This window comes from Roseivivax sp. THAF30 (genome assembly GCF_009363575.1).
Lineage (GTDB): Bacteria > Pseudomonadota > Alphaproteobacteria > Rhodobacterales > Rhodobacteraceae > Roseivivax > Roseivivax halotolerans.
Window position 1 is genome coordinate 1,689,850 of record NZ_CP045389.1, and the last position, 56,074, is coordinate 1,745,923.

Genomic DNA, 56,074 nt, shown 5'->3' on the forward strand with positions numbered 1-56,074 from the left:
AGGCGATTTGTCCGGCCTGGCCGAGGCCGGAAGCGCCGAAGCCAAACTGCACGGCGCCTTTACCGAGCGCGCGGGCAAGATCGGATTCGACGATTTCGACTATGACGCCTTCCCGGTCACCTTCTGGGATCTCTTCGGCGATCAAGGCCACCCGATCCGCACGACGGTGGCCGAGATGGGCCCGCTTCTCATCTCGCGGCTTCTGGAACTGACCGAAGCGCAGGAAGGCATCCTCAACATCGCCTTCCGCGTGGCTGACGAGCAGGGTCTGCCGCTTCTTGACCTCAAGGATCTCCAGGCGCTGCTCGTCTGGGTCGGAGAGAACCGAGAGGAGCTGTCCCTGCGTTATGGCAATATCGCGGTGCAATCGGTGGGCGCGATCCAGAGGCGGCTTCTGGTGCTCGACAACCAGGGCGGCACGCGACTTTTCGGTGAACCGGCGCTCCAGTTGTCGGACATTATACGCTTGCGCGAAGCCGGGCGGGGCCAGATCAACATCCTCGCTGCAGACAAGCTCATGGCCGCGCCACGCCTCTATGCGACCTTCCTGCTGTGGCTCCTGTCCGAGCTGTTTGAGGAACTGCCCGAAATAGGCGATCCGGACAAACCCAAGCTCGTCTTCTTCTTCGACGAGGCGCATCTGCTTTTCGAGGACGCGCCGAAAGCGCTGGTCGAGAAGGTCGAGCAGGTCGCGCGGCTCATCCGCTCCAAGGGTGTCGGCGTCTATTTCATCACCCAGAACCCCGATGACGTGCCCGAGGACATCCTCGGCCAGCTTGGAAATCGCGTCCAACACGCGCTTCGGGCCTTCACCGCGCGGGACCGCAAGGCGCTGCGTATGGCTGCCGAGACCTACCGCGAAAACCCGCGCTTCGAGATCGAGGATGCGATCCGCGAGGTCGGCGTTGGTGAGGCCGTGACCTCGATGCTTGAGAAAAAGGGCGTGCCGGGCGTCGCCGAGCGCACGCTCATCCGCCCGCCATCCTCGCGGCTGGGGCCGATCTCCGACGAGGCGCGGCGCGCGATCCTGAACGCGAGCGATCTTGGTCTGAAATACGACAAGGCGCTGGACCGCGCCTCGGCCTACGAGATGCTGCGGGATCGCGCGACGGCGGCCGCGAAGGCTGCCGAAGAGGAAGAGCGCCGCGCCGAGGAAGCGGAAGCGGCGGAGCGTGAATACAAGGCCGCCCGCCGCTATTCGGGCAGCCGGGTCGAGCGGTCGACCTCGCGCCCTGCGCGCCGGTCCCGGCACAGCGATTCCATTGGCGAGGCGCTCACCAAGGCTGTTGTCAAAGAACTCAAAGGCACGACCGGCCGCCGCATTGTCCGCGGTATCCTTGGCGGTCTCTTCAAAGGCCGGTGAGGATGCAGCTCGATCACATTGCGGTGCTTGGCGTGACGCTGGAAGAGGCTGCGCAGCATTGTGAGACGGCGCTTGAGACGTCATTGGGTCCGGGCGGTCAGCATGCGGCGTTTGCCACGCATAATCGCCTCCTGGGCCTCGAAGACGCCCTGTATCTCGAGGCTATCGCAATCGATCCCGAAGCGGGCGATCCGGGGCGGCCCCGCTGGTTCGGGCTCGACCGCTTCGCCGGTGCCTCGCGGCTCGACAAATGGGTGGTTCGGGTTGATGACATGGATGCGGCGCTTGCGGCGCTTCCCGAGGCCGGGCGGCCCGTGGCCCTCGAACGGGGCGATCTGGCCTGGATCATGGCGGTGCCCGACGACGGGATGCTGGCTTGGGACGGGCTCTTTCCCGCGCTCATCGAATGGAAAAGCGAGCCCCCGGCCGGGGCGCGGCTGACGTCTTCGGGCTGGGCGCTGAGCGAGCTCGTCGTGGCGCATCCCGAGGCGGAGCGCCTCGAGGCGCGCCTTGCGCCGCATCTTGATTCGCCATTGGTTCGGTTCGAGACTGACGCGCCGGGTCTTGTTGCGCGTTTTGAGAAAGCAGGGGAGGTCCGGTGGCTACGGTGAAGATCCGCCCGGCAGAGCGGGACGATGCCGGTGCGATCCGGGTGATCTGGAACCATTACATCCGCGAGACGACAGTCACCTTCACCAGCGACGAGAAGAGTGATGCAGAGGTTGCTGACCTGATCGCTCTGCGCGCCGAAGCTTTCCTGGTGGCAGAGACCGGCTCCGGCCTTGCGGGTTTCGCGAGTTTCGGCCAGTTCCGCGCCGGTCCGGGTTATCGTGGCACCGCCGAGCACACGGTGCTTCTGGCACCCGATGCACGCGGGCAGGGTCTGGGCCGTTCTCTCATGGAGGCCCTCGAGACGCAGGCACGTGCGACCGGCCATCGCTCGCTGATCGGCGGTCTGAGCGCCGAGAATGATGCCGCATTGGTGTTTCATCGTGCGATAGGTTTCGAAGAGGCAGGCCGCATCCGGCATGCGGGCCTCAAGTTCGGGCGATGCATTGACCTGATCTTCATGCAGAAAATGCTCGATACGCCGCCTGACAGCGGGAGCCCTTTGCTCTAGGTTGAATGCGCATGTCGATCTGGTCCCGCATATCCGAGGCTCTGGCCGCGCTCAGGAAAGGCGAAAGCCTTGCCTCCGTCTTCGAGCGCCTGCGCACGCCGCCCGAACGCTCTGTCGCGTTTACCATCGCGGTCATCGCGCTGTCGGCGAAGATGGCCAAGGCGGACGGGCAGGTGACGCGCTCCGAAGTCGCGGCGTTCCGCGAGGTCTTCCATATCGCGCCCGAGGATGAGCCGGGCGCAGCGCGGGTCTTCAACCTCGCGCGCACGGACGTGGCAGGTTATCGCGACTATGCCAGCCGCATCGCCGATATGTTCGGAGAGGACAAGACGGTGCTCTGCGACTTGATGGAGGGGCTGTTTCATATCGCCATTGCGGACGGCAATTATCATCCGAAGGAAGATGCGTTCCTGTCAGACGTGGCACGGATTTTCGATCTGCCCGATCACCGCTTCCGCGCGATCCGCTCGCGCTACGTGCCTGGAGAGGACCCAGACCCCTATTCCATTCTCGGCGTCGATCCCGATACACCGATGGACGAGATCCGCCGCGCGTGGCGCGGGCTTGTTCGCGACAGCCATCCCGACCGAATGGTCGCGCGCGGGCTGCCCGAGGAAGCCGTGAAGATGAGCGAGAAGCGCCTCGTCGCCATCAACCGCGCCTGGGAGGAAATCTCGGGCAAGCACGCGGCCTGACCCCGTGCTTCGTCTCGCCACCTACAATGTGGAGTGGTTCGACGGGCTCTTCGATGATCACGGGCAACTTCTGAACGACGAGGATTGGTCGGGCCGGCGCGATGTGACGCGCAAGGATCAGATCGCCGCGCTGACGCGGGTGTTCCAAGCGCTGGATGCGGACGGACTCATGGTCATCGAGGCACCCGACATGAACCGTCGGCGCAACAGCGTCGCGGCTTTGCAGAATTTCGCGGACCATGCCGGGCTTCGCGCGGGGCGGGCGATGATCGGCTTTGCGAACGACACGCAGCAGGAGATCGCGTTTCTCTACGATCCGGCCCGTATCACCGCGCAGCACAGCCCCGCCGAAGCGGACGATGCGCCGCGCTTTGACCGCACCTTTCACATCGACCTCGATATCGATGCGACCTCGGACGATGTGACCTTCTCCAAGCCTCCGCTGGAAATTGCGCTCACCGTGGATGGCGCGTTCGAGATGCGGCTGATCGGCGCGCATCTGAAATCGAAAGCGCCGCATGGTGCGCGGAGCCGAGATGACGTCATGCGGCTCTCCATCGCCAATCGGCGCAAGCAGCTCGCGCAGGCGATCTGGCTGAGGCGGCGGGTGGCGGCCCATCTCTCCGCGGGAACGCCGATCGCCGTGATGGGCGATCTCAATGACGGGCCGGGGCTCGATGAGTTCGAGGCACTGTTCGGGCGCTCCTCGGTCGAAATTGTCATGGGGACGGGCGCGGATGCGCTCTTCGACCCTCATGCGGACGAGGCTCTGTCTCAGAAGGTCGGCGCGCAGCCTTCGACCGCACGGTTCTACATCGCCGAGGAGCATCGCTACCTTCAGGCGCTTCTGGACTACATTCTCGTCTCGCCCGCCTTGCGCGGCAGGGCGAGGCGATGGCGGATCTGGCACCCGTTCGACGATCCGGATTGCTATGCCGATCTGACGATGCGCGAGGCGCTTCTGACTGCGTCGGATCATTTCCCCGTAACGCTCGATCTCGATCTCTGATCTTGGGAATACGCAGCGTCGCAGGTATATTCCGCCACATGAAACAGTTCATCGCCGCCATCACCGCCCTGTGCCTTACCTCCGCGCCGCTTGCCGCACAGGAGGCTGAAGAGGGCGAAGGCTTCTCGCTCATGGAGCGGGGTATGCAGCTATTCTTCGACGGGCTTATGCAGGAGGCGGAGCCCGCCTTTGACGAGCTGCGCCGGATCATGGAAGGGATCGAGCCTGCCCTGTCCGATTTCGTCGCTGAAATGGGGCCGGCGCTGCGCGAGGTTCTGGAAGAGGTCGAGGATTGGTCGAACTACCACCCGCCCGAGATCCTCGAGAACGGCGACATCATTATTCGCCGCAAGACGCCTGAGGAACTGGACGCCATGCCCGAGGCCGACCCAGGCGAGTCGATCGAGCTTTAGCCCGTTCGGACTTCCGAAGTCGCACCGAGCGATTTCACGAGGCTGTCGAATCGCGCAACCGCCACCTCGCCGAAAAGAGGCGCGGCTTTCTCGGTCAGGTGCAGCGTCAGATGGCGCTTGCGGGGTTGCCAGGTCAGCCGCGCGCCGGTCTCGTCCTCGGACATCCAGAGCATCGCACCGAAGCGCATCGCCTTGCCGAGAACTTCGGCTTCCCTGATCCCGGCCTCGTCGAGGATGGGCGCGAGGATCTCGAACCGCGTGCCTTCGCGCTTGTTGCGGTAACGGTGCAGCAGCGACAGGCCGAGGAACACCCGCTCCTCGTGCTTCAGCCCGCCGAGATTGGCGCGGGTCGCATTGTCGAAAACGGTCTCGGCGCGGTAATCGGGATGCGCGCGCCAGCTGACGTCATGCAGCAGGCAGGCCGCTTTGACGATGCGGATACGGGCCGGTTTGGCACCCTGGAACAATGGCTCGACGAAGGTGTAAAGCCGCTTGCCGTATCCCGGCAGCCGCGCGTCTTTCGCCTCGGCATAGCGGCAGCTTTCAATCAACGGATCGCGGTCGCGCAGCTTCTGCGGCATCTGCTCGTAAAGCATGCCCTCGCGAATCCCGTAGCTCGAAACCGCGATATCCTTCGGCGCGAAAGTCTGGACGAGACGCTTTAGAACTTCGGCGGCATAGGGCACCAGCGACATCCGCGCCGAGGAAATGCTACATTTTCCGCGAAGCTCCTCAAGGTCCGCCTTCTGGATGTACTTCACCGTCTCGCGGACAGCCTTGGAGTCCATTCGGTATTCGTGAAGCACGTGCAGCGGGTAGTTCCGCCGCTCCATGTCGATCCGCGCGATGGCGCGCCACGAGCCGCCGACAAGGAACAGACGGTCCTTCTGGGTGCCCATCACGTCCTTCATCTCGGTGAGGGTCTTCTTGATGACCGCGTCTCGGCCCTTCTTGCCGCCCTTGATGTCCGTCAGTTTGAGCGGTCCGAGGTCGGAGGTGACGCGTTTGCCGACACGGCCGCCGGAAATTTCCGCAAGCTCCATCGAGGAGCCTCCGATGTCGCAGACAAGGCCATAGGAGCCCGGCCAGCCCAGAAGCACGCCCTGCGCCGAGAGGCGGGCCTCTTCATCGCCGTCGATCACGTAGATCTCGAGCCCGGTCTCGCGTTTGACCTCCTCGCAGAAATCGGGGCCATCGGTGGCCGAGCGCACGGCGGCGGTCGCGACGGCCGTCAGCTCGGTGCCCATGCCCCGCGCCAGAAGCTGGAACCGCCTCAGGGCCGACAGCGCGCGTTTGCGGCCCTCGGGGTTGAGCCGCCCGCTTTCGGACAGACCGGCACCGAGCGCACACATGATCTTCTCGTTGTAGAAATACGCCGGGCTGCGCGCCGCACCGTCAAAGACAACGAGCCGGACCGAGTTCGAACCGATATCGACCACGCCGACGCGACTGAGAGCGCGCACATCCGGATCGGCGAAAAGCGGTCTCCCGAACGGGCCCCAATCGGGATGATCGGGGTCGTGCAGTGCATTCATGGCGCGCCCTGTCCAAGCCGTCTGAAGTGCCGGAAACCTGACCGAGCCGGGCTCCGAGGTCAAACGTTAACGGTGCGTCAACTGTGGAACATCCGACGCGCCTGCGGTCCCGCGGCCCGAAAGCGAGGGGTTCTCCATGAAGAATCGATGGCAGGAGAAGCGGAAAGTCTCGTCATCCTCGACCGCGGCACGCACGAAATGCCCGTCGGGCTGCATCACCCAGCTTTGCGCCACATCCGCAAGGTTCGCCGCCAGGATCTGGCTGACGATCTGCGCCTTCACCGTCGGATTATGCGTCTCGACCAGCGTTTCGACCCGGCGGTTGAGATTGCGGCCCATCCAGTCGGCCGAGGACATGAAGACGCGGCATTTCTCGTGCGGCAGGCCGTGCCCGTTGCCGAAGCAAGCGATGCGGCTGTGTTCGAGGAAACGGCCCACGATGGATTTCACGCGGATATTCTCGGACAGACCCGCAACCCCGGGCCGCAGCCCGCAGATGCCGCGAATGACGAGATCGATCTTCACGCCCGCCTGGCTCGCCTCGTAGAGCGCGTCGATCATGTCGGCTTCGATGAGCGAGTTCATCTTGGCCCAGATCTGCGCCGGACGGCCGCGGCGCGCGTGCTCGGCTTCGGCGGCGATCATCTCGAGGAGCTTGGGTTTCAGCGTGTGAGGCGAGATCGAGAGGTTCTCAAGTCCTTCGGGGTTGGCGTAGCCCGAGAGGTAATTGAACACCTTCGCGGCATCGCGCCCGAGCGCGGGATCGCAGGTGAAGAAACTCAGATCCGTGTAGATCTTCGCGGTGATCGGGTGGTAATTGCCGGTGCCCCAATGGGAATAGGTGACGAGCTTGTCGCCCTCCCGGCGCACCACGGTCGCGATCTTGGCGTGGGTCTTCCAGTCGAGAAAGCCGTAGACAACGTGAGCGCCCGCGCGCTCCAGCCGGCGCGACTGGCGGATATTGGCCGCCTCGTCGAAGCGGGCCTTCAGCTCCACCAATGCGGTGACGGACTTGCCATCTTCGGCGGCCTCGCAAAGCGCCTCGACGATGGGCGAGTTCTTGGAGGTCCGGTAGAGCGTGTTCTTGATCGCCACCACATCGGGGTCGCGCGCCGCCTGGTTGAGAAAGCGCACCACCATGTCGAAGGTCTCGTAGGGGTGGTGCAGCAGCATGTCCTTCTGGCGGATCGCCGCGAACATGTCGCCGTCATGGTCCTGCACCCGCTCGGGCACGCGCGGAGTGAATTGCGGCCAGAGCAGATCGGGCCGCTGGTCGAGGACCAGCTCCTTGGTGTCGCCGACACCGATCATGCCCTCGAGTTCGATCACCTCGTCTTCCTTGACGTGCAGCTCGCGCATGACGATGTCGCGCAGGCCCTTGGGCGGGGAGGCGCTGACCGTGAGGCGCACGACTTCGCCGCGGCGCCGGCGCTTCAGCGCGACCTCGAATTCCCGCACGAGATCCTCGGCCTCTTCCTCGACCTCGAGATCGCTGTCGCGCAGCACGCGGAAGCCGAAATGGTCTTTCAGCACATAGCCTGGGAACAGGCTGTCGATATGCAGAAGCAGAACGTCCTCGACGAAGGCGAAGCGATGGTCGCGCTCGCCGGCCGGAAGTCGCACGAAACGGTCGATCTGGGACGGGATCGGCAGAAGCGCCTTCAGAATATTGCCGTCCTTGCGCCGCTCGAGCTCGACCGCAAGGCAGTAGCCCATATTGGCAATGAATGGGAACGGATGTGCGGGATCGATCGCCAGCGGTGACAGGATCGGGAAGATCTGGTCGAGAAACGTCTTCGACAGAGCCTCCTTGTCGGCCTTGTTGAGATCCTTTCGTGACAGGATGCCGATTCCTTCCGCTTCCATCATGTCGCGCAGGCTCGAGAGCACTTCCTGCTGGCGCGCCATGAGTTTGCGGGCATCTTCGTTGATCTTCACGAGTTGCTCGGCCGGGGTCAGCCCGTCGGCCGCGGGCGTCGTGTTGCCCGCCTGTGCCAGCTCACGCAGACCCGCGACACGCACCGTGTAGAATTCATCAAGGTTCGAGGCAGAGATCGACAAGAAGCGCACCCGCTCCAAAAGCGGCACCGCTTCGTTCTCGGCTTCTTCAAGGACGCGCCAGTTGAAGCCGAGCCAGGAAAGCTCGCGGTTGAAATAGCGGTCGGGGCCCTCGGGATCGAAGCCCTCGATCACGGTCGGCTCAGGCCGTTCGGCCTTCAGGAAATCTGCATTGCTCATGAGCTCTCGCATATGTGGGCTGTGTATCAGTCCTGTGACGAGGGTAGGTCGCGGGACCGCTCATCCCCAGACATTTCTTCGAGGACCGCCCGCGCGAGTGGCCGCGTGATCGCGCGCTTCTCGCCCAAGGCCCTCGCATCGAGCGCATCCACGATCTCGCCTGCGGCCGCGAAGGCACGCGGCATATGCGTGATGAGATAGGGAATGACGTCCGGCCCCGGCGTGATCTGCCGGTCGGAAAAGAGTTTGGCGAGCACGCCAGCCAGGAGAAGCTCGTCCGGCGGGTTCAGCTTGGCGATCTCCGCGCCCTGCATCCGCGAGGCGAGGTCGGGCAGGATGAGCCCCCAGCGGGCCGGTGGGCTTGCCGCCGTCACGAGAAGCGGCTGCCGCTCTGCCGCGGCGAGGTTGTGCAGATGGAAAAGGGCTTCCTCCGCCTCCGCATCGCCCGCGACACGGTCGGCATTCTCGATGCAAAGGGGGCTTTGGGCGAGCGCGGGCAGATCTTCGCGCGGCAAAGCGCGGGCCTGCAGAAGGCGCGCGCCGCTCTCGGCCGACCAGACATGGGCGAGGTGAGTCTTCCCCGATCCCGGCGGTCCCGAAAGGACAAGCTTGTGCGACGGCCAATTGCGCCAATTGTCGATCTGCGCGACGGCGAGCGCGTTCGCCTCGGTGACGAAGAAATCGCCGCGCCCGAGCGCCGTGCGCGCGGGCAGGTGGAGGGGCAACTGGCGGGCCATCTTCAGTCCTCGGAGGGTCCGGCGGAGCCGAGGTAGAGCCGCGAGGACTTGTAGCGCGACACGAGGAACCGGGCGACGACACCGATGGCCGCGGCGACCGGCACGGCGACCAGAAGGCCGACAAAGCCGAAGAGCGTGCCGAAGACCGACATCGCCAGCAAAAGCCAGACCGGGTGCAAGCCGACGCTGTCACCGACGAGCTTGGGCGTCAGGAAATTGCCCTCGATGAACTGGCCGGACTGGAAGATCGCCCAGACCGCGATGATCCAGATCCAGTCGCCCCAGAACTGGAACAGCGCCAGCCCGATGGCGAGGACGCCGCCGACGATAGCGCCTACATAGGGAATGAAGGTCAGAACGCCCGCGATCACCCCGACGACCAGCCCGAATTGCAGCCCCACCAGCATCAGCGCGATGGCGTAATAGACGCCGAGGATGAGCGACACCGTGCCCATGCCGCGCACGAAAGAGGACAGGACATGATCGATATCCCGCGCGAGATGCCGGATCACCGGCGCATGTTCGCGCGGCAGAAGCTCATCCACGCGGGCGACCATCCGGTCCCAGTCGAGCAGAAGGTAGACCGCGACCACGGGCACGATGACGAACAAGAGCACCACGTTCAGGAGCGACGCAGCCGATGTCAGCGCCGTTTGCAGAAGCTGACCGCCCTTGTCGCGCACCGTCTGGCCGACCTGCATGAGCGTATCGCGCACCACGCTGTCTTCCGACAGAAGTTCGGGGAAACGGTTCGCCAGCGCCGTCTGCAGGTTTCGCGTCAGCTCCGGTGCGACCTCGATGAGCTGGCCGGTCTGGCGCACCAGCGTCGGGATCACCAGCAGCGCCATCAATACGAAGATCAGAACCGCGCAGATCGTGATGATCGCCGTCGCCAAGGCGCGCGAGCAACCCAAGGCTTCCAGCCGGTCAGCGATCGGATCGAGGAAATAGGCGATCGCGGCACCCAGAACGAAGGGCAGCAGCACGTCGCCGAGGAACCACAGGATCACTGCGAGGACCACGAAGGCGATCCCCCAGTACTTCAACTGTTCCCGAACCGGCAGAACCATCTGTGCCTCGCTAAACCCGTTATCTCTTCATCGCCCGCGCGCCCATCAGGTTCAAGAGGGCGGCACACCTCAGGGCGCTATGCCTCATCCCTTGTGCCTCGTCCGGGGCGCGCTTACACCTCGGGCAAGACCGAAACGCCGTCCGGAGAGCCTTACATGCGCCTGTCCCGCTACTTCCTGCCCGTCCTGAAAGAGACGCCTTCCGAGGCGCAGATCGTCTCGCACCGTTTGATGCTGCGCGCAGGCATGATCAAGCAGGCCTCGGCGGGGATCTATTCCTGGCTGCCGCTCGGCTACAAGGTCCTGAGGAATATCGAGGCGATCGTGCACGAAGAGCAGGCGCGGGCGGGCCATATCCCGATGCTGATGCCGACGCTGCAATCGGCCGACCTTTGGCGTGAAAGCGGTCGCTATGATGCCTACGGGCCTGAAATGCTGCGTATCCGCGACCGCCACGAGCGGGATATGCTCTTCGGGCCGACCAACGAGGAGATGATCACCGACATCTTCCGCAGCCACGTCTCGAGCTATCGCGATCTGCCGATGACACTCTATCACATCCAGTGGAAATTCCGCGACGAGCGCAGGCCGCGCTTTGGCGTGATGCGGGGCCGCGAATTCCTCATGAAGGATGGCTACAATTTCGACCTCACACGCGAGGATGCGCTGCACGCCTATAACCGCCACCTCGTGAGCTACCTGCGGACCTATGAGAGGATGGGCCTTCAGGCGATCCCCATGCGCGCGGATTCGGGGCCCATCGGCGGCGACGACACGCATGAATTCCTGGTCCTGGCCGAGACGGGCGAGTCGGAGGTCTTCTACGACAGCGAGATCACCGATCTGAAATTCGGCGACCGGAAGATCGACTATGACAGCCACGACGAATGCCGCGCGGTGCTCGAGGAATTCACCTCGCGCTATGCCCGCACCGACGAGACCCACGATCCCGATCTTTTCGCGAAAGTGCCCGAAGACCGTCAGCGGCAGGCGCGCGGCATCGAGGTCGGCCAGATCTTCTATTTCGGCACCAAGTATTCCGAGGCGATGGGCGCCAATGTGGTGGACCCCGACGGCAACCGCGTGCCGGTGCACATGGGCAGCCATGGCATCGGCGTCAGCCGTCTCGTCGGGGCGATCATCGAAGCCAGCCACGACGACAAGGGTATCATCTGGCCCGAAGGCGTAACGCCTTTCCATGCCGGGATCGTAAACCTCAAGCAGGGCGACGAAGAGGCGGACGCGGCCTGTCAGGCGCTCTATGACAGCCTGGTGACGATGGGGCTCGAGCCGCTCTATGATGACCGCGACGAACGGGCAGGGGCCAAGTTCGCCACGATGGACCTGATCGGTCTGCCCTGGCGGATCACGGTCGGTCCGCGCGGTCTCAAGAACGGCGTGGTGGAACTGACCTGCCGCCGCACCGGCGAGAGCGAGGAGATGCCGCCCGAACAGGCCGTCACACGGATCGGTCAGATCTACGCGCGCAAGGTCTGATGGCAGGCGGCGCGCCGTGATCCTGCGAGCCCTCGCCATCTCTGCCGGGCTTCTCGGCGCGGCCGGGGCGTCGCAATTTCCGGAGTTTTCTCAGCAATACCGCCAGCGCCTTGGCGGCGCGGTGGACGAGCTTGCACTGATCGTCGTGCAATTCGACATCGACGCCGCCGTGGTCGGCCTCGACAGGGAGACCGCGCTGGCGCAGCTTGCGACCGGCGGCGTGTTCGGCGCGCGGCGGGCGGAAACCCTTCGCGGCACCTTCGCGCGCTACAATCGGTTGAGGGAGGATCTCGCGGCGCTCGAAGGGGCCGGCCCGTTCGAACGCGCGCGCATGGCGCCAGCCGTGATGGATCGCGAGATCGCGCGGCGGACGCTGTCCGACTATGTGCCGGCGATGCCGCTCAGCCTCGAAGGGCTGAGCTTCGCTGCGATCGGTTTTGGCATGCTGACCGCGCTGGTCGGCCTATCGGGTCGCGCGATGCGTCGCTTGTTGCTCGGACGCTGGCGGCGGCGAGCCGCCTAGGCCGCGCTTTCGATCTCGGCGACGACCCCGTCGACCACCTGGCTCAGAAGGCCTTCGTCCTCGCACTCGGCCATAACCCGGATCAGCGGCTCGGTGCCCGACTTGCGGATCAACAGGCGGCCCTTCTGCCCGAGCGACGCCTCAGCCATCTCGATCGCGCTTTGCACCTGCGGCAGGTCGAGCGGCGTCGCGCCGGGAGCGAAGCGCACGTTCTTGAGAAGCTGCGGCACCTTGTCGAAAGTCTCGACCAGTCGATGCGCGGGCTGACCCGAGCGCACCATTTCCGCGAGAAATTGCAGGCCGGCCATGAGGCCGTCGCCGGTGGTGGCGTAATCAGTCATGACGATATGGCCCGATTGCTCACCGCCGAGGTTCCAGCCGCCCTGACGCATCGCTTCCACGACGTAGCGGTCGCCGACACCCGTACGCATGAGCTTCAGGCCCTTCGCAGTCAGGTAGCGTTCGAGCCCGAGGTTCGACATCACCGTGGCCACCAGCGTGCCGTCACGCAGGCGATCCTCCTCGGCCCAGCGGGCGGCCATCAGCGCCATGATCTGGTCGCCATCGGCCACGCGGCCCTTGTCGTCGATCAGGATCACGCGGTCCGCATCGCCGTCGAGGCAGATGCCCACGTCGGCGCCTTCCTCGAGAACGCGGCGCGCGGCGGCCTCCGGCTTGGTCGAGCCGCAGCCGTCGTTGATGTTGTAGCCATTGGGCGAGACCCCCATCGGGATCACGTCCGCGCCAAGCTCCCAAAGGACTTCCGGTGCGGCCCGGTGCGCGGCTCCGTTGGCGCAGTCGATCACCACCTTCATTCCGTCAAGGCGCATGCCCGGAGGGAAGCTCGATTTAACACGTTCCTGATACCGGAAGCGGCCGTCGTCGATACGCTGCGCGCGGCCGATGTTATGCGCCTGGGCAGGTTTCGCACCGGCCTCGACCAGCGCCTCGATCTCGAGCTCTGCCTCGTCCGACAGCTTGAAGCCGTCCGGACCGAAGAACTTGATACCGTTGTCCTCGGCGGGATTGTGGCTCGCGGAGATCATGATGCCGAGGTCGGCGCGCATCGAAGGGGTCAGTAGACCGACCGCCGGGGTCGGCACCGGCCCCAGAAGAAGCACGTTCATACCGGTCGAGGTCAGACCAGCGGTCAGCGCGTTCTCGAACATGTAGCCCGAGCGGCGGGTATCCTTTCCGATCACGACGCGGTGGACGCCGCTGTGCTCGTTACGAAAATAACGGCCCGCCGCTGCGCCGATCATCAGCGCCAGCTCGGCAGTCATCGGGTACGTGTTCGCCGTGCCTCGCACACCATCCGTTCCGAAGAGTTTGCGTGCCATCAATCCTGTCCCGTCATTGCCCGCCAGAGCGAGAAGGCCTGCGCGGTCTCTGCCACGTCATGCACCCGAAAAATCTGAACCCCTTGCGATGCGGCGGCCAGCGCCACCGCGATCGAGCCCGGAGCCCGGGCATCTGCCGCGGCTTCCCCTGAAATCTTTCCGATAAAGCCCTTTCGGGACACGCCTAGCAAGATCGGACACCCCAAAGAGTGAAAAACGGCAATATTCCGCAACAGTTCGAGATTGTGCGGAAGCGTCTTTCCAAAGCCGATACCGGGGTCGATGACGATTTTCTCGCGCGGCAATCCTGCCGCTTCGAGCAGTGCGACCCGCTCGGCCAGAAAGCCCAGAACGTCGAGCGTTGCGTCTTCGTAGCGCGGCGCGTCCTGCATCGTCTCCGGGCGTCCCTGGCTGTGCATGACGCAGATCGGCGCGCCCGCCGATGCAGCGAGCGTCGCCATGCCCGCATCGAACTCGAGCCCCGAGACATCGTTGAGCATCACCGCGCCTGCCTTGAGCGCGGCTGCGCCAACATCGGCCTTTCTCGTGTCGATGGAGATCGGTGCGCCGAGATCGCCCACGAGCGTTTCGATGACAGGCTGGACGCGCGCGATTTCCTCGGGCGCGGGCACTTCCGTTGCGCCGGGCCGCGTAGATTCGCCTCCGATATCAACGATATCCGCCCCCGCTGCGACCATCGCGCGGCCATGCGCCACGGCACGTTCGCGCGCATCGAAACGGCCGCCATCAGAGAAACTGTCGGGCGTTGCATTGAGAATGCCCATGATCCGCGGCATCTCGAGGCTGAGGCCCGCGATAGGGGCGCGCGGCCGGGTGAATCCGGCCAGCCACTCCTCTGGCAGTGCGCGCGCCTCGCGCAAAATCGGCTCCGCGCCGCGCCGCCGTTCTTCCACATGCGTGAACCAGAGCGACGTGCCGGCAAGCTGCATCGCGCCTGTCGGTCTCGCCGGGTCCGTTGACAGAAGAGGGCGGTAGCAGAGGTCCATGCGACGCGAAGTGCCAGAGCCAGACAGGTCTGACAAGTGACCTTGGCGGCGTTCAGAAAACCCGATCACCCAGGGGCTTGCAGATCACCGGGACTTCGCCTTCGGCCGCTGTCTCTGCTCCGACGAGGACCAGTTCTCGGGCGGAGAGCTGGTCTGCGAACCACACCGCGAGGCCGACCGAGTCGCGCGTCTTGCCGGTGGGGCCCTCGGTTGCGTCGAGAACGATTTTAGAGGGGGCCCAGATACTGACCTGGCCGTTCTTCATCGCCCAGTCGAGCTCCGTGCGGGTGGCGACAACTTTGGCGCGGGGATCGCGCGCGGCGAGGCACCATCCGTTCTGCTCGATCGCCAGAAGGTCGATGCGGCGTTGCACGAGCGGATGATCGACACGCGGCAGGTCCATCCCGTGCGGGCCGACGCAGAGAATGAGCGGGGCGCCGCCCTCGAGCGCCTGGTCGATCCAGTGGGTCAGGCGCGGATCAGTGATGGCGGCATTCGAGAAGAACACGACGCGCGGATGCGGCTGCTCGCTCGCGCGTTCGTCGAGACGCGAGCCAAGCTCCTTGCGGGAGCGAACGATTTCGACGCCAAGTGCGCCCGGCCCACGATCGAGTTTCTCGATCCGGATGAAGACGCGCAATGCCTGGGGTTCCAAGAGGATCCGCTCGGCAATGCGTTCGGCCAGCGTCTCCAGAAGATTGAGCCGCTCGGCGTCGAGCTCGTAGGCGATGGCCTCGGTCACGCGGTCATAGGACAGGATGCGGTCGACATCGTCGTCGATGGGCTGCGCGAGCGGACGGACCTCGACGACGACGTTGAAACAGATCCGCTGCGTCGTGCCGCGCTCTGCCTGGAAAGCGCCGATCTCGACCTCGCGCACATGATCGCGCAGGGAAATGCGATCGCGCGGGTCTTCTCCGGCGGTCGCGATTGCGCGCTCGGCGGGATGCGAGAAGGCAAGGCGGATTTCAGAGGCCATGGGCGGTTCCTGCTGGCAGCGTGGTTGCGGCCGTCAATAGAGAAGCGCCGCGCATGTCGCCACCGTAACCCGGCAATTCCGGGCCTCGATGCGACATGCGGCCAATTTCAGTTCCGCGATAGCTGCAATGGCTGCTTGTAGAAGCGATGCACGCCAATCTCTGCGGTCATCGGGAACTTGCGCGCCCAGGACGGGGAGACCGCTGTGGTGTGATAATGCGTGGCGCCCCCGGTCAGGCGACGCGGCGCGCCTTCCAGCATGAGCTTGGCGACCTTGCCGACGCGGTGATACGCGCCCGTCTCGTGGATCGTCTCGGCCGCGCCGTCGCATTTGAACGAGAATTGGCACGCGTATTTCACGCCCGAGGTAGCGCCTTGACCGACGACACCGCAGATCGAGTTCGGATAGCGCGGGGAATCGACGCGGTTCATGATGACTTCGGCAACCGCGAATTGACCTTTCACGGTCTCGCCGCGCGCCTCGAAATAGAGTGCCTCGGACAGGCAAGACCATTCGGATCCGCCGGTCCGGAAGTTCTGACTGTCCAGCCAATTGCGGCTGTATTGCACGTCCCTCAGCCCGCTTTGCGGAGCGGGCGTGACCAGACGTTGTAGATGCGCCGATGCGGCCGCGTTCAGACCGCGGCTCTCCTGGCGCATGACCTTTTCCATGTTGGTCTCTTCGAGCTCAGCATAAGCGGGCGCTCCGGCGATCATCATCGCCAGCGCCAATTTCATAATGCGACCCATCGCAGACACCTCTTGCAGCAGCGTAGTGGCGGTTTCCGCCGTTTTCGTTCCGCGGGTCTCTAGGAAAAATCGGTCAAGGCGTCCAGTTTTGGACTTGCGGTATGGGCCGTTTTTCGCCCATTCGCTTCAAAAGTGCGGGTAAGTTCCCGCCCAAATGCCTACGAATACTCGATTTTGTCGCGAATCGCGGCCTGTGCGGCGGCCAGTCGCGCCACCGGAACCCGGAAGGGAGAGCAGCTTGCGTAGTTCATCCCGAGGCTCCGACAGAAGCTGATCGATTCGGGATTGCCGCCATGTTCGCCGCAGATCGAGACGATGATCTCGGGCTTCGCGGCGCGGGCGCGCTCGATTCCGATCCGCAGAAGCTCGCCGACGCCTGCGGTGTCGAGGCGATGGAACGGATCTTCGTCGAAGACCTGCTGCTGCACGTAATCCGACATGAACCGGCCCGCATCGTCGCGGCTGAGCCCGTAGGTCATCTGTGTGAGGTCGTTCGTACCGAAACTCAGGAAATCGACATGCGGGGCGATGTCCCCGGCCAGAAGGCAGGCGCGGGGGGTCTCGACCATCACGCCGAGGCGGTAGGTGAAGTCGCGCCCGCGCTCGGTGCGGACGGCGGCGGCCACCGCATCGACGCGCTTTCGCACCAGCTCCACCTCGCGCCGCGCTGAGACGAGGGGAATCATGATCTCCGGCACCACGGGCTCGTCCTTGCGCGAAGCTTCGAGCGTCGCCTCGAAGATCGCGCGGGCCTGCATGTCGTAGATCTCGGGCACCGTGATGCCGAGGCGCACACCGCGCAGGCCAAGCATCGGATTGTATTCGCCCATCGACTCGACGCGCCGCGTCACGTCCGAGACAGGCAGGTTCAGCGCTTCGGCAAGATCGCGCAGGCCGGCCCTGTCGCTCGGCAGAAATTCGTGAAGCGGCGGGTCGAAGAGCCGGATGCAGACCGGCTTGCCCGACATGATTGCGAAGAGTTCCTTGAAATCCGCGCGTTGGATCGGGAGGAGCTGCGCCAGCGCCGCGCGCCGATCCTCGGGCGTCGCGGCGAAGATCATCTCCTGCATGACGGTAAGGCGACCCGGCTCAAAGAACATGTGCTCCGTGCGGCAGAGCCCGATTCCGCCCGCATCGAAGAGCCGTGCCTTCTCGGCATCCTCGGGCGTGTCGGCATTCACCCGGATCCGCAGGTCGCGATCCTCGTCCGCCCAGCCCAGAAGCGTGCGGAAGGCATCGTCAAGCATGGCGCCCAGCATCGCGGGCGCCCCGGCCAACACCTCGCCATTGGTGCCGTCCACGGTGACGATCTCGCCTTCGCGGAAGATTCGCCCATCGTCCGCGGTGATCTGACGCCGCTTGAGGTTGATCCGCAGGTTCCGCGCGCCGACGACGCAGGGTCGGCCCATGCCGCGCCCGATCACGGCCGCATGAGAGGACATGCCGCCCTTCTCCGTCAGGATCGCGACAGCCGCGTGCATGCCGCGCACGTCTTCGGGTGCGGTCTCGCGCCGGATCAGGATGCAGGGCTCCTCGCGCGCGGCCATCGCCTGGGCATCGGCGGCGGTAAAGGCGATCCGGCCCGTCGCGGCGCCTGGGCTCGCGGCGATGCCGGTGCCGATCACGTCGCGGTCTGCGCGCGGGTCGACCTGCGGATGCAGGAGCGAGGACAGCGCGCGGGGCTGAACCCGCATCACCGCCTCGCGCGGGGTGATGATCTCGTCCTCGGCGAGCCGCACGGCGATGCGGATGGCAGCGGCGTCCGATGCGGGCACCACGACGCCGTCGAGAATGAACAGCGTGCCGTTCTCGATCGTGAACTCGACCTGCATTTCCGCCCGCAGCCGCTGGCGCATGAGCGCGGCATGCTCCTTGAGCTGCGCGAATGCCTCGGGCGCGCGTTCCTCGAGCGAGGGACCACGCGGATCGGCCTCGAGATACAGCGCGCGGGCGCCGGCTCTCAGCGCATCGCGCCCCTGGCTCTGGCTGAGATAGCGGCCCGTGACCTGTTTCAACCCGGTATCGGGATCGACAAGCTGCAAGACGCCCGAGCCGGACTCGCCCGGCCCGAAGCCGAGCGCCATTTCCTGCACGACAAGGCCCAGCCCGGCATCGACAGGCGCGCCCTTGGCCTCGCGCAGAAGGCGCGCCGAGACGCTCTCCCATGCGCGCGCCATGGAGCGCAGAACCTCTGCGAGCTGCGTGGCGGGATCCTGCGGGAACGGCTCCTCGGCCTCGTCCTCATAGGCGCGCAAAGCGCGGGCCAGCGCATCGGGCGCGTCCGCGTCGATCTCTTCGAACGCATCGGGATCGAGCCGAGCGACATGCACCGCGTAACTTTGCACCCAGCGGCGATAGAGCGCCTCGGCCGCCTCGGGCCCAAGCTCCGCCGACAGCCGCGCGCAGGCCGCATCGTTCATGCCGATATTCAGAATGGTCGTCGGCCCGCCCCAGTCGGGATCCTGCGACGAGGGCCGCACGCACAGAAGTGCATCGGGATCGAAAACCGAAAGGAGCTGCCCGGTGTCAGGAATGCGCCCTAGCGAGATCGCCTTCACCGTGTCGAAGGACAGCGCCACCGTACGCGGCACCGGCAGGTTCAGCCGCACCAGCCGCTGCAGGCATTTCGCGCGCCCGCCGTGAGTCTCGGGCGCAATGGGCGCGGTCTGCGTGACGAGCGTGACGTGCCGGTCGAGCGTGAACGACACTTCGGTGAGGTATTTCTGCACTGCGGCAATCCTTTTGTCGCCCGCAGGATACGCCCCAATCGCGGCCTGACAAGGGCCGGGATGGGGCGAATTGGCCTAGCCGTCGAGCCGCGTCAGATCGGCGACCTGCAGGCAGACATTGCGGATGCGGGACAGAAGATTGAGCCGGTTGCGGCGCAGGATCTCGTTGTCGGTGTTGACCTGCACCGCCTCGAAGAAGGCGTCGACCTCGGGCCGGATGCCGGCCATCGCGGCCATCGCGGTCGGGAAATCCTCGTCCTTCATCGCGGGCACGATCTTGGCGTCCGCAGCGTCCAGCGCCGCGAAGAGCGCGCGTTCGGCGTCCGTCTCGGCGAATTTGGGGTCCGCGCCGAAGCTGTATTCGACGCCGTCCTTCTCCTCGGCCTGCGTGAGGATGTTGTTGGCGCGCTTGAAGCCCTGCACGAGATTTTCGCCATCCTCGGTCTCCAGCACGGCTTGGAGGGCGCGGGCGCGTTTGACGAGGAGAGTGAGATCGTCCGACTGCGGCATGGCGAGGCACGCGTCGATCACGTCGTGACGGACGCCCTCAGAGCGCAGGTGGACCTGGAGGCGGTCGTGGAAGAAGGAGGGCAAATCCTCGACGCTTCCAGAGCCATCGATACCATCTTCATTTAGCTCAATGCGCTGTTGTTGTTTGGGAAGAAACTCGGACAGCGACAGTCGTACCTGATTGTCTTCCAAAAGCCGAATAACCCCGAGCGCCGCACGCCGCAGCGCAAACGGATCTTTCGACCCGGTGGGCTTCTCGTCAATCGCCCAGAACCCGGTCAGCGTATCGAGCTTGTCCGCCAGCGCCACGGCGACCGAAACCGGCGCGGCGGGCACCGCGTCGGACGGACCGAGCGGCGAGTAATGCTCCTCGCAGGCCGCTGCGACTTCGGCGGGCAAACCTGCTGCATCGCTGTAATAGCGACCCATAAGCCCCTGAAGTTCGGGAAATTCCCCGACCATTTCCGAGGACAGGTCCGCCTTCACCGTCCGCGCGGCGGTCTCGGCCAGATCAGGGTCCGCCCCGACGACCGGCGCGATCTCGCGGGCGACTGAGGCGATGCGGTCGATCCGCGCTTTCTGGCTCCCGAGCTTGTTGTGGAAGGTGACGTTCTCGAGCTGGTCGAGCCAGGGCTGCATCTTCTCGTCAACAGCGACCCGCAAGTCGTTCTCCCAGAAGAATTTCGCATCCGAGAGCCGCGCCGTCAGAACCTTCTGGTTGCCCGCGAGGATGGTCTTGCCGTTATCGGCGGTCTCGCGGTTGGCGACAGTGACGAAGCGCTCGATCCGGCCCGTCTTGGGATTGCGGACGGAGAAGAACTTCTGGTGCTCCTTCATCGACGTCATGAGCACTTCGGGCGGCAGGTCGAGGAAATCCGCGCCGATCTCGCCCATCAGCACCACGGGCCATTCAACGAGCCCCGCGACTTCTGCCAGAAGCCCCTTGTCCTCGACGACCTCCATCCCGCTCGCGAAGGCGGCATTGGTCGCGTCGTTCCAGATCGTCTCCGCGCGCTCCTCGGGGTCGAGCACCACGTTCGCGCGCTTGAGCTTTGCCGCGTAATCCTCGAAAGACGTGACGGAAAACGGGGCAGGCGCCATGAAGCGGTGGCCTTCGGTCACATCACCCGCGCGGATGCCGTCGACGTCCATCGGCACCACGTCGGCCTCTCCCGCATCATTCGTCAGGATGCAGAGGATGCGGTGCAGCGGGCGCACCCAGCGCAAACTTCCCGCGCCCCAGCGCATGGATTTCGGCCAGGGGAAGGTGCGGATCGTGTCTTCCAGCACCTCTGCGATGATCTCTGCCGCGGGGCGGCCCGGCTTTTCGATGATGGCGTAGAAGACGCGGCCCTTCTTCTCGTCGCGCTCCTCGAGATCCTCGCGGGCGACGCCCGCGCCGCGCAGGAAGCCTTCGATGGCCTTCTCGGGCGCATCGACCTTGGGGCCCTTGCGCTCTTCGCGGGTGGTCGGGGAATGGTCTAGCACGCCCTCGAGCGCGAGCGTCAGGCGCCGGGGCGTTGCGAAGGCGGCGGCATGGGCGTAGGTGAGACCCGCCTCGACAAGGCCGTTCGTCACCTTCGTTTTCAGGTCTTCCGCGGCGCGGGCTTGCATCCGCGCGGGAATTTCCTCGGAGAAGAGTTCGATCAGAAGGTCGGGCATCGGGCCCCTCCGCTATCGGCCGTGGCGTCTCTTCGGCGCGGGATAGCGGGCGGGGCCCGGAACGTCCAGCGGGTAGGCGGTCAGCTGGCCTTCGCCGCCTCCTTTTTGGCCTTCGCCTTGGCGCGCATGGCCAGTGTTTCCACGTCCGATCCGGCGCGGGCGGGCACGATCCGGTAGATCGCCTCGACAAGGTTCTCGAGGGCAAAGCCGATGAGGCCAAGCGCCACGACGCCCAGCAGCACGCGGCCATACGGGGCGGAGCGGAGCTGGTCCAGCGCCTTGCCGATGCCGCCGGCATTCTCGGGCGAGGTCGTCATCGCGGCGCTGATGATGAGCGCACCGATGATCGCGATGAGCGCACCTTGCGCCAGAAAGCCAGCCTGCAACGCTGGATCGAGCTTCTGCGTTGTCGGCGTCACGCGGATATGGCGCTTGTACTTCTTCGACCAGCCCTTGTGCATGTAGTAGATGCCCGAGCCCACGACGATCGCGCCGAGCGCAGCCGCGATCCACTTGCCGTTCTGCATCTGCAGGATTCGCGCCGTCCAGTCCTGCGCCGAAGAGCCGCCACCGGAGTCGCCCATCGCGAGGCCCGCGACCGAGACGCCGAGACCGGCATGGATGATGCCCGTGACGATCAGGCCGCCGCGCTGGAACAGACCCGAGCCGTCATCGCCGCGCCGCTCGAGATCGTATCCCGCCGCGATGAAGCGCCAGAGCGCGTAGGCGAACAGACCGATGGCAATGAGCCAGAGCGCCCAAAGGCCGAAGGGCTGCGATTTGAGATCGGCGAGCGCGTTCGTCGTTCCCTCGGCCTGGCCCCCGCGAATGGCAGCGGTGAGGGCCAGACCGCCGACGATCGCGTAGACCGCGGCACGAGAGGAATAGCCCGCACGCATGACCGGGACGACCCAGGCGGGGGCGGTTTTCTGTGACATGAAGATGCGCTCCAGTGTAAGGTTTCACCGGATCAGCGCATCACGCCCGCTTGAGGTTCCCGTTACCGATCACGCGGCGGGCAATCGTCGCCGAGCGGGGTGCCGTCATAGGCCCGGTCGCCGCAATCGTTGACCTCCTGCCAGACATAGCCGCGCCCGTCGTCCGTCAGCGCGACGACCCGGTCGATTCCGAATTCGATGTTTCGGGCAACGGTGAAGACCTCGGCAGCGCCCGCATCGATCTGATCCGCGATGGCCTCGGCGTCGAAGCACGAGAACCAGAACGGCGCGTTGCGCGGAATGGCGGCGGGGTAGGGCTCGGCCTGCAGGTCCGACGGGCCCGCGAGCACGTCGAAACAGGCGCGGTAGCGGATCGGGGAGCTGTCCGCGTCGATCCCCTGGAAATTCGAGACGGGCAGAGTGGTGGTCCCGCCGTCGGTCGTCGCGATGGTGATTTCGGAGACCTCCGGCAGACGCTCGTAATAGGCGAAGACCTGAAGGTAATACATCGCCGCGCCGCCGATCGCCGCGGCAACGAGAATGATCAGGGACAGGATCTTGCCGCTCATGCCGCGGACCCCGTCGCTGCGGGTGTCGTAACGAAGGCGTCGGCGCACATCTTCGCCAGCGCGCGCACGCGGCCAATATAGGCCTGCCGCTCGGTCACCGAGATCACACCGCGCGCGTCGAGCAGATTGAAGAGATGGCTGGCCTTGATGCACTGGTCATAGGCGGGATGCGCCATGACGATGCGACGACCCATCTTGGGGTCGGTCTCCGGCGCCTCCAGAAGCCGCTGGCACTCGGCCTCGGCGTCTTCGAAATGGCGCAGCAGCATCTCGGTCGACGCGAGGTCGAAATTGTGCCGGCTGTATTCTTCCTCGGTCTGGCGGAAGATGTCGCCGTAGGAGAGCGGGATGGGCGTCTGCGGATCGTTGAAGGGCATCTCCATCACGTGGTCGATGCCGAGCACATACATGGCGAGCCGTTCGAGCCCGTAGGTCAGCTCCCCCGAGACGGGCGTGCAATCATGTCCGCCAACCTGCTGGAAGTAGGTGAACTGGGAGACTTCCATCCCGTCGCACCAGACCTCCCAGCCAAGGCCCCACGCTCCAAGCGTCGGGCTTTCCCAATCGTCCTCCACGAAGCGCACGTCGTGCAGCTCCATGTCGATCCCGATCGCCTCGAGCGAGCCCAGGTAGAGCGCCTGCAGATCGGGTGGCGAGGGTTTGATGATGACCTGGTACTGGTAATAATGCTGCAGCCGGTTGGGGTTTTCGCCGTAGCGTCCATCCGTCGGACGGCGCGAGGGCTGAACATAGGCGGCGGCCCAAGGGTTCGGACCAAGCGCGCGCAGCGTCGTTGCCGGGTGAAACGTGCCCGCGCCGACTTCCATGTCGTAAGGTTGCAGAACGGCGCAGCCCTTCGAGGCCCAGTAGGTCTGAAGCCGCAGGATGATCTCCTGAAAACTGCGCGGTTTCTGGGTCTTGTCCATGGCCGGATCCGTCCTTGTCGCTTCAGGCTTGATTAGGACGCCACAACCGGGGGGTCAATTGCGCCCCTGACCAATAATTGAGGTGCGCCGGGCTTGCATTTTGCTACCAATGGTCGCGACACGAAACTGACATATCACGGGGCGGAATGAGCGGAATGAAGAAGACGGGACTGATGGCGGGGTGCGCGCTCTGGGTGATCGCTGGGGCGGCCAACGCGCAGGATGCCTATTTCGTTCAGATCGAGGCCCATCCGGCGCTCACCGTGGCAGAGGATCGCGCGCGGACCTTTGCGGCGGGGCTGCCCGACGTCAACGGCTTTTCCATCGGCGGCGGCTGGTATGGCATCGCGCTCGGCCCTTATACCGAGGAAGAAGCCAATCAGCGCCGTCTTGAGCTCCGGCGGCAAGGGCAGATCCCCTCGGACAGTTTCGTCGAGGAAGCCGATCAATACGCGCAGCGCTTCTGGCCGATCGGTGCCGGTGCGATCCAGTCGCCCGAGCCGCAAGAGCCGCAGGATAACGGCGCCCAGGCGCAAAACGAGCCCGATCCCGAGCCGGAGCTGCGCCAGGCCGAAGAGACCCCGGCAGAGGCGCGCCGCGCCGAACAGCTTCTCACGCGCGGTGAACGCGAGGATCTGCAGGTCGCCCTGCAATGGGCCGGTTTTTACAATGGCCGCATCGATGCCGCCTTCGGACGCGGGACGCGCGGCGCGATGGCCGGCTGGCAAGAGGCCAACAATTACGAGGCGACGGGCGTTCTGACGACCGCGCAGCGCGCCGAGCTTTTCCGTCAGTATAACGCCGTGCTCGACGGGATGGGCCTGCGCCGCGTGACAGACCGCCGCGCCGGCATCGAGATGGAGCTTCCCACCGGCGTCGTCGCATTCGATCGCGCGGAATCGCCGTTCGTGCGCTATGAGCCGACCGGAGAGGTGCCCGAGGCGCGGGTTCTCCTTATCTCCGAGCCCGGCGACCGCCGCACGCTCTATGGTCTTTACGAGATCATGCAGACGCTCGAGATCGTGCCCACGGACGGGCCGCGCGAGCGGCAGGGCGACAGCTTCCGTCTCGTCGGCGAGAACAGCCGCATCGTCAGCCACACCGAGGCGTTTCTTTCGGACGGCGCGATAAAGGGTTTCACACTCATCTGGCCGGCCGGTGACGAAGAGCGCCGCACGCGCATCCTCGCGCGGATGCAGGAGACGTTTTCACGCCTCGACGGTGTCGTGCTCGACCCTGCGACGCTCAGCGACGAAGGGCAGGCGATCGACCTTGTCGCGGGGCTCCAGGTCCGGCAGCCCAAGGTCACCGCGTCGGGCTTCTTCGCGGATTCGAGCGGACGGGTGCTGACGTCCGATGCGTCCGTGGCCGAATGCGGCCGGATCACGCTCGACGAGCTGACCGAGGCCGAAATTGTGGCGCGCGCCGGTGGTCTGGCTCTCTTGGAGCCGCAATCCCCCCTCGCGCCCCGCAACGTGCCGGTCTTCCGCACAGACGCGCCGCGCCTGCAATCGGAGATCGCGGTCGCGGGCTTTTCCTATGGCGGCATACTCGGCGCGCCGACCGTGACCTTCGGCACGCTTGCAGATGTGCGCGGCCTCAACGGCGAGGAAGGCGTCAAACGTCTCTCGGTCTCGGCCCGGCCCGGCGATGCGGGTGGGCCCGTCTTCGACGGTGGCGGCGCGGTCGTGGGCATGCTGACGCCTGTTTCTTCGACCGGCCAGCAATTGCCTGAGAACGTGAGCTTTGCCACCGCCTCCGAACGACTGGTCGATTTTTTCCGCGAGGCTGGTGTTTCTGTCGAGACGGGTCGCGGCGAAATGTCGATGGCGCCCGAAGATCTCACGCAGGTCGCGCGCGGTATCACCGTTTTGGTGGAGTGCTGGGAATAATCAGCTCGCGCGGCCGAAAAGCCGCATGAGCGCGCCCCACTGACTGACGAAGACCCCCGACAGGATGAGTGCGAGCGCCACGAACAGCGAGGGGTGGTACGGCTCACCCAGGATCACGATCCCGAGGATCACCGACCAGACGGGCACCTGGTAGTTCGTCAGCGTCATGAAGACCGGCCCGGCGCTGCGAATGACGAGAACCCTCAAGAGGTTCGCACCTGCGGTCGGCACAAGACCCAGAAGCGCCAGCCAGAACAAGATCTCGCCGCCCGGCAGGGGCGGCGGGCCTTCCAGCGTCCACGCCACCGGTATGATCGCGGCGGAACCGGCGAGCAGCGGCACTGCCGCCAGCCCGATCGGGTCTATCGCCGGCAAGCGACGCATCATCACCGAGGCGGTCGAATAGCAGGCCGCGGCACCAAGGCAGGCCAGCCGTCCGAAAGGTTCGAGCGGATCCCCCGTGGAGGCGAAGGCCGCCGGGCCGATCAGCACCAGGACACCGCAGAACCCGACCACGAAGCCAATCACCCGGCGCGGCGTCATCCGCTCCCCGGGCACGAAGAGATGTGCGAGCGGTAGAACCATCAGCGCGATGGCGGCCATCGAGACGCCCGCGAAGCCGGACGTGACGCGAAGCTGACCCCAGCTCAGCAGAAGGAATGGCAGCGCCGTATTGAAGACGCCGATCACGAGGATCTGTGGCCATGCGGACTTTGGTCCGTGGAAGAGCCGCCCGCCCATAATCTGCCAGACCAGCGTCGTCAGCAGCGCGGCAAACCCGATCCGGTATCCCGCGAGCCAGGCCGGCGTGATTCCCGGTAGGGCAAGCTCGATGATGAGGAACGTCGCCCCCCAGACGAGGCCAAGCAAGGCCACCATCGCCCAGGAAGAGGGCGTGATATCCGGTGCGGCGGGGGAGGCTGACTGCATCTTTCCTCATCACTTTTCGTAGGTTGCGCCCCGTATCGGTCCGCATGACTTTTCGGCGAGGTAGCATCGCGCTAGTCTTCCGTCCATCGACCACGAGAGGAGAGAGACATGGACCTGTTCTTCATTCTGCCGGTTTTCATCCTGCTGCTATTGCTGGGATGGTGCGTGGTTCAGCTGAAAGACTGAGCCGCCTGACGGAACGCAGTCTGTTTCCGGGCGTTCGGGATAAGATGTATCCCAAAGTCAGGAGAGCAAAATGGACGTCGGTTTTATCGTTCCGATCCTCGCATTGTTCACGCTCCTTGCCGTGACCATCCTCGGCATCAAGGGCAAGTTCGAAGTCGAGCGCGCGAAAGCGGATCCCAAGGATCCCAATTCGACGCTTGCCGCGGACGGCCCGAACAAGCGCTGAACACCGCGATCACTTGAATTCAGGAAAGGCCCTCTGGCGCGCGCCAAGGGGCCTTTTCTCGTGACCGTTGAGCGGGAAGGTCGCTATCCGGTCGATTTGCGCAACAGATACGTATCCATGATCCAACCATGCGCCGCGCGGGCCTCGGCGCGCGCCGCCTTGATGCGCGGGCCCGCTTCGGCAAGAGGGCCCGCCTCGAGGATTTCGTTCTCCATGCCGAGATATGCGCCCCACCAGATCGTCAGATCCTCGGGCGGCAGGCGCTCGAAGCTGCATTCGCCGTCGAGCATCACGACCAGCGTCTCCGCGCCGTCGGGCCACCCGTGGTCTCGCAATCTGCGCCCGGTCGTGACTGTGACCGGACCGTTGACGGTATTGAACGGGATCGCATGCGCGGCGGTCAGCGCCTGCAGCGCGGTGATGCCGGGGATCACGCGGAGGCGCGGCGCAGGGGAAAGCCGCTCGGCAATCCGGAGCGTGCTGTCATAAAGACCGGGATCGCCCCAGACCAGAAGCGCGATCGGCCCATCGGTGCCATCCATCGCCGCCTGCCAGCGCAATGCGATCTCGTCGTGCCAGCGGGCGACACGGGTGTCGTAGGGCAGGCTTGCATCGCGCACGGGCATCTCGAACGGGATAACCTGCGCGCTCGCTTCGGCTTCTTCTATGATCGCATAGCGCAGACCTGCGAGATCGTCCTTTCCGGCGCCTTTCTCTGGAACGAGGATTGCGCCCGCCTCACGGATCGCCTGCCAGCCTTCGCGCGTGACATGGGCCGGATTGCCCGTGCCGATGCCGATGAGCCAGAGTTCGGTCACAGCCCGGCCTCGTCGGCGAGCGGGCCGTAGAGGATGAGCGCGGGCAGCGGACTTGCCGCCATGTCGAGCCGGGCGGCCAGCTCGGCGACGGTCGACCGGGTCAGCCGTTGCTGGGGCGTCGAGACCGCCTCGGCCAGAAGCGCGGGCGTCGTGCCGGGCAAGCCGCGCTCCATCAGTGTCGCCGCAAGCGCGGGGAAGGTGCGCTTGCCCATGTAGATCACCGTGCAGGCCTTGGGATCGGCAAGCGCGGTCAGGTCGAGATCGCGCGGCAATTCGCCCGATACGTCGTGCCCGGTGACGAACTGCACACGCCGCGCGGTGAGCCTGCGGGTGAGTGGAATGCCCGCCGCCGCCGCCGCTGCGAACGCCGAGGGCACGCCCGGCACGATCTCGTAGGGGATGCCCGCAGCCTGCAGCGCCACAAGCTCTTCCTCGAGCCGCCCGAACAGGCCTCCATCGCCGGATTTCAGCCGCACGATCCGCCCGCCCCCCGTCGCGTAATCGACGAGAAGTTGCGAGACGTGGTTCTGCTTCGGCGAGGGGCGACCTGCGCGTTTGCCGACACCGACCAGATCGGCCTCCGGCCGGGCATGGCTAAGGATCGGGCCCGAGGACAGATCGTCGAACAGGATCGCATCGGCGCGCTTCAGTCGGTCGACCGCTTTCAGCGTCAGAAGTTCGGGATCGCCGGGGCCGCTTCCGACGAAACTCACGAAACCGCTCATGCCGCGTCCTCCCCCGAGATGAGGTGGAAGAAGGTGCCGGTTACGTGGCCCTTCCGCGATCCGGTCTCGGGCACCGGGTTACCGTCCGCATCGGTGACCTTCGCGAGCGGCGCATCGGGCTCGTCGAGGATTGTCGAGTAGTGAAACTCATGCCCGCGCAGCGCCGCGCCGGGGCTCGCGCCGGGCATGGCCTCGAGAAGGGTCGCGCGGCGATAGCCGAGGTGGAACTTGCGCTTCTCGTAGGAGGTCACCAGGCCCAGGAGCCCGGCCATCTCGTGTCGCACCCCGTCCTTGTCGATGAGCGACTGACCGAGCGCCATGTAGCCGCCGCACTCGCCGTGAACGGGTTTTGTCTCCGCATGGCGGCGCAGGCCGCCGAGGAACCTGCTCGCGGCGGCGAGGCGGCCGGCATGCAGCTCGGGATAGCCGCCGGGAAGCCAGACGAGATCGGCAGAAGGGTCCGGGGCGTCGTCGGCAAGCGGCGAGAGGGGCAGGATTTCTGCCCCCGCCGCGCGCCACCCGGCCAGAAGATGCGGATATGTGAAGGAGAAAGCCGCATCGCGCGCGAGAGCGATCCGCTGGGCGGGCGGGGGCGGCAGCTGTCCTGCTTGGGGCGCGGGCCCGCCGCGCGCCGCGGCGCGGATCGCCGCAAGGTCCACGTGCTCACGCAGAAATGCTGCGTATCCCGCGATGGCAGCCTCGAGATCGGGATGCTCCACGGCCTGGATGAGACCGAGATGCCGTTCGGGCAAAGCAAGATCGCCGCGCCGGGGCAGAACCCCCAGGACAGGAAGACCCGCGCGCTCCATCCCGAGGCGGATCAGCCGTTCATGCCGGGGCGAGGCGACGCGGTTGAGGATCACACCTGCGAAGGGGAGATCGGGCGCGTAGGCGGCAAAGCCCATCGCCGTCGCCGCTGCCGATTGCGCCTGTCCGCCCGCATCGATGACGAGCACCACCGGCCAGCCCATGCGCTGCGCCGTCTCCGCGCTCGATCCCATGCCGGTCTGACCGCGCGTGGCGACCCCGTCATAGAGGCCCATCGATCCTTCGGCGATCGCGATATCCGCGCCGCACGCATGGGCCGCGATGCCCGACAGGAGCGCGTCGTCCATCGCCCATGTGTCAAGATTGAAGCTCTCGCGGCCTGCGGCGGCGAAGTGGAAAGCCGGGTCGATGTAATCGGGCCCGGATTTGAACGGCTGCACGGCCAGCCCGTCTTCGGCGAGCGCGCGCAAGAGACCGAGCATCACCGTTGTCTTGCCCGTGCCGGAGGCCGGCGCGGAGACCAGAAGGCCGGGGGGCCAGCCCCCCGGACCCCCCGCGGTATTTTCGCCAACCCAAAGAGGGGACGTGCGCTCAGTCATCGCCAGCCTGCCAGTCTGCCCAAGGGCTTTCCGCCGATTGCGGTCGGTAGCGGCGGTCGTATTCGGCAGCGTAAAGGCGGCTGTCGTCAAAACCCGCCTGCGCGAGCGCGGGCCCGACTAGGATGAGCGCGGTGCGGGTGATACTGCCGTCGATGCGCGTCTCGATATCGCCGAGCGTGCCGCGCAAGATCCGCTGATCCGGCCAGCTCGCGCGCCACACCACCGCGACCGGGCAGTCGGCAACGTAGTGCGGGCTGAGATCCGCTACCACCTGGCTTAAGTTCGTGATGGAGAGGTGGATCGCCAGCGTCGCGCCGGTCAGGGCGAAATTCGTCAGCGTTTCGTGCTCCGGCATCGCGCTGGCGCGGCCGGGTGTACGCGTGAGGACTACCGATTGTGCAAGACCCGGCAGCGTCAGTTCCGCGCCGAGCGCGGCACTCGCGGCGGCAAAGGACGGAACGCCCGGGGTCACGTCGTAGGGGATGTCTTTCTCGCGCAGGCGGCGGAGCTGCTCGCCCATCGCCGACCAGACCGACAGATCGCCCGAATGCAGCCGCGCGACATCGTGGCCGGCGGCATGGGCCGTCTCGACCTCGGCCATGATCGCGTCGAGATCGAGCGGCGCGGTATTCACGATCCGCGCGCCGGGCGGACAATGATCCAGAATGGCCTCCGGCACGAGCGAGCCAGCATAGAGGCAGACCGGCGAGGCCGCGATCAGGTCGCGCCCGCGCAGCGTCAGAAGATCGGGCGCGCCAGGGCCTGCACCGATGAAATGCACTGTCATTGCGATCCTCCCCTTGCGAGCGCGCAGGTGGCCATGCGGTCGGCCGAGATCGACCTGGGGCCGAGCAAGCTTGCGCCCGGACCTGCCGCGGCCAAAGCCGCCGCCTCGGCAACGCTGCCGGTGCCCCGCGCGGATTTTGACGCCTGCGAATGCGTGGCGGTCTGTTGGCGCTCGAGCGTGTCGCTGTCAATGGCGCTCGCGGGACGGCCGAGGGTCTCGGCCAGGCCACGGAACGCCGGACCGTTCGCCTTGTCCGCGGCGGTCGCGAGCATCGACACGCCCTGCGCGCCGCCCGCTTGCTCGAGCGCGTCCAGGAGGCTGGCGGTCGTCGCCGCGCCGCGAAATCCGAAACCGGCGACGATCACAGCGCGCCTCGCCATTGCACAACCGGGTAATGCGAGCGCCAGCCGCGCTTCGTGCCAAGCGGCGCGGCTTCGGATAGCTCGATCCGCAACAGCTCGCCGCCGCGCTTCGCCTGCCAATCTGCCAGAAGCGCCTCGGATTCGAGCGTCACGGCATTGGCGACGAGCCGCGTTCCTGGGGTGAGCCGATCTGCCAGCGTATCGAGAAGTGCGCGGCTGAGGCCTCCGCCGATGAACACCGCGTGGGGCGCATCCAGATCATCGAGAACGTCGGGTGCGCGGCCTTCGATGACATCGAGCCTGCCCATGCCGAGCGCCGCCGCGTTCTCGCGGATGCGAGCCGCGCGATCGGCGCGGGGCTCGATGGAGATGGCCCGCATCGACGGATCCGACAGAAGCCATTCGATCGCGATGGACCCAGAGCCGCCCCCGATATCCCAGAGGCGTTCACCTGGCCGGGGGGCGAGGGCGGAGAGGGTAAGCGCGCGGACCGGGCGCTTGGTGATCTGTCCGTCATTGGAGAAGAGCGCATCTTCGCGGCCAGCGGCGCGCGTGACCACCGGGCCGCCGCCAGCAACCTCGATTGCGGCGGCGGCCGGATGGGCGATGTCCGCCGCCCCGGCATCGGCGATCACCGATGAGACGCGCTCGCGCGGTCCGCCGAGCGCTTCGAGAAGCGTCACACAGCTCTCCCCGAACCCCGTGGCGGAAAGGTAGGCGCAAAGATCGCCGGCCGCAGCGCCATCCCTGAGAAGCACGAGAAGCCTCGCACCCGGAGCCAGATGCGGGCGTAGCGAAGAAAGCGGCGCTGCGTGCAGGCCAAGGCAGGTCGTTCGCTCGATCCCCCAGCCCATCCGGGCCGCGGCCAAAGAAAACGTCGACGGACCGGGCATGGCGCGCCACTCACCGGGGGTCAGCGCCTCCGCGATCACGCGGCCCGCGCCGAACCAGAAGGGATCGCCAGAGGCCAGCGCCACGACGCGCTGACCTTTAAGCCGATGGAGGATAGGCAAGCCGTCGGCAAACGGCACCGGCCACGCGATCCGCTCGGCCGCGAGATCCGGCAGCAGGTCAAGATGACGCGGCGCGCCCATGACGATCTCGGCCTCGTGCAGCGCGAGGCGGCTTGCAGGCGGCAGGCCCTCCGGTCCATCTTCGCCGAGCCCTACGATCGTCAGCCACGGAGTTTCAGCCATGCCCCCGAACCTTCTGATCCTGGCCGGAACGACCGAGGCCACCGCCTTTGCCCGCCATGCGGCGGAGCTGGGACTCGAGGGCACGGTCTCTTTCGCCGGGCGCGTGGCGCGACCCTTGCGACAGCCGCTGCCGCAGCGCGTGGGCGGGTTCGGCGGCGCGGAGGGTCTGGCGGCCTACCTCGAGGAGCACCAGGTCACGCATCTCATCGACGCGACCCATCCTTTCGCCGAACAGATGAGCCGCAACGCGGTCATCGCGGCTGAGAGAGCAGGCGTGCCGCTCGTGGCGTTGACGCGGCCGCCCTGGACGCCGGAGGCCGGGGACGATTGGGTGCGCGTGCCGGACATTGCCGGTGCGGTGGCCGCGCTTGATCGTCCGGCGGCGCGCGTGATGCTGGCGGTTGGGCGCATGCACCTCGCCGAGTTCGCGCCCAACCCGCAGCATTTCTACCTGCTGCGCCTCGTCGATCCCCCGGCGGTGCCGCCGCCATTCCCGGATCACCATGTCATCGTCGATCGAGGCCCGTTCGAGGCCGAGGCCGACCGCGCCCTCATGGAGGCGCAGGGCATCGAGCTTGTCGTGTCCAAGAATGCGGGCGGCACGGGCGCTTATGCCAAGATCACCGCGGCACGCTCGCTTGGTTTGCCGGTCGTGATGATCGATCGCCCGGCGCTGCCCGCGCGGCGCGAGGTGCACGACATCGAGGAAGCGCTGGCCTGGGTTCATGCGGGGACCGATCTCGGCGTGTAGATAAGCGGCGAACCATTCCGCGCGATCTGCCGCGTCGCCGAAGAGCCGACGATGACCACGGTCCGCATGTCCGCCATCTCGGGCGTCGCGTCTGCGAGCGGGACGACATGGAGCGCCTCCTCCGGGGTCGAAACGGCGCGCGCGAAGAGGATCAGCCGCTCGGGCTCGCAGCACTCGCGCAGGATCTCGAGGGTTCGGGCGAACCCTTCGGGGCGCGAGGCCGAGCGAGGATTGTAGAAAGCCATCGCGAAATCGGCCTCGGCGGCAAGACGCAGGCGCTTTTCGATGAGTGCGAAGGGTTTGAGATTGTCCGACAGGTTGATAGCGCAGAAATCATGGCCCAGCGGTGCTCCGGCGCGCGCGGCGGCGGCCAGCATCGCGGTGATGCCCGGAAGGACCGCGATATCGAGATCGCGCCATGTCTTCGGACCGGCCTCCAACGCCTCGAAGACCGCGGAAGCCATCGCAAACACGCCGGGATCGCCGGAGCTGACCACGACGACGCGGCGACCTGCCTCTGCCATCTCGAGCGCATGTTTTGCCCGGTCGATCTCCACCCGGTTGTCGCTTTCGTGCAGCCTCAGCCCATCCCGCGGCGCGATGCGTCGGACATAGGGAATGTAGCCGACGATATCGGTCGCCTCCGCGATCGCGGCCTGCACATCGGGCGTCACCAGCGCGTCGTCGCCGGGGCCGAGCCCCGCGATGCGAACCCAGCCCGTCACGGCCGCCGACCTTGCCCGTGGACGAGCACGATGGAGAAATAGGGCAGCGTGCGCTCTCCCAGCTCGAGAAGCGGCGTCATCCGCTGCCCTTCCATGCTGGCATATTCGACGATCACCGCGCGATCCGCCTTGCCCGCCGCGTCGAGCGCACGGGCGATCTTGGGCAGATTGCGGCCGACCTTCATGAAGACGAGCGCATCGGCATCGCGGGCCCGTGCGGTCAGCGTCTCTTCGTCGAGCGTTCCCATGAGAACGCTCAGTACATCGTCGCCCCAGGTGATCGGTGCGCCGCTCGCGGTCCAGGCTGCCGACATGCCAGTGATGGCAGGTACGATCCGAACGGGCACATCGTCCTTGAGCCGCGTATAAAGATGCATGAAGGAGCCGTAGAAAAACGGATCGCCTTCGCAAAGAACGACGACGTCCTCTCCGGCTCGCGCCAGGTCCCGAAGGCGACCGGCCACGTCTTCGTAGAACTCCGACAGGCAGGCATTGTAGCGCGGATCCTCGAGCGGGATCTCCGTCGTGACGGGATATTCCATCGCGATTTCATGCGCTTGTGGGTGCAGCATCCCGTCCACGATCTTGCGCGACTGACCGGCGCGGCCGGCCTTGCGAAAGAAGGCCACGTGCCGCGCACCGCGAACGAGCCGGTCGGCGCGCACCGACATGAGGTCAGGATCGCCTGGTCCGAGCCCGACGCCCCAGATCGTGCCGGGCGCGCTCATTCCGCGCGGCTCGCGATCGCGTTGATTGCGGCGACGGTGATCGCGCTGCCGCCGAGGCGGCCTTCGACGATCACCGATGGAACGGGCTGCGCATCCCACAGCGCGTCTTTCGACTCTTGGGCACCGACAAAGCCCACCGGGCAGCCGATGATCGCGGCGGGGCGCGGGCAACCGGGATCTTCCAGCATCTCGAGAAGGTGGAAAAGCGCGGTCGGCGCGTTGCCGATGGCGACGAGCGCGCCCTCCAGCTTGTCCCGCCAAAGCTCGAGCGCGGCGGCGGAGCGGGTCGTGCCGAGCTTTGCGGCAAGATCAGGCACGGCGGGATCCTGAAGCGTGCAGATGACCTCGTTATCGCGCGGCAGCCGCTTTCGGGTCACGCCTTCGCTGACCATGCGCGCATCGCAGAAGATTGGCGCCCCGCGTTCGAGCGCGTCCCGCGCGGCCTTGACCATGCCGTCCGAGATCCGGACATGGCGCTCGAGACCGACCATCCCGGCGGCGTGGATCATGCGGACGACGACCTGTTCGGCATCCGCATCAAAGGCCGCGAGGTCCGCTTCGGCGCGGATCGTGGCGAAGCTCTCGGCATAGATCGCCGCGCCATCCTTTTCGTAGGTGTAAGGCATGTCAGCTGTCCCAAAGCCCGAGAAGATCCTGCGGGGCAAGCCCGCGGCGGTCCGGCTCATCCCATGCCGCCCCGCCTTGCACAAGATCAAAGCGGCCCCTGCGGCCGGTGAGGGTGATATCGGCCACGCCAGATCCAGCGCAGCCCTTGGCGCAGCCCGACACATGCAGGCGCAGGCCCGGCGGCAGCGATGGCGCAAGCGCGCGTCCGATCGGTTCGGTCTCAACGCTCGCTTGCGCGCAGCCGGGCGCGCCGGGGCAGGCTTCGATGCGGCCAAGAGGATCGCGAGGATCGAGGATGAGGTCTGGAATTCCCACGAGATCCTCGACGTCGCAGCCAGGCAGGAACACGGCGCGCCAAGGCGTGACGACGATATCGGATGCGATGCGCGCCAGCGCGTCGAGCTGGTCCGCGCGGAGCTGACCAAACGCCGCACCCGCCAGCACGCCGTGGACTGTGGCGCCGGGAGCGGGTGGAGACACTGCCTCTGCGGGTCGCTTGTTTCCGGAGAGTTCGGCGGTCAGCGGAACACGGGCCACGTGCCGCGCCATCCGCCCGCGTCCATCCGCGCCGACCCCGCCCGAGGCGATAAACCAGCGCGCAAGCTCAAGCGCAGCCTGAACGGCCTCGTTTGTGCTCGAGACCGACCGCCCCGTTTCCAAGCCATCGGCGCGGACCAGCAAGCCGTCCGCGCTGCCTTCGATCCGCACGTCGCCGCTGATGCGAGCGAGCTGCCGTCGGGCAGCGGGATCCACGACGAAACCGAACTTGGACGGCAGGCTCTCCAGATCATCCGCTTCTGCGAGCGCCGTTTCCAGTGCCGTGGCAAGTTCGCGGGCGGTATCGCCGCCGAACGGATCGACTACGATATTGCGCCTTGCCTCGCTCCGTTCGTCGCGGTCGAGCAGCCCGAGACCATCCAAATTGCCCCATAGCTCTGTAAGAGTGTCTTCCTTCACGCCGCGGATCTGCAAATTCGCACGGCGCGTCAAAGTGATCCGGCCGGATCCGTAGCGGCGTGCGCAATCGGCAAGTCCGATCGCCTGGCTGCGGTTGAGCCGACCCGCATGGGGGCGGATGCGAAGCACAAGACCGTCTTCCGCTTCCATCGGACGATGCGCGCCGGGACACCAGCCTTTCACGAGCGGAGTGTTCATTCCGCCGCCCTCAGATCCGTTGCCGACGAATTCCGTCGCGTTTGCCAGAGACCGGCAGCCCTGAGCGCTTCGAACCGCTCGCGCATGGCGGCAAGCGCTTCGGGATTGGCCTCTTCCATGAACTCCGTCACCGCCGCATCGCCCAGCGTCGCAGAATAATAGGCATCGAAGAGGTGGCCGGGCACCGCATCGGCGAGATGCGCGAAAGCGGCCATGTTCTCGAGCGTCGACGCGATTTCCGCCGCGCCCCGGAAGCCGTGGCGCTGCATCCCCGCGATCCAGCCCGGATGCGTGGCGCGCGCCCGCACGACGCGAGCGATCTCTTCGGTCAGACCACGGCTGCGGGGCCGATCCGGATCGGTCGCGTCCAGATGCCAGAGCCGCGCCGCCCCGCCTGTGACGCCTTGCGCCGCGGCGAAGCCGGCCTCGTGGCTTGCATAATCCTCGGCCAAGAGCACGTCGGTCTCGGGCAGATCTTGCAGATGCACGAAGGCGTCCGCCGCCGCGACCCGTTCGCGGATGGCCTTTGCGTCCTCGACCGCCGTCTCGCCATCGAGCGCCCAGGAGGAGGCGGCGAGCCAGGCTTCACCTGCGCGGGCGCGCGCCTCGTCGGAATAATCGGTGAGCTCAGGGCCCATCGCGAGACCGAACTGACCCGGCTTCGGTCCGAAGACGCGCGCCTCTGCTTGGCCCACATACGGGTTCCAGTCTGCCGCTTCATCACGGGCGGCAAGCGCGCGGATCGCCTGGTTGTACAGCGCGGAAAGAGTTGGGAAGACATCGCGGAACAAGCCCGAGACGCGAAGCGTGACGTCGAGGCGCGGCCGGTCGAGTTCGGCGATGGGCAGAACCTCGATGCCCGAGACGCGCTCGGTGCCCGCATCCCAGACAGGACGCACGCCCAGAAGCGCCAGCGCCATGCCGAATTCCTCACCGGCGGTCCGCATCGTCGCGGAGCCCCAAAGGTCGACAACGAGGCTGCGCGGCCAGTCGCCCTCGTCCTGCAGGTGCCGGCGTACGAATTCGGCCGCGAGCTTCTGCCCCTGCGCGTAAGCCGCACGGCTCGGCACCGCGCGCGGGTCGGTCGTGTAGAGGTTGCGCCCGGTGGGCAGGACATCCTGCCGCCCGCGCCAGGGCGAGCCCGAGGGGCCCGGCGCGATCCGCTTGCCGTCCAGTGCGTCGATGAGGGCCTGCCGCTCGGCAGAGGCGGCGGCACCCATCTCGGGCGGTGCGGCGGGATCCGCGCGGCCCCAGACATGCAGCCCGTCGCCGTAGCGGCTTTCCTTCACATCGCAGACGAAACGGTCGATCCGGGTGATCGCCTCGGCCTCGCACATCGCCCCGTCGATCCCGAGATCTTCCTCCACGCCCTCGGCGCGCGCCTCCATGCGGATATCGTCCATCAATCGGTCGCGGCGGCGCGGGTCGAGCCCGTCGGCATTCGAGAATTCGTCCAGCAGCGCCTCGAGGCGCAGGAGCCGGTCGGGTGTGCGGCTTTCCGCAAGCGGCGGCGGCACATGGCCGAGGGTCACCGCCCCGATACGCCGTTTCGCCTGCGCGGCCTCGCCCGGATCGTTGACGATGAAGGGGTAGATCACCGGCATCGCGCCGGTCAGCGCCTCGGGCCAGCAGGTCTCGGACAGGGCGACGGCCTTGCCCGGCAGCCATTCGAGCGTGCCATGCGCGCCGATATGCACGATCGCGTCGGCCTGATCGGCGAGCCAGAGGTAGAACGCCACGTAGGCGTGACGCGGCACCCGCGCGAGGTCGTGGTATTCATCGCCCCGCAGCTCAGGCGTGCCACGTTCGGGCTGAAGCGCGACAAGCGCGTTGCCCCGCCGGAGTGCCGCAAAGTGGAAGACGCCCTCCGGCGCATCGCTCTCGGGTCGTCCCCAAGCCGCTTGCAGATCGTCGCGCAGGGATTCCGGCAGGCGGGAGAGTGCCTCGCGATAGGCTGAGACGGGCCAGTCGATCGTCTCGTGCCCAAGCGCCGCAGCCAGGTTGCCGCCCCCTGTCGCGTAACCGGCCTCTGCCAGGTCGCCGAGCACCGCCTCGGCCGAGGCCAGCGCGTCAAGACCCACCGCATGGGCCAAGTTCCAGTCCCGCCCCGGATAGGTCGACAGGACGAGCGCCACGCGGCGATCGGCTGGCGGCGTCGCGGACAGCCGATACCAGGCCGCCACGCGCGCGCAGACCGCATCGACACGTCCGTCATGCGCCTGGTGGCGCAGCCGCGTGAATTGCAGATCCGGGTCGCGCGGCTCGGGCTCCTTGAACGAGACAACGCCGCCGAACAGCCGGCCATCCACCTCCGGCAGAACGACATGCATCGCCAGATCGGCCGGCGAAAGACCGCGCTCGGCTTCTTCCCAGGCTGCGCGGTCCGAGGTGGCGAGCGCGACCTGGAAGACCGGAACACCGGCCGCATCGAGCGGAGAGGCCCCGCCATCGCCCTTGCCCGAAAAGGCCGTCGCGTTGACGATGGCGGCAGGCGCAAGATGTCTCACTTGCCGTGCCATCCATTCTGCCGCGCCGGGCGCCTTCAGCGATGGCGCGAAAAGCCCCATGACGCGGAAGCCGCGCGCGCGCAGCCCGGCGAACATTGCCTCGATCGGTGCCAGATCGGCGGAGACCAGGAAGGACCGGTAGAAGACCACCAGCGCGAGCGGTGCATCCGGGGCGCTTGCCGCTTCCGGCCAAGGGGCGAGAACCGGGCAGGCGACGCCGTCTTCGGGAGTCCATCCGCCGACGCTCGGCAAGGCCTTCGACCCCTTTACCGGCCCCGCATAAAGGCCCGCTGCAAGTGCGAGTTGTTGCAAGGCCGCCTGCGCCGCGACCGCCCCGCCGGTATCGCAGAAATGCGACAGCCGTCGCAGCGTGGAGACCGGTATGGTCGAGACCGCGTCGAGCCGCGCATCGGGCCGCCCGTCCGCGGGCAGAACCGCGAGCGCGATGCCTTTCTCGCGCGCCAGCGCCTCGATCTGTTGCAAACCGTATGGCCAGTAGGATTGCCCGCCGATGAGACGGATCAGGATGCCTTTCGCGCCCTCCAGCGTCTGTTCGATATAGGTATCGACCGAGAGCGGATGCCGGAGTGCCGCGATATTGGCCAGGCGCAGAGACGGAATCCGTCCCTCGCGTCCGCCGCCCCGCTGCCATCCCGCCGCGAAGGCCCCGAGATCCGAATCCGAGAAGGACAGCACCACCAGATCGGCCGGGCTTTGGGCCAGGTCCGTCGGCGTGTCGGTCTCTTCGAGCCCGTGGCTTTCGCGGAAGACGACATGCATGGCGCTTACGCGGTCTCCTCGGCGGCGGTCAGCACGCGGGTGATGGCGGCGGCGTCGATATCGTCATGCTCTGCGATGACCACGAGCCGTCCCGCGCGCGCCTCGTCCGGGCCCCAGGGCCGGTCGAACTGGTGGCGCACGCGCGCGCCCACGGCCTGCACGAGAAGCCGCATCGGCTTGCCGGCGACGCTGGCATAGCCCTTCACGCGCAGGATGTTCTGTTCGCGGGCGAGCCGCTCGATCCGCGCGGCAAGATCGGCGGGCGAGGCAAGCTCGGGGATGTCGATGACGACGCTCTCGAAATCCTCGTGATCGTGCTCGGGCACCCCGTCGTGATGCGACGGGCGGGCGTCGATATCGTCTTCCGCGGCGGCGCCGATCCCGAGGATGATGCGCGGATCGACGTGGCCTTCAGCGACCTCGACCACCGGCAGCGGGCGCGGCGCTTCGGCGGCGATCACCGCGCGAGCCTTCTCGACGCCATCCTTGCCGGCAAGGTCCGGCTTGGTCAGCAGCACGATATCGGCGCAGGAGATCTGGTCCTCGAAGACTTCCGAGAGCGGCGTTTCGTGGTCGATGCTCTCATCGGCACGGCGCTGCGCGTCCACGGCCTCGACATCCGGCGCAAAGCGGCCCGCCGCGACCGCCTCGGCATCGGCGAGCGCGACAACGCCGTCCACGGTGATCTTGGACCGGATATCGGGCCAGTCGAAGGCCTTCAGAAGCGGCTTCGGCAAGGCCAGGCCGGAGGTCTCGATCAGGATATGCTCGGGCCGCGGGTCGAGCGCCAGAAGCGCCTCGATGGTCGGGATGAAATCATCCGCCACGGTACAGCAGATGCAGCCGTTCGCCAGCTCGACCACGTTCTCGGCGGGGCAATCGGGAATGGCGCAGCCCTTCAGGATCTCGCCGTCGACGCCCACATCGCCGAACTCGTTGACCACGACCGCGAGGCGCTTGCCGCCGGGGTTCTTCATCAGCTCGGAGATCAGCGTCGTCTTGCCCGATCCCAGGAAGCCGGTGACGATGGTGACGGGAAGTTTCTCGAGATCGGCCATGTCAGTCCTCCATCGGTGGCACGCGGGCCACGCAGTTCTTTTTGAAATGATCGGGCCGTTCCCGCCAGGGAATAAGCCCGTCTTGCGTCGCGTGATACTTCGCGGCGCCCTCGCGCAGAAGGTCCGGATGCGACGCTTCGTGCAGATTTCCGTAAATGTAGGTCCAGCGCCCGCGCCCGCGCAGGGCAACAGTGCAGCCGCCATCGCAGTTCTGCAGGCAGTCTACCGCGCGAAGCGTGACGCCGTCAGGCATCGTTCCGTCAAGCGCGGCGAAAAGCGCGGCGCCGGGACGTGTGCCGTCCTCGGCGACGTCGAGCCCGCGGCGGCAGGTCATGCAGACGAGAAGCTCGGCTGGTTGGGGAGAGGCGGGGTCGGACAAGCGGGTCCCTCGGGGTCGGAGGACGAGGGCAGGGGTGGCAGGGGCGTCGGTATCGCGCCCGAAGCCACCGGAACACCCCGTCCGGTTGCGTGGTCTCTCGCCCAAGGCAGGTCTCCCGGCTGCCGGATCCGAGGCCTTGCCTCGCGGGCGCCCTGCCTTCCCGGTCCCTGAGGGCCAGTGGCGTTCGGGCGACCTCTCCGGGTCACGGTCGCGGGGGCGGCTGCGGCATGACCCCTCGGGGCGCCCGCATTCCCTTTTCACCTCGGGGTCGACCCCAAGGCACCTTGTGCGCCCATCCTTGTTGCGCTGCACGCCCGGCCTGTCAAGCGATGCGATTGACTGCACGAGGGCAGGGTGCCAGTCATGCGCCATTCGCGACAGGAGCCGGACATGGACGAGATCACTGCCCGCCACAATGAGAAGATGAAGCGGATCAAGGCCGCCCGCGACGAGATGATGAAGACCAAGACCGAGCAGAAGGGTCTGGTCATCGTCCATACCGGCAAAGGCAAGGGCAAAAGCTCCTCCGCCTTCGGCATGATCATGCGCTGTATCGCCCACGGTATGCCGAGTGCCGTCGTGCAGTTCATCAAGGGCAATTGGGAAACCGGGGAGCGCACCTTCCTGCGTGAGCGCTTCTCCGAGGAATGCCGCTTTTTCGTTTCGGGCGAAGGCTTCACATGGGAGACGCAGGATCGCGAGCGTGACGTCGCCGCCGCCCAGCATGGCTGGCGTATCGCGAAAGAGCAGATCCTCGATCCCGAAATCGAGTTCGTGCTTCTCGACGAGATCAACATCGCGCTGCGCTACGATTACCTCGATATCGACGAGGTGGTGGATTTCCTGCTGACCGAAAAGCCCCACATGACGCATGTCTGCCTCACCGGGCGTAACGCCAAGCCCGAACTCATCGAGGCGGCGGACCTCGTGACAGAATTCGAGCTTCTGAAACATCCCTTCCGCGAAGGCGTGAAAGCGCAGAAAGGCGTCGAGTTTTGAGTGTGCCCGCGCCTCCGTCCGCTCGAAGCGCTGAGGAGGATCGCGCCGGGGGGCCAGCCCCCCGGACCCCCCGCGGTATTTTTACCAACCCAAAGACACGAAGCCTTAACGCTTATTCGGGCACTCTTCGCTGGCGGTACAGGGAGCGGTCCCGATGACCGCCCAAGCCAAAGACGCCGCGCTCTGTCCGTCTGACGTGGGGCCGGGCGCGGCGTTGCGGTCCGGTGCGCGGCGCTTCTGTTTTTGGGTTGGCCCAAATACCGACTTTGCACCCGTGGGGCCGGGCGCGCGCATGGGCATGAGCGCCTGGAGGCGCATATGAGCCGGGCGCTGATGATCCAGGGCACGGGCTCCAACGTGGGCAAATCGGTTCTTGTCGCCGGGCTTTGCCGCGCCGCGGTGAAACGCGGGCTGTCGGTTGCGCCGTTCAAGCCGCAGAACATGTCCAATAATGCCGCCGTGACCGCGGATGGCGGGGAAATCGGCCGCGCGCAGGCATTGCAGGCCCGAGCGGCGGGTCTTGCGCTCCATACCGATATGAACCCCGTGCTCCTGAAACCCGAATCCGAGACGGGCGCGCAAGTTGTCGTGCAGGGCCGCCGGATAGCGACGGTGAAGGCGCGCGATTACGCGCGGTTGAAAGCGGAGCTGATCTCCCCCGTGCGCGAAAGCTTCGATCGGCTGCGCGCCAGGCACGACCTCGTTCTCGTCGAAGGCGCGGGCAGTCCGGCGGAAGTGAACCTGCGCGCGAACGACATCGCCAATATGGGCTTTGCCGTCGCGGCGGACGTGCCCGTGATCCTGGCAGGCGATATCGACCGCGGCGGCGTGATCGCGCAGATCGTCGGCACGCAGGCCGTGCTGCCAGCCGAGGACGCGGCCCAGGTCGCAGGATTTCTCGTAAACAAGTTTCGCGGCGATCCGAGCCTCTTCGACGATGGCTACCGCCTGATCGAGCAACATACGGGCTGGCGCGGCTTTGGCGTTCTGCCATGGTTCGGGGAGGCCTGGCGGCTGCCGGCGGAGGATGCGCTCGATCTCAGGGGACAGGCCCGCGAGGGCACGCTGCACATCGTGTGCCTGCGGCTTGGCCGGATCGCGAATTTCGACGATCTCGATCCGCTCGCGCAGGAGCCGGGCGTGCGACTGACGATGCTCGGGCCCGGAGAGGCTCTGCCCGGTGATACGGACCTGGTGATCCTGCCGGGCAGCAAGTCGACGCGGGGCGATCTTGCCTATCTGCGCGAGCAGGGCTGGGATCTCGATCTCGTCGCGCATCTGCGGCGCGGCGGGCACGTCCTCGGCATCTGCGGCGGCTACCAGATGCTCGGAACGGTCATTCACGATCCCGATGGGCTGGAAGGTCCGCCGGGTCACGAGGCGGGGCTCGGGCTTCTCGATGTCGAGACGCGCATGTCTGCGGACAAGCGTCTGAGCGAGGTCGACGCGGTTCACGTCGCGACGGGCGTCGCGTTTCACGGCTACGAGATCCATATCGGCCAGACCGACGGGCCGGACCGGGCGCGGCCTTTCGCGCGTGTGGAGGCTGCGCCCGAAGGCGCGGTCAGTGCCGATGGCAGGATCGCGGGCAGCTACGTGCACGGCATGTTCTCGGACGATGCGTTCCGCGCGGCCTATCTGGCGGGCTTCGGCGTGGCGTCCGAGGCGGGCTATGATGCGCGAGTGGAGGACACGCTCGACGCGCTTGCGGCGCATCTCGAGGCGCATCTCGATCTCGACGCGCTCTTCGCGGCGGCGCGCTAACTCAGTGATGCCCTGAGCCGTTCCCACCCGGCGGCATCGCCCGGCAGGCCGAGACGCAGCCAGCGCGAGGAATAGGGGAAGATGCGGCTCCAGATCCGGTGAGAGGCAAGCCGCGCCTGCGCCCTCGTCGCATCGGGCGTTTCATACGTCCGAAAGAGCGTTGTGCCGCCTACGAGCGTCCAGCCGGCGGCAATCGCCAATTCATCGAGACGCGCGCTGTCGCCGGCGAGCCTTTTGCGTGTGCCCTGTTGCCAGTCGAGATCGCGCAGCGCGACGCGCCCGGCCGCGATTGCCGGCCCGCTCACAGCCCAGGGTCCGGCCAACTCGGCAAGATCTGCCCTGAGATGTGCGCCGGTCAGCGCGAAGCCGAGGCGCAATCCCGCAAGGCCATAGAACTTCCCGAAGGAGCGCAGCACAACGATACGGTCGGAGGTCGGACCGAGGCGCGGCGCGAGGCTTTGAGACGGGTCGGCATCGGCGAAGCTCTCATCGACGATCAGCAGGCCGACCTCTTCGGACAAGGCCTCCAGCCGGTCCGCGGAGATCCGCCGCCCGTCCGGGTTGTTGGGCGAGACCACGATCGCAAGGTCGGCGCCCTCGAGCTGCTCGGATGCCGAAACCTCGCTCACGGCCCATCCGCCCGCACGCAACGCGGCGGCGTGTTCATTATAGGTCGGTCCGAGGATTGCCGCGCGGCCGCGCGCCTTGAGATGCGGCACAAGCTGGATCGCGGCCTGTGCCCCCGCAAGCGGCAGGGGGCGGACGCGCGTGTCATAGGCGATCCGTGCCGCCGCTTCGAGATCGGCGAGTGCCTCCGCGCCGGGCAGGGTTGTCAGGCTCGCGGTCTCGAGCGCCGGCATCGGATAGGGCACCGGATTGATGCCCGTGGAAAGGTCGAGCCAGTCGCCTTTTCCCCAGCGCGCCCGCGCCCTGCCAAGATCTCCGCCGTGATCGCGCACCCTATCCCCTTCAGATCAGCGCCATCAGGCCAAGCGCCGCGCCGAGACAGAGCATCGCGCGGACGTAAAGTGCAAGCCCCCGGTTCAGCGCGCCCGGCTCGGGATCTGGCGCGCCCTCGTTCAGCCAGGGCTCGTCCGAGACCCGGCTGCCGTAGCGGCGCGGACCTGAGAGCCGCACACCGAGGGCGCCCGCCATTGCCGCTTCGGGCCAGCCGGCATTGGGCGAGCGATGGCGGCGCGCGTCGTGGCGCATGACGTGGATCGCGGAGCCCGGGCGGCTCGACGTGAGAGCGAAAAGGAGGCCAGTCAGCCGTGCGGGCACGAGGTTGACGAGATCGTCGAGACGCGCAGCGGCCCGACCGAACTCCTCGTGACGGGGCGTGCGGTGCCCGATCATCGAATCCATCGTGTTGATCGCCTTGTAGGCCACGATACCGGGCAGACCGGCGAGAGCGCCCCAGAAGAGCGGTGCGACGATCCCGTCGGATGTGTTCTCGGCAAGGCTTTCGAGCGCGGCGCGGGCGATCCCGCCGCGGTCGAGCTGCGCGGGATCGCGGCCGACGATCATGGCGACCGCTCCGCGCGCGGCCTCGATATCGCCTCTGACAAGCGGCTCCGCGACGGCGCGAACATGCGCGTGCATGGACCGCAGGGCAACGAACGGCCAGGCGAGAAGACCACCGATGAAAATGCCAAGAGCGCCGTCTGGGATGAGCGCCTGCAGGACGAATGCGGGGATCAGTGTCGCGGTGAGGACAACGGCGACCGTCAATGCGCCCTTGCGGCGCCGTTCGGTGCCGGGTGCATCGTCACGGTTCCATGTCCGGTCGAGACTCGTGATGAGCGCACCGATCCAGGTGACGGGATGACCGATCCGGCGATAGAGCGCGTCGGGCCAGCCGAGCGCCGCGTCGATCAGGCAGGCCACCAGCATCATCGCGGCGAAACTCATGGTGCGTCTCCGGTGCGGAAGCGAAAGACGCGGGTGAGCCCGGCACCGCGCAGGATCGCGTCTGCATTCTCAGGCGCTTGTCCCGGTGCGAAGATGAGGCCGCGCGCAGAGCCTGTATGGGCCCGGACATGACCCAGCGCGCCGGTCTGTCGCACCAGTTCGGGCATCGGATCGTCCGTCGGGCCCCGCAATTCGGTCGTGCGCTCCGCGGAGCGGGACGCGAGCGCGCCGCAGCTGGCAAGGTCCGGTTTTTCCCGCCAGGCAAGGACGAGATCGGCGATGTCGGGAAAGGCGTTATCCGATGGTTCGGTGCGAAGAGGCGCGCCGAGGAACCCCCCGACGATCTCGGCCGCGGGTGGCGGCGCGATCGTTGCGATCACCCGGCCTTGGCGCGACGCCCAGAGAAGACGGTCTGGGTGCGGATACATCAAGGGGTCGCTCGCGCCTTCCGTGCTCAGGCATGCCTTGGCGAGGATCGGCGCCGGACCCTCGAAGCCAGCGGCCCGAGCCAGAGCGACAAGCGTTGCCGTCGAGGCCCCGGCACCGCCGCCCGCCGGCATCTCCGCCGAGATATGGAACGTGCCCTGGGAGAGGTCGAGACCCGCCAGGAACATTGCAGCATCGGCGAGACCGACCGTGCCCGCATCGCCCGCAAGGTCCAGCGGGCCGTCTCCGAGCCGCTTCGCTGTCACGCATAGCTCCGCGCACGGGATCGTCACCAGCGTCACGGGTCCGCCGGGACCGAGCCTGCCTTGCAGCCATTCGCCGAAATGTCCTGCGACACGGACCATGACTTACAGACCCGGTGCGTTCACGCAGATGATGGAGAGCCCGCCCGGATGGCATCTGAGCCGCGTCAAGGACAGCGGGGCGATCTCGAAGGCGAGGCCCGCTTCCTTGTGCCCGAGCGCGCGGGAGAGAGCCGCGCGAACGAGTCCCGCATGGGCGATCACGGCGATGGACCCACCTTCTCGGGCGCGGGCTTCGAGACGTTCGAGCGCGGGCGCGGCCCGCTCGCAGAGATCCGAAAAGCTCTCGCCCTCGGGCGGGCGGCGCTGCGCCAGTTCGGACAGGGTCAGCGGGCCGAGATCCGGCAATGCGTCGAATGGCAGGCCGTCCTCGGCGCCGAAATCCTGCTCCCACAGGCAGGCATCTTCGGGGATCTCGCGCCCGGGAAACACCGCGGCGGCCGTCTCGCGGCACCGTCGTGCGGGGCTCGACACCGCCTCGCAGCCGCTCAGCGCAGCGCGCAGCTTGGACAGAGCATCCTTTTCCGGCAAGATCGCGGGCACATCCGTGCGCCCGACAAGCCGCCCGCCGTGATCTGCGGGCGCATGCCGGATCAGGATGAGCTCGGACGGACCGATGGGCGGCATGAGGGCTTTTCTCCGTTCGGAAAACCTGCTTTCTCACGAAGACATGGGAAAGTCGATCCTGATAACCGGCGGTGCGCGCTCGGGGAAAAGCCTGCTGGCCGAGCGTCTGACGCTCGAGCTGGGGCGTCCTGCGATCTACATCGCGACCGCCGAGGCCCACGATGCGGAGATGGAGGCGCGCATTGCCGCGCACGTGTCCCGGCGCGGGCCGGAATGGCGCACTGTGACCGCACCGCTCGACCTCGTCGGCGCGCTCGAGGAAAGCGACGGGCAGGGCCCGCGACTCGTCGATTGCCTGACGCTTTGGCTGTCGAACCTGATGCATGCGGAGATCGACTGGCCCGATGCGGGAGATGCGCTCGCGACGACGCTGTCTGCCCAGACATCGCCGGTCGTGATCGTCACCAATGAAGTGGGCGGCGGCATCGTGCCCGAAAACGCGTTGGCGCGGCGGTTCCGCGATGCGGCAGGCGCGATCAACCAGCGTATCGCAGCAGCCGCGGACGAAGTGCATCTCTGCGTTGCGGGTTATCCGATGAGAGTGAAATGACAACCAAGCTGATCTTTGACGACCTGAACGCGATCCCCGGCTGGGCGGAGACGCTGCCCTCCTTTGACGAGGATGCGGCGGAAGCGGCCAGGGCGCGGCAGGCCGAGCTGACGAAACCGCCGGGATCGCTTGGCCGTCTCGAGGAGATCGCTCTGTTCGTCTCGGGCTGGCGTGGCGATCCGAAACCGCGTCTCGAGCGCGCGCAGGCGCTGGTCTTCGCCGGCAATCACGGCATCTGCGCTCAAGGTGTGAACCCGTTTCCGCAAGAGGTGACCGCGCAAATGGTCGCCAATTTCGATGCGGGCGGGGCCGCCATCAATCAGCTGTGCAGTGTCGCCGGCGCCAATCTGTCGGTTATCGCGCTGGAGCTCGACACGCCGACCGGGGATTTCACCGAAGGTCCGGCGATGCGCTTTGACGAGGCTCTTGCAGCAATGGCGCGAGGCGCGGAAGCGGTCGATCCACACGCAGACATCCTCATCCTGGGCGAGATGGGCATCGGCAATTCCACGATCGCGGCGGCGCTCGCCGCGTCCGCCTTCGGTGGGCCAGCGGCGGATTGGGTCGGGCGCGGCACCGGCTCGGACGAAGGCGGCATGTCGCTGAAGGCGCGGGTGATCGAGGCCGGACTCGCCCGCCACGAGGCCGCGGGACCGATGGAGCGGCTTGCCGCGCTTGGCGGTCGCGAACAGGCGGCAATCTGCGGCGCGGTCCTTGCAGCGCGCGCCGCGCGTATCCCGGTCATCCTCGATGGCTATATTTGTACCGCGTCGGTCGCACCGCTTGCAGCGGCGGAGCCCCGGCTTCTGGAGCATTGCGTGATCGCTCATGCCAGCGCCGAGCCCGGCCATGCGCGGCTCTGCGCTGTGCTCGGCAAGCGGCCGATCCTCGATCTCGGCATGGCGCTTGGCGAAGGGTCCGGCGCGGCGCTTGCGCTCGGCATCGTGAAAGGGGCCGTCGCCTGTCACAGCGGCATGGCAACCTTCGCCGAGGCCGGCGTCGCGGGCGGATGAAGCTCGCGCGGCGACGGGATGAGGCGCGGCTCGCGGTCATGCTGCTGACGCGGCTGCCTGTCGGGACGATCCGTGGCGCGGTGCCCGATCTGCCTGCGAGCCGATGGGCATGGCCTCTGGTAGGATTCCTGACCGGCAGCATTGGCTGGGCGGTGATGGCGCTGGCGCTTGCGGCAGACATCGGCGCGTCCCTGTCAGCGCTCCTCGCGGTGGCGGCAATGGTCATCTCCACGGGTGCGATGCACCATGACGGGCTTGCCGACAGCGCGGACGGCCTTTGGGGCGGGCATGATCCGGCCCGCCGCCTCGAGATCATGCGTGACAGCCGGATCGGAAGCTACGGCGTGCTCGCTCTCGTCTTTGCGGTCGGTCTCGAATGGCAGGCGATCATTGCGTCGAGCGCCGTCACGTGGATAGGGTTCGCGCTGATCGCGGTTGCCAGCCGGCTCGCGATGATGATCGTGTCCGACCTCGTTCCGAACGCTCGCAGCTATGGGCTGGGACACTCTGCACACGGAGGCGGGCGGCGTGCCTGGCTGCCGGGGGGCGTGGCTACGCTTGTGCTTTGCATGGCGTGCGACGGCTGGTTGGCCCTTCTCGTCATCGCGGCGATTAGCGCCGGGGTCGCGACCGTGGCGCGGCGGAAGATCGGCGGTCAGACCGGCGACATTCTCGGCGCGGTGCAAGTTCTGAGCGCGATTGGCGGCTGGATCGCGCTCTGATCCGGTAGGGGGCGTGAAGCCGGTTACAGGGCCATTCGCTCCCGGCGTACGACATTTCCCGACAAAAATACTTTGACACCACAGCCGGGCGTGATACCCGATCAAAAGTGTCAGAAAATGAGGATATCATGACCAGCAAGATTCTTCGTTCCACGCTCGTTTCGGTGGCCGCGCTCAGCGTTGCCGCACCGGCACTCGCGCAGGACAATGGCGAGGTGAACCTCTATTCCTCGCGCCATTACGATACGGACGAGCGGCTTTATTCCGAGTTCGAAGAGCAGACCGGCATCACCATCAACCGCATCGAGGGCGATGCCGACGAACTCATCGCGCGGATGGAAGCCGAGGGCGAGAATTCCCCCGCTGACGTCTTCCTGACGGTCGACACCTCGCGCCTCGAGCGCGCGAAGGATGCAGGCCTTCTGCAAGCGGTCGACAGCGACGTTCTCGAAGAGCGCATTCCGGACCAGTACCAGGACAGCGACAACCAGTGGTTCGGCTTCTCGCTGCGGGGGCGGATCATCTTCTACGACAACGAAAACGTGGAAAATCCGCCGCAGACCTACATGGATCTCGCCTCGGACGAGTACGAAGGAATGGTCTGCATCCGTTCCTCCACGAACACCTACAACCAGACGCTGCTCGCCTCGATCATCGAGAACCAGGGCGAGGAAGCCGCGCGCGAATGGGCGCAGGGCATCGTCGACAACATGGCGCGCGATCCTCAAGGCGGTGACACCGACCAGCTGCGCGGCATCGTCTCCGGCGAGTGTGCCATTGCGGTCGCGAACACGTACTATTTCGCCCGCGCCATCGCCAGCGACGTGGATGGCGTCTCGGGAAGCATCGACCAGATCGGCTGGGTCTTCCCGAACCAGGACAGCAATGGCGCGCACGTGAACCTCTCGGGAGGCGGCGTCGCGGCGAATGCTCCCAACCGCGACAACGCGGTGGCCTTCCTGGAATACCTCGCCTCCGACAGCGCGCAGGAATACTTCGCTGCCGGCAATAACGAATACCCGGCGGTCGACGGGGTCGAGACCACGGAAGCAGTGGACGAGCTGGGCGAATTCACGGCTGACGACGTAGATCTCTCGGCGGTTGCGAAACAGCTCCCGACGGCACAGCAGATCTTCAACGAGGTCGGCTGGGAGTAATCCCTGACTTCGGATGAGACGAACAAGCCCCTCGCGAGACATCGCGAGGGGCTTTTCAGTCTGGATCGGTCGTGATCCGCTGACGGAAAAAGACGACGCGCTCGGTCTCCTCGAAGCCCGATGCGATGTGGAAGGCGTGGCTCTCGCGATTGTCGATATGCGCGTCTGACGCCAGTTCCGTGCAGCCATGCGCCAACGCCCAGTCGCGCACGCCTGCGATCAGCGCGCGTCCGATGCCTGCACCGCGAAACGCGGCGTCGACGAAGATCCCCTCGAGAAAGGCGACCGGTGAGGTGTCGCATCCGTTGACGTGATCGCCGCGCAGCGTTGCCTCCGCGAACCCTCGAAGTTGCGCGGTTTCGCTCTCATGGAGAAGCACCAGGCACGTCTCGGGTTGCCGGGTCAGCATCGCTTCCGCTTCCACCCGGTGGATATGGGGCGGCGTGTCGTTCCAGAGCCTCTGGCGCAGGGCGATCCACCCGCCGAGGTCTGAGGTAGTGGCCCGCCGGATCACCTAGCCATTCCGCCCCAGACGACGGATCAGCAGCACCACAGGCAGAAGCCCGATCGCCGCGATCACGAGGCTCGGCACCGCCGCTCCGTCGAGCCGTTCATCTGCCGCGAGCCGGTGCGCCTGCACGGCCAGTGTGTCGTAGTTGAAGGGCCGCAGGATCAGCGTCGCGGGCAGCTCCTTCATCACGTCGACGAACACGATCAGAAGCGCGGTCAGAAGGCTCGGCGACATGATCGGCAGGTGCACCCGCATCAAGGTCAGATACGGGCCTTTGCCCAAAGCGCGCGAGGCGGCGTCGTAATTGGGGTTCATCGCGGCTTGTCCGCCTTCATAGGCTCCGATTGCGGCAGCGAGGAACCGGATCATGTAGGCCGCGATCATCAGCCAGATCGAGCCGGTCACCAGAAGCCCGGTGGAAATGTCGAACCGGGCTTCCATGAAGGCATCGAGCGCGTTGTCGAAGGCCGCGAACGGCACGAGCAGGCCGACCGCGATCACGCCGCCCGGCACAGCATAGCCGATCCGCCCGATCTGCAGGACCGAGCGCGACACGCGCCCTGGTCGCAGGCGCGCAAAATATCCAAGTGCGATGGCTGCCAGCACGGTCAGTCCCGCCGCGATGGCCGCGAGCGTGATCGAGTTGGAAACGAAGCCGAGATACCGCTCCGACAGCAGGGACTGGCCCGAGCCATGCGCCATCAGCGCCAGCGTCACGGCGGGGACCACGGCGCCGAGCAGCGTCGGAACAAGGCAGGAAAGGCTCGCGCCAAGAGCGCGCCAGCCGGTCAGCTCGATCCGGGGCAGAGCGCCGGGGCCGGACTTGCTGTAGAACCGCGCCGCGCCGCGGGTCTTGCGTTCGAGAAGCGCCAAAAGAAGCGCGGCGGTCAGAAGCCCGAGCGCAAGCTGCGCCGCGCCGGCGCGGTCGGCCATCGAGAACCAGCTCTGGTAGATACCGGTCGCGAAGGTCTGAACGCCGAAATAGGAGGCCGTGCCGTAATCGGCGAGCGTCTCCATGCAAGCCAGAAGCACGCCCGCCGCGATGGACGGCCGCGCAAGCGGCAGCGCCGCGCGGAGGAAGGCCCGCACAGGGCCTAGCCCCAGCGTTCGGGCTATGTTGAAAGGTCGCGCGCCCTGGCTGAGAAATGCGGCCCGCGCCAGAAGATAGACATACGGATAAAGGACCAGCGTCAGCATCGCGGCTGCGCCGCCCGTAGACCGGATCTCGGGGAACCAATAGTCGCGCGGTCCCCAGCCCATCACCGCCCGCAGCGCCGTCTGCACCGCGCCGGGATGGTCGAGCAGGTCAGTGTAGGCATAGGCGAGAACGTAGGCCGGGAAGGCGAGGGGCAGGACGAGCGCCACTTCCAAGAAACGCCGTCCCGGAAAGGCGCAGGCCGTCACCAGCCAGGCGGTGCCCGCGCCAATGAGGCAGGTGCCCGTCGCGACCGTGACCAAGAGGATCATCGTCGTCGTGATGTAGCGCGGCAGGACCGTCGCCCAGAGATGCGACAGCGTGTCGAGATTGCCGCCAAGCGCCGCGAGCACCACCGCAAGCATCGGCAGCAGAACGAGCGCGGCAATGGCGTATCCGACCGCCGTGAAGGGAAGGGCGGAGCTGTCGCGTCTCGGGCGCGGAAAGGTCCAGTGGCGGGTCATGTCTCATCCGGGGGTAGCAAGGCGCGCGGAACCTCGCGCGAACCGGCCCGCAACGCAAGAGCTCAGAGCATGAGCCAGCTCTGGAACAGGAGACCCGCCGCCAGCGCGCCCGAAAGCGACAGCGCGATATAAAGGGCGAACACGCGCGGTTTCACGAGCGCCCAGACCGCGATGGCCGCGGGCAGGGAGGTGACGCCGCCCGCGACGAGGAAAGCGAGCCCCGCACCCGAGGTCATGCCCTGCTCGATCAGCCCTCCGACGAGCGGCAGCGCTGCGTAGCCGTTGAGATAGGCCGGAACCCCGACGAGGCTTGCCAGCGCGATGGGCGCGATGCCGGTGCCGCCAAGAACGGAGGTGATCGTTTCGGCCGGGATATAAGCCAGCATCAGGCTTTCGAGGAGGAACGCCAGTGTCAGCCACTTGCCGAGGAAGAGCGTCGTCTTCACAGCCTCGCGGCCGAACTTCTCGCGCCGCTCGGTCTCTTGCCAGAAGCGCCAGACAACCGGTTTCGGCGCGCGGATCTTGGACCCGCCGCAGCCTCCGTTGCCGATATCGGGGCGGAGCGGATCGGCGAGACCGCCACTTGTCGTCAACGCAAGAACGACGAGGCCGCCGAAAAGTCCAAGTCCGATCGCCGCGAAGGTCTTGGCCAGCGCGAACTCGAAACCGAGCACCCCGGTCGTCAGCACGAACATCGACGGATCCATCACCGGCGAAGCCAGCCAGAATGCCATCACCGCCGACAGGGGCACACCCATCGCCAGAAGTGCCGCGATGAGCGGGATCACTCCGCAGGAACAGAATGGCGAGAGCCCGCCCGCGAGCGCGCCGAGCAGGATCATCAGGACCGGCGCCCCGGTGAAGGCTTTTGCGATGAGATTGTCCGCGCCCGTCGCGACCGCCCAGGCGGCGATCCCGATGGAGAGCAAGAGGTACGGCGCGGTCTTCGCCAGCGAGGCCAGCGTGAATTCCGCCGAGGCGATCGCCTGCGGCGGCGAGACAATCGCGACCACCAGCAGCAGCAGGCCGGAGACAAGCCAGACGCTGTGCTTCTTCCAGAGAAGCGCGGCAGGGTTTTGCTTGGGCGTGGTGCTCAGATCGGTCATGTCAGTCCTCGAAATCAGCCGCTGGCACTGGAGGGAAGCGGGGTGTTGGCGGGCAAGCCGGCGCAACATTCCTCGGTCAGGAAGGTCACAAGGCCGGTCACGGCGTCGAAATTCACACGGTTGACGATCTCGCGACCCTGCCGGTCCTGGCTCACGAGGCCGGCCTCGACGAGGCTCCGCAGGTGATGCGCCTGTGTGGACGGCGCAAGGCCGAGATGCGCGCCGATCTGCCCGACGCTGAGGCCGTCCGGGCCTGCGCGCACGAGCAGGCGAAAGATCGACAGGCGAGCGTCATGGCCGAGCGCGGCAAGTGCGAGAGCTTCTGGGGATGCGGTTGTCATGGATTCGTTATACCTAGTTTTCTAGTTTTGTCGATCCGTATTCGCCGCGCCTCGAATAAAATGCGTCGCGCCCCTTGAGCTTCCAGTGACTGGAAGCCTTATGTGATGACAACAAGCCAGAGAACGGACCCGGACATGACTCGCACCGAACCGATCAGACTTGCCGTTGAAGGCATGAATTGCGCGTCTTGCGTGGGCCGCGTGGAGCGCGCGCTTGAGGGGCAGACAGGCATAAGCGACGTGTCTGTCAATCTTGCCGCGCAGAATGTCCAGTTCACGCCGGAGAATCCCGCGCGCATCGCCGATGCGGCAGACGCTCTCAAGGCAGCGGGCTATCCGGCGCGCACCGCCTCGGTCAGCTTCCAGGTCGAGAAGATGTCCTGCGCCTCTTGTGTCGGCCGCGTTGATCGCGCGCTTGCCGCCGTGCCGGGTGTGACGTCTGTTTCGGTGAACCTCGCCACGGAAACGGCGCAGATCGACTACCTCGAAGGAGCGACGGACCCCGAGGCGCTGGCGCGCGCGGCCCGTGACGCGGGCTACCCCGCAACGGTGATGAAAACGGCCGAGGGCGGCTCTGATCCCTCTGCCCGCCTGACCGAGGAAGCAGAGGCACAAAAGCGCCGCGCCGCCCTCGCCGCGGCACTCGCGCTGCCGGTCTTCGTTCTCGAGATGGGATCGCACATGATCCCGGGCATGCATGGGCTGATCGCGAATACGATCGGTATGCAGGCATCCTGGATCGTCCAGTTTTTGCTGACGACCGTTATTCTCGCAGGTCCCGGACGGCAGTTCTTCGCGCGTGGCGTGCCGGCCTTGGCGAAGGGTGCGCCCGATATGAACAGCCTCGTCGCGCTCGGTGCAGGGGCGGCATGGGCCTATTCCACCGTCGCGACCTTCCTGCCGGGGCTTTTGCCCGATGCGGTCCGCGCGGTCTATTTCGAGGCGGCGGCGGTGATCGTGGTGCTGATCCTCGCGGGCCGCTGGCTCGAGGCGCGCGCGAAGGGACGGACGGGCGCGGCGATCCGCGCGCTGGTGGGGCTGAGACCGCAGACCGCGCGTATCCGGTCGGAGGGCACCGAGCGCGAGGTCGAGATCGATGCGCTTTCGGAGGGCGATCTGGTCGTCGTCCGCCCGGGCGAGCGCATCGCCGTCGATGGGGACGTCGTCGAGGGCAGCTCCTTCGTCGATGAGAGCATGCTGACGGGCGAGCCGGCTCCCGTGGCCAAGGCGGCCGGGGCAGGCGTCACGGGCGGGACGGTGAATGGCGCGGGACATCTGGTGTTCCGCGCGGCCCGCGTCGGCGCCGATACCACGCTGTCGCAGATCATCCGCATGGTCGAGGAGGCGCAAGGTGCCAAGCTTCCGATCCAGGGACTCGTCGACCGCGTGACGATGTGGTTCGTGCCCGCGGTCATGGCAGCGGCTGCTCTGACGGTTCTCGTCTGGCTGGTCCTCGGGCCCGAGCCCACGCTGACCCATGCGCTCGTCGCGGGCGTGTCGGTGCTCATCATCGCCTGCCCCTGCGCGATGGGCCTCGCGACGCCGACCTCGATCATGGTCGGCACCGGGCGCGCGGCCGAGATGGGTGTTCTCTTTCGCAAGGGCGATGCGCTGCAGGCGCTGTCCGAAGTGTCGGTGATCGCCTTCGACAAGACCGGCACGGTGACCGAAGGCAAGCCGCGCCTGACGGAGTTCGAAGTGACGGATGGGTTCGAGCGGGGCGAGGTGATGCACCTCGCGGCCTCTCTCGAGGCCTATTCGGAGCATCCCGTCGCCGCCGCTCTCGTCGATGGCGCGCGGGCCGAGGGAGTCGAGGACGACGCTGTCGAGGAGTTCGAGTCGATCACTGGCCACGGCGTAGCGGGTCTGGTCGGGGAACGCCGAGTGCTCATCGGCTCTGCGCGGCTCATGGCGCGCGAGGGTATCGGCACGGAGGTGCTTGCCGCGCGCGCCGAAGCGCTTTCGGAACGCGGGCGCACTGCGCTGTTCGTCGCGGTGGATGGCCGACTCGCCGCGCTGGTGGGCGTGGCCGATCCGATCAAGCCGACCAGCGCAGCGGCAATCGCGGCGTTGAAGGCAGAAGGCTACGAGATCGCGCTCGTAACGGGCGACGGCCGCGTCACGGCGGAGGCCATCGCGCGGGAAATCGGCATCGAC

53 protein-coding genes and 1 riboswitch (2 of these 54 running past the window's edge) are annotated in these 56,074 nt (G+C 66.6%); of the genes, 18 read left to right on the forward strand and 35 right to left on the reverse strand.

Features of this window, described 5'->3' with window-relative positions; translation table 11 throughout:
- The 6 genes in view from FIU91_RS08205 to FIU91_RS08230 are tightly spaced (at most 38 nt apart) and all read left to right on the forward strand, a layout consistent with a single transcriptional unit that may run on beyond the window.
- A protein-coding gene (locus tag FIU91_RS08205) for a helicase HerA-like domain-containing protein (protein WP_152462123.1) crosses the window boundary here: on the forward strand, nt 1–1,363 show its 3' portion. The gene continues 188 nt to the left of window position 1, outside the view; the window shows 1,363 of its 1,551 coding nt (coding positions 189–1,551); its start codon lies beyond the left edge, outside the window; its stop codon occupies nt 1,361–1,363.
- Between the two features lie 2 nt (nt 1,364–1,365).
- Entirely contained in the window at nt 1,366–1,974 is a 609-nt protein-coding gene (locus FIU91_RS08210) for a VOC family protein (protein WP_254702070.1), read from the forward strand.
- Entirely contained in the window at nt 1,962–2,483 is a 522-nt protein-coding gene (locus tag FIU91_RS08215; protein ID WP_371418274.1) for an N-acetyltransferase family protein, read from the forward strand. The genes FIU91_RS08210 and FIU91_RS08215 overlap by 13 nt, the downstream gene beginning before the upstream one ends.
- Before the next feature lie 11 nt (nt 2,484–2,494).
- Nucleotides 2,495–3,178: a molecular chaperone DjiA gene (locus FIU91_RS08220; RefSeq protein ID WP_152462125.1), complete on the forward strand. Its 684-nt coding sequence runs from the start codon at nt 2,495–2,497 to the stop codon at nt 3,176–3,178.
- A gap of 4 nt (nt 3,179–3,182) precedes the next feature.
- Nucleotides 3,183–4,187 carry an endonuclease/exonuclease/phosphatase family protein gene (locus tag FIU91_RS08225; RefSeq protein WP_152462126.1) on the forward strand — a complete coding sequence of 335 codons (1,005 nt, stop codon included), beginning with the start codon at nt 3,183–3,185 and terminating at the stop codon, nt 4,185–4,187.
- A gap of 38 nt (nt 4,188–4,225) precedes the next feature.
- Nucleotides 4,226–4,600 carry a hypothetical protein gene (locus FIU91_RS08230; RefSeq protein ID WP_093012738.1) on the forward strand — a complete coding sequence of 125 codons (375 nt, stop codon included), beginning with the start codon at nt 4,226–4,228 and terminating at the stop codon, nt 4,598–4,600.
- Here the strand turns inward: FIU91_RS08230 and FIU91_RS08235 are convergent.
- The 4 genes from FIU91_RS08235 to FIU91_RS08250 form a co-directional block, all read right to left on the reverse strand.
- Nucleotides 4,597–6,135 carry a Ppx/GppA family phosphatase gene (locus tag FIU91_RS08235; protein WP_152462127.1) on the reverse strand — a complete coding sequence of 513 codons (1,539 nt, stop codon included), beginning with the start codon at nt 6,133–6,135 and terminating at the stop codon, nt 4,597–4,599. The genes FIU91_RS08230 and FIU91_RS08235 overlap by 4 nt on opposite strands.
- Nucleotides 6,136–6,201: 66 nt before the next feature.
- On the reverse strand, nt 6,202–8,373 hold the full coding sequence (locus tag FIU91_RS08240) for an RNA degradosome polyphosphate kinase (RefSeq protein ID WP_152462128.1): 2,172 nt from the start codon (nt 8,371–8,373) through the stop codon (nt 6,202–6,204).
- Between the two features lie 26 nt (nt 8,374–8,399).
- Nucleotides 8,400–9,110, reverse strand: coding sequence for a chromosomal replication initiator DnaA (locus FIU91_RS08245; RefSeq protein ID WP_093012744.1), 711 nt, complete (start codon nt 9,108–9,110; stop codon nt 8,400–8,402).
- Nucleotides 9,111–9,112: 2 nt separating this feature from the next.
- Nucleotides 9,113–10,180 (reverse strand): AI-2E family transporter, encoded by a 1,068-nt coding sequence (locus tag FIU91_RS08250; protein WP_093012747.1) that lies wholly within the window; start codon nt 10,178–10,180, stop codon nt 9,113–9,115.
- Nucleotides 10,181–10,336: 156 nt separating this feature from the next.
- Here FIU91_RS08250 and proS point away from each other — a divergent pair, with 156 nt between their 5' ends.
- Nucleotides 10,337–11,677: a proline--tRNA ligase gene (gene proS / locus FIU91_RS08255; RefSeq protein WP_152462129.1), complete on the forward strand. Its 1,341-nt coding sequence runs from the start codon at nt 10,337–10,339 to the stop codon at nt 11,675–11,677.
- Nucleotides 11,678–11,693: 16 nt separating this feature from the next.
- Nucleotides 11,694–12,200: a DUF2937 family protein gene (locus FIU91_RS08260; protein WP_152462130.1), complete on the forward strand. Its 507-nt coding sequence runs from the start codon at nt 11,694–11,696 to the stop codon at nt 12,198–12,200.
- Here FIU91_RS08260 and glmM read toward each other — a convergent pair.
- From glmM to FIU91_RS08305, 9 genes are all read right to left on the reverse strand, one after another.
- The gene (glmM, locus tag FIU91_RS08265) at nt 12,197–13,540 is read right to left on the reverse strand and encodes a phosphoglucosamine mutase (RefSeq protein WP_152462131.1); all 1,344 of its coding nucleotides are present in this window, start codon (nt 13,538–13,540) and stop codon (nt 12,197–12,199) included. The genes FIU91_RS08260 and glmM overlap by 4 nt on opposite strands.
- Nucleotides 13,540–14,490 (reverse strand): dihydropteroate synthase, encoded by a 951-nt coding sequence (gene folP / locus FIU91_RS08270; protein ID WP_371418275.1) that lies wholly within the window; start codon nt 14,488–14,490, stop codon nt 13,540–13,542. Before folP ends, glmM begins: the two co-directional genes overlap by 1 nt.
- Nucleotides 14,491–14,599: 109 nt before the next feature.
- A complete protein-coding gene (locus FIU91_RS08275) occupies nt 14,600–15,526 on the reverse strand; it encodes a dihydroneopterin aldolase (protein WP_152462133.1) in 927 nt (308 codons plus the stop codon).
- Between the two features lie 107 nt (nt 15,527–15,633).
- Entirely contained in the window at nt 15,634–16,275 is a 642-nt protein-coding gene (locus FIU91_RS08280) for a cell wall hydrolase (protein WP_254702071.1), read from the reverse strand.
- A 158-nt stretch (nt 16,276–16,433) separates the two neighbouring features.
- Complete coding sequence (locus FIU91_RS08285; RefSeq protein ID WP_254702072.1) at nt 16,434–19,004, reverse strand: pyruvate, phosphate dikinase; 2,571 nt, start codon at nt 19,002–19,004, stop codon at nt 16,434–16,436.
- Between the two features lie 75 nt (nt 19,005–19,079).
- Nucleotides 19,080–21,176 (reverse strand): glycine--tRNA ligase subunit beta, encoded by a 2,097-nt coding sequence (glyS, locus tag FIU91_RS08290; RefSeq protein ID WP_152462135.1) that lies wholly within the window; start codon nt 21,174–21,176, stop codon nt 19,080–19,082.
- 80 nt (nt 21,177–21,256) lie between these two features.
- Nucleotides 21,257–22,114 (reverse strand): DUF1206 domain-containing protein, encoded by an 858-nt coding sequence (locus tag FIU91_RS08295; RefSeq protein WP_152462136.1) that lies wholly within the window; start codon nt 22,112–22,114, stop codon nt 21,257–21,259.
- A gap of 62 nt (nt 22,115–22,176) precedes the next feature.
- On the reverse strand, nt 22,177–22,683 hold the full coding sequence (locus FIU91_RS08300; RefSeq protein WP_152462137.1) for a DUF6446 family protein: 507 nt from the start codon (nt 22,681–22,683) through the stop codon (nt 22,177–22,179).
- Nucleotides 22,680–23,609 carry a glycine--tRNA ligase subunit alpha gene (locus FIU91_RS08305; protein ID WP_152462138.1) on the reverse strand — a complete coding sequence of 310 codons (930 nt, stop codon included), beginning with the start codon at nt 23,607–23,609 and terminating at the stop codon, nt 22,680–22,682. The genes FIU91_RS08300 and FIU91_RS08305 overlap by 4 nt, the downstream gene beginning before the upstream one ends.
- A gap of 155 nt (nt 23,610–23,764) precedes the next feature.
- On the opposite strand from FIU91_RS08305, the gene FIU91_RS08310 reads away from it, so the two are divergent.
- Nucleotides 23,765–25,501 (forward strand): trypsin-like peptidase domain-containing protein, encoded by a 1,737-nt coding sequence (locus FIU91_RS08310; RefSeq protein WP_152462139.1) that lies wholly within the window; start codon nt 23,765–23,767, stop codon nt 25,499–25,501.
- On the opposite strand, the gene FIU91_RS08315 is transcribed toward FIU91_RS08310, so the two are convergent.
- Complete coding sequence (locus FIU91_RS08315) at nt 25,502–26,431, reverse strand: DMT family transporter (RefSeq protein ID WP_254702073.1); 930 nt, start codon at nt 26,429–26,431, stop codon at nt 25,502–25,504.
- Nucleotides 26,432–26,687: 256 nt separating this feature from the next.
- Here FIU91_RS08315 and FIU91_RS19395 point away from each other — a divergent pair, with 256 nt between their 5' ends.
- Nucleotides 26,688–26,843 carry a hypothetical protein gene (locus FIU91_RS19395; protein WP_172974971.1) on the forward strand — a complete coding sequence of 52 codons (156 nt, stop codon included), beginning with the start codon at nt 26,688–26,690 and terminating at the stop codon, nt 26,841–26,843.
- An 83-nt stretch (nt 26,844–26,926) separates the two neighbouring features.
- Here FIU91_RS19395 and cobF read toward each other — a convergent pair whose 3' ends face one another.
- From cobF to cbiE, 6 genes are all read right to left on the reverse strand, one after another.
- Nucleotides 26,927–27,661: a precorrin-6A synthase (deacetylating) gene (gene cobF / locus FIU91_RS08320; protein WP_152462140.1), complete on the reverse strand. Its 735-nt coding sequence runs from the start codon at nt 27,659–27,661 to the stop codon at nt 26,927–26,929.
- The gene (gene cobA / locus FIU91_RS08325) at nt 27,658–28,386 is read right to left on the reverse strand and encodes a uroporphyrinogen-III C-methyltransferase (protein WP_152462141.1); all 729 of its coding nucleotides are present in this window, start codon (nt 28,384–28,386) and stop codon (nt 27,658–27,660) included. Before cobA ends, cobF begins: the two co-directional genes overlap by 4 nt.
- Entirely contained in the window at nt 28,383–29,636 is a 1,254-nt protein-coding gene (locus FIU91_RS08330) for a cobyrinate a,c-diamide synthase (protein ID WP_254702106.1), read from the reverse strand. Before FIU91_RS08330 ends, cobA begins: the two co-directional genes overlap by 4 nt.
- A gap of 109 nt (nt 29,637–29,745) precedes the next feature.
- Nucleotides 29,746–30,540, reverse strand: coding sequence for a precorrin-4 C(11)-methyltransferase (cobM, locus tag FIU91_RS08335; protein WP_152462143.1), 795 nt, complete (start codon nt 30,538–30,540; stop codon nt 29,746–29,748).
- Complete coding sequence (locus FIU91_RS08340) at nt 30,537–30,905, reverse strand: cobalamin biosynthesis protein (protein WP_152463692.1); 369 nt, start codon at nt 30,903–30,905, stop codon at nt 30,537–30,539. The genes cobM and FIU91_RS08340 overlap by 4 nt, the downstream gene beginning before the upstream one ends.
- On the reverse strand, nt 30,902–32,098 hold the full coding sequence (gene cbiE, locus FIU91_RS08345; protein ID WP_152462144.1) for a precorrin-6y C5,15-methyltransferase (decarboxylating) subunit CbiE: 1,197 nt from the start codon (nt 32,096–32,098) through the stop codon (nt 30,902–30,904). The genes FIU91_RS08340 and cbiE overlap by 4 nt, the downstream gene beginning before the upstream one ends.
- Between cbiE and FIU91_RS08350 the strand changes: the two genes are divergently transcribed.
- A complete protein-coding gene (locus FIU91_RS08350) occupies nt 32,097–32,849 on the forward strand; it encodes a cobalt-precorrin-6A reductase (protein ID WP_152462145.1) in 753 nt (250 codons plus the stop codon). The genes cbiE and FIU91_RS08350 overlap by 2 nt on opposite strands.
- Here FIU91_RS08350 and cobJ read toward each other — a convergent pair.
- Genes cobJ through FIU91_RS08385 form a run of 7 tightly spaced genes read right to left on the reverse strand, consistent with a single transcriptional unit; the run spans nt 32,822 to nt 40,763 of the window.
- Complete coding sequence (cobJ, locus tag FIU91_RS08355) at nt 32,822–33,574, reverse strand: precorrin-3B C(17)-methyltransferase (protein ID WP_152462146.1); 753 nt, start codon at nt 33,572–33,574, stop codon at nt 32,822–32,824. The two genes, FIU91_RS08350 and cobJ, sit on opposite strands and share 28 nt — an antisense overlap.
- A complete protein-coding gene (gene cobI, locus FIU91_RS08360; protein WP_152462147.1) occupies nt 33,571–34,302 on the reverse strand; it encodes a precorrin-2 C(20)-methyltransferase in 732 nt (243 codons plus the stop codon). Before cobI ends, cobJ begins: the two co-directional genes overlap by 4 nt.
- Nucleotides 34,299–34,928 (reverse strand): precorrin-8X methylmutase, encoded by a 630-nt coding sequence (locus FIU91_RS08365; RefSeq protein WP_152462148.1) that lies wholly within the window; start codon nt 34,926–34,928, stop codon nt 34,299–34,301. Before FIU91_RS08365 ends, cobI begins: the two co-directional genes overlap by 4 nt.
- 1 nt (nt 34,929) lies before the next feature.
- Complete coding sequence (cobG, locus tag FIU91_RS08370; RefSeq protein ID WP_152462149.1) at nt 34,930–36,084, reverse strand: precorrin-3B synthase; 1,155 nt, start codon at nt 36,082–36,084, stop codon at nt 34,930–34,932.
- Nucleotides 36,081–39,371, reverse strand: a complete 3,291-nt coding sequence (gene cobN, locus FIU91_RS08375; RefSeq protein ID WP_152462150.1) for a cobaltochelatase subunit CobN — start codon at nt 39,369–39,371, stop codon at nt 36,081–36,083. Before cobN ends, cobG begins: the two co-directional genes overlap by 4 nt.
- A gap of 5 nt (nt 39,372–39,376) precedes the next feature.
- The gene (cobW, locus tag FIU91_RS08380) at nt 39,377–40,429 is read right to left on the reverse strand and encodes a cobalamin biosynthesis protein CobW (protein ID WP_152462151.1); all 1,053 of its coding nucleotides are present in this window, start codon (nt 40,427–40,429) and stop codon (nt 39,377–39,379) included.
- A 1-nt stretch (nt 40,430) separates the two neighbouring features.
- The gene (locus FIU91_RS08385; RefSeq protein ID WP_152463693.1) at nt 40,431–40,763 is read right to left on the reverse strand and encodes a DUF1636 domain-containing protein; all 333 of its coding nucleotides are present in this window, start codon (nt 40,761–40,763) and stop codon (nt 40,431–40,433) included.
- Nucleotides 40,764–40,895: 132 nt separating this feature from the next.
- A riboswitch (cobalamin riboswitch) is annotated at nt 40,896–41,110 on the reverse strand.
- A gap of 88 nt (nt 41,111–41,198) precedes the next feature.
- Between FIU91_RS08385 and cobO the strand changes: the two genes are divergently transcribed.
- Entirely contained in the window at nt 41,199–41,807 is a 609-nt protein-coding gene (gene cobO, locus FIU91_RS08390; RefSeq protein ID WP_152462152.1) for a cob(I)yrinic acid a,c-diamide adenosyltransferase, read from the forward strand.
- 318 nt (nt 41,808–42,125) lie between these two features.
- A complete protein-coding gene (locus FIU91_RS08395) occupies nt 42,126–43,571 on the forward strand; it encodes a cobyric acid synthase (protein ID WP_152462153.1) in 1,446 nt (481 codons plus the stop codon).
- Here the strand turns inward: FIU91_RS08395 and cobD are convergent.
- Genes cobD through FIU91_RS08415 form a run of 4 tightly spaced genes read right to left on the reverse strand, consistent with a single transcriptional unit; the run spans nt 43,568 to nt 46,858 of the window.
- Nucleotides 43,568–44,530: a threonine-phosphate decarboxylase CobD gene (gene cobD, locus FIU91_RS08400; RefSeq protein ID WP_152462154.1), complete on the reverse strand. Its 963-nt coding sequence runs from the start codon at nt 44,528–44,530 to the stop codon at nt 43,568–43,570. The two genes, FIU91_RS08395 and cobD, sit on opposite strands and share 4 nt — an antisense overlap.
- A gap of 10 nt (nt 44,531–44,540) precedes the next feature.
- The gene (cbiB, locus tag FIU91_RS08405; protein ID WP_152462155.1) at nt 44,541–45,482 is read right to left on the reverse strand and encodes an adenosylcobinamide-phosphate synthase CbiB; all 942 of its coding nucleotides are present in this window, start codon (nt 45,480–45,482) and stop codon (nt 44,541–44,543) included.
- Nucleotides 45,479–46,273: a propanediol utilization protein gene (locus FIU91_RS08410; RefSeq protein WP_152462156.1), complete on the reverse strand. Its 795-nt coding sequence runs from the start codon at nt 46,271–46,273 to the stop codon at nt 45,479–45,481. The genes cbiB and FIU91_RS08410 overlap by 4 nt, the downstream gene beginning before the upstream one ends.
- A 3-nt stretch (nt 46,274–46,276) precedes the next feature.
- On the reverse strand, nt 46,277–46,858 hold the full coding sequence (locus FIU91_RS08415) for a histidine phosphatase family protein (RefSeq protein WP_152462157.1): 582 nt from the start codon (nt 46,856–46,858) through the stop codon (nt 46,277–46,279).
- A 43-nt stretch (nt 46,859–46,901) separates the two neighbouring features.
- On the opposite strand from FIU91_RS08415, the gene cobU reads away from it, so the two are divergent.
- The 4 genes from cobU to FIU91_RS08435 all read left to right on the forward strand — a co-directional run bounded on the left by cobU (nt 46,902) and on the right by FIU91_RS08435 (nt 50,300).
- Nucleotides 46,902–47,408, forward strand: a complete 507-nt coding sequence (gene cobU, locus FIU91_RS08420) for a bifunctional adenosylcobinamide kinase/adenosylcobinamide-phosphate guanylyltransferase (protein ID WP_093012942.1) — start codon at nt 46,902–46,904, stop codon at nt 47,406–47,408.
- Nucleotides 47,405–48,421, forward strand: a complete 1,017-nt coding sequence (cobT, locus tag FIU91_RS08425) for a nicotinate-nucleotide--dimethylbenzimidazole phosphoribosyltransferase (RefSeq protein ID WP_152462158.1) — start codon at nt 47,405–47,407, stop codon at nt 48,419–48,421. Before cobU ends, cobT begins: the two co-directional genes overlap by 4 nt.
- Nucleotides 48,418–49,143 (forward strand): adenosylcobinamide-GDP ribazoletransferase, encoded by a 726-nt coding sequence (locus tag FIU91_RS08430; protein ID WP_152462159.1) that lies wholly within the window; start codon nt 48,418–48,420, stop codon nt 49,141–49,143. Before cobT ends, FIU91_RS08430 begins: the two co-directional genes overlap by 4 nt.
- A gap of 128 nt (nt 49,144–49,271) precedes the next feature.
- On the forward strand, nt 49,272–50,300 hold the full coding sequence (locus FIU91_RS08435) for an extracellular solute-binding protein (RefSeq protein ID WP_152462160.1): 1,029 nt from the start codon (nt 49,272–49,274) through the stop codon (nt 50,298–50,300).
- Nucleotides 50,301–50,355: 55 nt separating this feature from the next.
- Here the strand turns inward: FIU91_RS08435 and aac(6') are convergent, their stop codons facing one another.
- From aac(6') to FIU91_RS08455, 4 genes are all read right to left on the reverse strand, one after another.
- Complete coding sequence (gene aac(6'), locus FIU91_RS08440) at nt 50,356–50,814, reverse strand: aminoglycoside 6'-N-acetyltransferase (protein WP_152462161.1); 459 nt, start codon at nt 50,812–50,814, stop codon at nt 50,356–50,358.
- Nucleotides 50,815–52,470 carry an iron ABC transporter permease gene (locus tag FIU91_RS08445; RefSeq protein WP_152462162.1) on the reverse strand — a complete coding sequence of 552 codons (1,656 nt, stop codon included), beginning with the start codon at nt 52,468–52,470 and terminating at the stop codon, nt 50,815–50,817. It lies immediately after the preceding gene.
- A 62-nt stretch (nt 52,471–52,532) separates the two neighbouring features.
- Nucleotides 52,533–53,576 (reverse strand): permease, encoded by a 1,044-nt coding sequence (locus FIU91_RS08450; protein ID WP_152462163.1) that lies wholly within the window; start codon nt 53,574–53,576, stop codon nt 52,533–52,535.
- A gap of 14 nt (nt 53,577–53,590) precedes the next feature.
- The gene (locus FIU91_RS08455) at nt 53,591–53,917 is read right to left on the reverse strand and encodes a helix-turn-helix transcriptional regulator (protein WP_152462164.1); all 327 of its coding nucleotides are present in this window, start codon (nt 53,915–53,917) and stop codon (nt 53,591–53,593) included.
- Nucleotides 53,918–54,052: 135 nt separating this feature from the next.
- Here FIU91_RS08455 and FIU91_RS08460 point away from each other — a divergent pair, with 135 nt between their 5' ends.
- Nucleotides 54,053–56,074: the 5' portion of a heavy metal translocating P-type ATPase gene (locus tag FIU91_RS08460; protein WP_152462165.1), read on the forward strand. Its footprint extends 489 nt past the window's final position; the window shows 2,022 of its 2,511 coding nt (coding positions 1–2,022); the start codon lies at nt 54,053–54,055; its stop codon lies off the right edge, out of view.

Excerpts from the sequence above, each read along its gene's own strand:
- proS (WP_152462129.1), top strand. The coding sequence starts at position 10,337 with ATGCGCCTGTCCCGCTACTTCCTGCCCGTCCTGAAAGAGACGCCTTCC.
- FIU91_RS19395 (WP_172974971.1), top strand. The coding sequence starts at position 26,688 with ATGGACGTCGGTTTTATCGTTCCGATCCTCGCATTGTTCACGCTCCTT.
- FIU91_RS08415 (WP_152462157.1), bottom strand. The coding sequence starts at position 46,858 with ATGCCGCCCATCGGTCCGTCCGAGCTCATCCTGATCCGGCATGCGCCC.
- FIU91_RS08385 (WP_152463693.1), bottom strand. The coding sequence starts at position 40,763 with ATGACCTGCCGCCGCGGGCTCGACGTCGCCGAGGACGGCACACGTCCC.
- folP (WP_371418275.1), bottom strand. The coding sequence starts at position 14,490 with ATGCAGCTTGCCGGCACGTCGCTCTGGTTCACGCATGTGGAAGAACGG.
- cbiE (WP_152462144.1), bottom strand. The coding sequence starts at position 32,098 with ATGGCTGAAACTCCGTGGCTGACGATCGTAGGGCTCGGCGAAGATGGA.
- FIU91_RS08305 (WP_152462138.1), bottom strand. The coding sequence starts at position 23,609 with ATGGACAAGACCCAGAAACCGCGCAGTTTTCAGGAGATCATCCTGCGG.
- FIU91_RS08455 (WP_152462164.1), bottom strand. The coding sequence starts at position 53,917 with ATGACAACCGCATCCCCAGAAGCTCTCGCACTTGCCGCGCTCGGCCAT.
- FIU91_RS08445 (WP_152462162.1), bottom strand. The coding sequence starts at position 52,470 with ATGACCCGCCACTGGACCTTTCCGCGCCCGAGACGCGACAGCTCCGCC.
- FIU91_RS08280 (WP_254702071.1), bottom strand. The coding sequence starts at position 16,275 with ATGGGTCGCATTATGAAATTGGCGCTGGCGATGATGATCGCCGGAGCG.
- FIU91_RS08250 (WP_093012747.1), bottom strand. The coding sequence starts at position 10,180 with ATGGTTCTGCCGGTTCGGGAACAGTTGAAGTACTGGGGGATCGCCTTC.
- glmM (WP_152462131.1), bottom strand. The coding sequence starts at position 13,540 with ATGGCACGCAAACTCTTCGGAACGGATGGTGTGCGAGGCACGGCGAAC.
- FIU91_RS08275 (WP_152462133.1), bottom strand. The coding sequence starts at position 15,526 with ATGGCCTCTGAAATCCGCCTTGCCTTCTCGCATCCCGCCGAGCGCGCA.
- cobM (WP_152462143.1), bottom strand. The coding sequence starts at position 30,540 with ATGACAGTGCATTTCATCGGTGCAGGCCCTGGCGCGCCCGATCTTCTG.
- cbiB (WP_152462155.1), bottom strand. The coding sequence starts at position 45,482 with ATGAGTTTCGCCGCGATGATGCTGGTGGCCTGCCTGATCGACGCGGCG.
- FIU91_RS08300 (WP_152462137.1), bottom strand. The coding sequence starts at position 22,683 with ATGAGCGGCAAGATCCTGTCCCTGATCATTCTCGTTGCCGCGGCGATC.
- cobO (WP_152462152.1), top strand. The coding sequence starts at position 41,199 with ATGGACGAGATCACTGCCCGCCACAATGAGAAGATGAAGCGGATCAAG.
- FIU91_RS08450 (WP_152462163.1), bottom strand. The coding sequence starts at position 53,576 with ATGACCGATCTGAGCACCACGCCCAAGCAAAACCCTGCCGCGCTTCTC.
- FIU91_RS08210 (WP_254702070.1), top strand. The coding sequence starts at position 1,366 with ATGCAGCTCGATCACATTGCGGTGCTTGGCGTGACGCTGGAAGAGGCT.
- FIU91_RS08245 (WP_093012744.1), bottom strand. The coding sequence starts at position 9,110 with ATGGCCCGCCAGTTGCCCCTCCACCTGCCCGCGCGCACGGCGCTCGGG.
- FIU91_RS08350 (WP_152462145.1), top strand. The coding sequence starts at position 32,097 with ATGCCCCCGAACCTTCTGATCCTGGCCGGAACGACCGAGGCCACCGCC.
- FIU91_RS08315 (WP_254702073.1), bottom strand. The coding sequence starts at position 26,431 with ATGCAGTCAGCCTCCCCCGCCGCACCGGATATCACGCCCTCTTCCTGG.
- cobG (WP_152462149.1), bottom strand. The coding sequence starts at position 36,084 with ATGAACACTCCGCTCGTGAAAGGCTGGTGTCCCGGCGCGCATCGTCCG.
- FIU91_RS08430 (WP_152462159.1), top strand. The coding sequence starts at position 48,418 with ATGAAGCTCGCGCGGCGACGGGATGAGGCGCGGCTCGCGGTCATGCTG.
- cobI (WP_152462147.1), bottom strand. The coding sequence starts at position 34,302 with ATGAGCGCGCCCGGCACGATCTGGGGCGTCGGGCTCGGACCAGGCGAT.
- cobT (WP_152462158.1), top strand. The coding sequence starts at position 47,405 with ATGACAACCAAGCTGATCTTTGACGACCTGAACGCGATCCCCGGCTGG.
- FIU91_RS08295 (WP_152462136.1), bottom strand. The coding sequence starts at position 22,114 with ATGTCACAGAAAACCGCCCCCGCCTGGGTCGTCCCGGTCATGCGTGCG.
- FIU91_RS08310 (WP_152462139.1), top strand. The coding sequence starts at position 23,765 with ATGAAGAAGACGGGACTGATGGCGGGGTGCGCGCTCTGGGTGATCGCT.
- FIU91_RS08330 (WP_254702106.1), bottom strand. The coding sequence starts at position 29,636 with ATGCTCGGTCTCTTGCGCGCGCTCGCCGAAGACGGGCTGGCCGTGCAG.
- cobA (WP_152462141.1), bottom strand. The coding sequence starts at position 28,386 with ATGAGCGGTTTCGTGAGTTTCGTCGGAAGCGGCCCCGGCGATCCCGAA.
- FIU91_RS08220 (WP_152462125.1), top strand. The coding sequence starts at position 2,495 with ATGTCGATCTGGTCCCGCATATCCGAGGCTCTGGCCGCGCTCAGGAAA.
- FIU91_RS08240 (WP_152462128.1), bottom strand. The coding sequence starts at position 8,373 with ATGAGCAATGCAGATTTCCTGAAGGCCGAACGGCCTGAGCCGACCGTG.
- glyS (WP_152462135.1), bottom strand. The coding sequence starts at position 21,176 with ATGCCCGACCTTCTGATCGAACTCTTCTCCGAGGAAATTCCCGCGCGG.
- cobU (WP_093012942.1), top strand. The coding sequence starts at position 46,902 with ATGGGAAAGTCGATCCTGATAACCGGCGGTGCGCGCTCGGGGAAAAGC.
- FIU91_RS08235 (WP_152462127.1), bottom strand. The coding sequence starts at position 6,135 with ATGAATGCACTGCACGACCCCGATCATCCCGATTGGGGCCCGTTCGGG.
- FIU91_RS08230 (WP_093012738.1), top strand. The coding sequence starts at position 4,226 with ATGAAACAGTTCATCGCCGCCATCACCGCCCTGTGCCTTACCTCCGCG.
- FIU91_RS08395 (WP_152462153.1), top strand. The coding sequence starts at position 42,126 with ATGAGCCGGGCGCTGATGATCCAGGGCACGGGCTCCAACGTGGGCAAA.
- FIU91_RS08365 (WP_152462148.1), bottom strand. The coding sequence starts at position 34,928 with ATGCCTTACACCTACGAAAAGGATGGCGCGGCGATCTATGCCGAGAGC.
- FIU91_RS08435 (WP_152462160.1), top strand. The coding sequence starts at position 49,272 with ATGACCAGCAAGATTCTTCGTTCCACGCTCGTTTCGGTGGCCGCGCTC.
- FIU91_RS08410 (WP_152462156.1), bottom strand. The coding sequence starts at position 46,273 with ATGGTCCGTGTCGCAGGACATTTCGGCGAATGGCTGCAAGGCAGGCTC.
- cobN (WP_152462150.1), bottom strand. The coding sequence starts at position 39,371 with ATGCATGTCGTCTTCCGCGAAAGCCACGGGCTCGAAGAGACCGACACG.
- cobW (WP_152462151.1), bottom strand. The coding sequence starts at position 40,429 with ATGGCCGATCTCGAGAAACTTCCCGTCACCATCGTCACCGGCTTCCTG.